This is a genomic window from Streptomyces sp. AC512_CC834, assembly GCF_019049325.1.
In the GTDB taxonomy this organism is placed as follows: domain Bacteria; phylum Actinomycetota; class Actinomycetes; order Streptomycetales; family Streptomycetaceae; genus Streptomyces.
Genome location: NZ_JAGMUO010000097.1, coordinates 641,882 through 697,144 on the forward strand (window position 1 = coordinate 641,882; position 55,263 = coordinate 697,144).

At 73.2% G+C, this 55,263-nt stretch carries 51 protein-coding genes and 1 pseudogene (1 of these 52 running past the window's edge); 29 read left to right on the forward strand and 23 right to left on the reverse strand.

Annotated features, from left to right (window positions below):
• Positions 1-75: 75 nt before the first annotated feature.
• On the reverse strand, positions 76-1,380 hold the full coding sequence (locus KUM40_RS30445; RefSeq protein ID WP_217169413.1) for an ABC transporter substrate-binding protein: 1,305 nt from the start codon (positions 1,378-1,380) through the stop codon (positions 76-78).
• Between the two features lie 138 nt (positions 1,381-1,518).
• Here KUM40_RS30445 and KUM40_RS30450 point away from each other — a divergent pair, with 138 nt between their 5' ends.
• Positions 1,519-2,541 carry a LacI family DNA-binding transcriptional regulator gene (locus KUM40_RS30450; RefSeq protein WP_217169414.1) on the forward strand — a complete coding sequence of 341 codons (1,023 nt, stop codon included), beginning with the start codon at positions 1,519-1,521 and terminating at the stop codon, positions 2,539-2,541.
• A 37-nt stretch (positions 2,542-2,578) separates the two neighbouring features.
• Here the strand turns inward: KUM40_RS30450 and KUM40_RS30455 are convergent, their stop codons facing one another.
• The gene (locus tag KUM40_RS30455; protein ID WP_217169415.1) at positions 2,579-3,010 is read right to left on the reverse strand and encodes a tautomerase family protein; all 432 of its coding nucleotides are present in this window, start codon (positions 3,008-3,010) and stop codon (positions 2,579-2,581) included.
• 70 nt (positions 3,011-3,080) lie between these two features.
• Here KUM40_RS30455 and KUM40_RS30460 point away from each other — a divergent pair, with 70 nt between their 5' ends.
• A complete protein-coding gene (locus KUM40_RS30460; RefSeq protein ID WP_217169416.1) occupies positions 3,081-3,998 on the forward strand; it encodes a LysR family transcriptional regulator in 918 nt (305 codons plus the stop codon).
• A gap of 6 nt (positions 3,999-4,004) precedes the next feature.
• Here KUM40_RS30460 and KUM40_RS30465 read toward each other — a convergent pair whose 3' ends face one another.
• Positions 4,005-4,376 carry a VOC family protein gene (locus KUM40_RS30465; RefSeq protein WP_217169417.1) on the reverse strand — a complete coding sequence of 124 codons (372 nt, stop codon included), beginning with the start codon at positions 4,374-4,376 and terminating at the stop codon, positions 4,005-4,007.
• A 79-nt stretch (positions 4,377-4,455) separates the two neighbouring features.
• On the opposite strand from KUM40_RS30465, the gene KUM40_RS30470 reads away from it, so the two are divergent.
• On the forward strand, positions 4,456-4,917 hold the full coding sequence (locus tag KUM40_RS30470; protein WP_217169418.1) for a MarR family winged helix-turn-helix transcriptional regulator: 462 nt from the start codon (positions 4,456-4,458) through the stop codon (positions 4,915-4,917).
• 165 nt (positions 4,918-5,082) lie between these two features.
• Positions 5,083-6,486 carry an MFS transporter gene (locus KUM40_RS30475; protein ID WP_217169419.1) on the forward strand — a complete coding sequence of 468 codons (1,404 nt, stop codon included), beginning with the start codon at positions 5,083-5,085 and terminating at the stop codon, positions 6,484-6,486.
• A 42-nt stretch (positions 6,487-6,528) separates the two neighbouring features.
• Here KUM40_RS30475 and KUM40_RS30480 read toward each other — a convergent pair whose 3' ends face one another.
• The 4 genes from KUM40_RS30480 to lnt form a co-directional block, all read right to left on the reverse strand.
• The gene (locus KUM40_RS30480; protein WP_217169420.1) at positions 6,529-8,433 is read right to left on the reverse strand and encodes a GAF domain-containing protein; all 1,905 of its coding nucleotides are present in this window, start codon (positions 8,431-8,433) and stop codon (positions 6,529-6,531) included.
• Positions 8,434-8,489: 56 nt separating this feature from the next.
• Positions 8,490-9,290 (reverse strand): 3-hydroxybutyrate dehydrogenase, encoded by an 801-nt coding sequence (locus tag KUM40_RS30485; protein ID WP_217169421.1) that lies wholly within the window; start codon positions 9,288-9,290, stop codon positions 8,490-8,492.
• Between the two features lie 54 nt (positions 9,291-9,344).
• Entirely contained in the window at positions 9,345-9,824 is a 480-nt protein-coding gene (locus tag KUM40_RS30490; RefSeq protein ID WP_217169422.1) for an NUDIX domain-containing protein, read from the reverse strand.
• Positions 9,825-9,893: 69 nt separating this feature from the next.
• A complete protein-coding gene (lnt, locus tag KUM40_RS30495; RefSeq protein ID WP_217169423.1) occupies positions 9,894-11,507 on the reverse strand; it encodes an apolipoprotein N-acyltransferase in 1,614 nt (537 codons plus the stop codon).
• A gap of 299 nt (positions 11,508-11,806) precedes the next feature.
• Here lnt and KUM40_RS30500 point away from each other — a divergent pair, with 299 nt between their 5' ends.
• On the forward strand, positions 11,807-12,811 hold the full coding sequence (locus tag KUM40_RS30500; RefSeq protein ID WP_308401279.1) for an O-antigen ligase family protein: 1,005 nt from the start codon (positions 11,807-11,809) through the stop codon (positions 12,809-12,811).
• Between the two features lie 72 nt (positions 12,812-12,883).
• Here KUM40_RS30500 and KUM40_RS30505 read toward each other — a convergent pair whose 3' ends face one another.
• The gene (locus KUM40_RS30505) at positions 12,884-13,429 is read right to left on the reverse strand and encodes a hypothetical protein (protein WP_217169425.1); all 546 of its coding nucleotides are present in this window, start codon (positions 13,427-13,429) and stop codon (positions 12,884-12,886) included.
• Between the two features lie 79 nt (positions 13,430-13,508).
• Positions 13,509-14,294, reverse strand: a complete 786-nt coding sequence (locus KUM40_RS30510) for a glutamate racemase (protein ID WP_217169823.1) — start codon at positions 14,292-14,294, stop codon at positions 13,509-13,511.
• A gap of 39 nt (positions 14,295-14,333) precedes the next feature.
• Between KUM40_RS30510 and KUM40_RS30515 the strand changes: the two genes are divergently transcribed.
• Positions 14,334-15,590 carry a glycosyltransferase gene (locus KUM40_RS30515; RefSeq protein WP_217169426.1) on the forward strand — a complete coding sequence of 419 codons (1,257 nt, stop codon included), beginning with the start codon at positions 14,334-14,336 and terminating at the stop codon, positions 15,588-15,590.
• Positions 15,591-15,609: 19 nt separating this feature from the next.
• Here the strand turns inward: KUM40_RS30515 and KUM40_RS30520 are convergent, their stop codons facing one another.
• A complete protein-coding gene (locus KUM40_RS30520; RefSeq protein WP_217169427.1) occupies positions 15,610-16,914 on the reverse strand; it encodes a TerD family protein in 1,305 nt (434 codons plus the stop codon).
• A gap of 295 nt (positions 16,915-17,209) precedes the next feature.
• Between KUM40_RS30520 and KUM40_RS30525 the strand changes: the two genes are divergently transcribed.
• The 4 genes and pseudogenes from KUM40_RS30525 to KUM40_RS30535 all read left to right on the forward strand — a co-directional run bounded on the left by KUM40_RS30525 (position 17,210) and on the right by KUM40_RS30535 (position 21,273).
• Positions 17,210-17,644: a DUF6643 family protein gene (locus tag KUM40_RS30525; RefSeq protein WP_217169428.1), complete on the forward strand. Its 435-nt coding sequence runs from the start codon at positions 17,210-17,212 to the stop codon at positions 17,642-17,644.
• A gap of 13 nt (positions 17,645-17,657) precedes the next feature.
• A pseudogene (locus KUM40_RS41740) lies at positions 17,658-17,827 on the forward strand (MOSC N-terminal beta barrel domain-containing protein); the annotation flags it as partial.
• A gap of 293 nt (positions 17,828-18,120) precedes the next feature.
• Positions 18,121-18,726: a hypothetical protein gene (locus tag KUM40_RS30530; RefSeq protein WP_217169429.1), complete on the forward strand. Its 606-nt coding sequence runs from the start codon at positions 18,121-18,123 to the stop codon at positions 18,724-18,726.
• 108 nt (positions 18,727-18,834) lie between these two features.
• Positions 18,835-21,273, forward strand: coding sequence for a right-handed parallel beta-helix repeat-containing protein (locus KUM40_RS30535; RefSeq protein WP_217169430.1), 2,439 nt, complete (start codon positions 18,835-18,837; stop codon positions 21,271-21,273).
• A gap of 59 nt (positions 21,274-21,332) precedes the next feature.
• Here KUM40_RS30535 and KUM40_RS30540 read toward each other — a convergent pair whose 3' ends face one another.
• Complete coding sequence (locus tag KUM40_RS30540) at positions 21,333-23,735, reverse strand: hypothetical protein (protein ID WP_217169431.1); 2,403 nt, start codon at positions 23,733-23,735, stop codon at positions 21,333-21,335.
• A gap of 321 nt (positions 23,736-24,056) precedes the next feature.
• Between KUM40_RS30540 and KUM40_RS30545 the strand changes: the two genes are divergently transcribed.
• Complete coding sequence (locus KUM40_RS30545) at positions 24,057-24,881, forward strand: DeoR/GlpR family DNA-binding transcription regulator (protein WP_217169432.1); 825 nt, start codon at positions 24,057-24,059, stop codon at positions 24,879-24,881.
• A gap of 127 nt (positions 24,882-25,008) precedes the next feature.
• Positions 25,009-25,482 (forward strand): SRPBCC family protein, encoded by a 474-nt coding sequence (locus KUM40_RS30550; protein ID WP_217169433.1) that lies wholly within the window; start codon positions 25,009-25,011, stop codon positions 25,480-25,482.
• A 13-nt stretch (positions 25,483-25,495) separates the two neighbouring features.
• Here KUM40_RS30550 and KUM40_RS30555 read toward each other — a convergent pair whose 3' ends face one another.
• On the reverse strand, positions 25,496-26,620 hold the full coding sequence (locus KUM40_RS30555) for a PLP-dependent cysteine synthase family protein (RefSeq protein ID WP_217169434.1): 1,125 nt from the start codon (positions 26,618-26,620) through the stop codon (positions 25,496-25,498).
• Positions 26,621-26,962: 342 nt separating this feature from the next.
• On the opposite strand from KUM40_RS30555, the gene KUM40_RS30560 reads away from it, so the two are divergent.
• On the forward strand, positions 26,963-27,286 hold the full coding sequence (locus tag KUM40_RS30560; protein WP_217169435.1) for a hypothetical protein: 324 nt from the start codon (positions 26,963-26,965) through the stop codon (positions 27,284-27,286).
• Between the two features lie 185 nt (positions 27,287-27,471).
• Positions 27,472-28,020 (forward strand): ATP-binding protein, encoded by a 549-nt coding sequence (locus tag KUM40_RS30565; protein WP_217169436.1) that lies wholly within the window; start codon positions 27,472-27,474, stop codon positions 28,018-28,020.
• 970 nt (positions 28,021-28,990) lie between these two features.
• Here KUM40_RS30565 and KUM40_RS30570 read toward each other — a convergent pair.
• From KUM40_RS30570 to KUM40_RS30580, 3 genes are read right to left on the reverse strand one after another with little or no spacing between them, the layout of a single operon-like run.
• A complete protein-coding gene (locus tag KUM40_RS30570) occupies positions 28,991-31,552 on the reverse strand; it encodes an ABC transporter permease (RefSeq protein ID WP_217169437.1) in 2,562 nt (853 codons plus the stop codon).
• Positions 31,549-32,298 carry an ABC transporter ATP-binding protein gene (locus KUM40_RS30575; protein ID WP_217169438.1) on the reverse strand — a complete coding sequence of 250 codons (750 nt, stop codon included), beginning with the start codon at positions 32,296-32,298 and terminating at the stop codon, positions 31,549-31,551. The genes KUM40_RS30570 and KUM40_RS30575 overlap by 4 nt, the downstream gene beginning before the upstream one ends.
• Complete coding sequence (locus KUM40_RS30580; RefSeq protein WP_217169439.1) at positions 32,295-32,579, reverse strand: SHOCT domain-containing protein; 285 nt, start codon at positions 32,577-32,579, stop codon at positions 32,295-32,297. The genes KUM40_RS30575 and KUM40_RS30580 overlap by 4 nt, the downstream gene beginning before the upstream one ends.
• 198 nt (positions 32,580-32,777) lie before the next feature.
• On the opposite strand from KUM40_RS30580, the gene KUM40_RS30585 reads away from it, so the two are divergent.
• The 6 genes from KUM40_RS30585 to KUM40_RS30610 are packed head-to-tail and all read left to right on the forward strand — an operon-like array spanning position 32,778 to position 36,094.
• Positions 32,778-33,350, forward strand: coding sequence for a TetR/AcrR family transcriptional regulator (locus KUM40_RS30585; RefSeq protein WP_254395785.1), 573 nt, complete (start codon positions 32,778-32,780; stop codon positions 33,348-33,350).
• Between the two features lie 14 nt (positions 33,351-33,364).
• Complete coding sequence (locus tag KUM40_RS42245) at positions 33,365-33,760, forward strand: cupin domain-containing protein (protein ID WP_217169441.1); 396 nt, start codon at positions 33,365-33,367, stop codon at positions 33,758-33,760.
• An 11-nt stretch (positions 33,761-33,771) separates the two neighbouring features.
• Positions 33,772-34,359 carry a DUF4865 family protein gene (locus tag KUM40_RS30595; RefSeq protein WP_217169442.1) on the forward strand — a complete coding sequence of 196 codons (588 nt, stop codon included), beginning with the start codon at positions 33,772-33,774 and terminating at the stop codon, positions 34,357-34,359.
• Positions 34,356-35,264 (forward strand): phosphotriesterase, encoded by a 909-nt coding sequence (locus KUM40_RS30600; protein WP_217169443.1) that lies wholly within the window; start codon positions 34,356-34,358, stop codon positions 35,262-35,264. Before KUM40_RS30595 ends, KUM40_RS30600 begins: the two co-directional genes overlap by 4 nt.
• Positions 35,265-35,306: 42 nt before the next feature.
• Entirely contained in the window at positions 35,307-35,702 is a 396-nt protein-coding gene (locus KUM40_RS30605) for a tautomerase family protein (protein WP_217169444.1), read from the forward strand.
• Positions 35,696-36,094: a VOC family protein gene (locus KUM40_RS30610; RefSeq protein WP_217169445.1), complete on the forward strand. Its 399-nt coding sequence runs from the start codon at positions 35,696-35,698 to the stop codon at positions 36,092-36,094. Before KUM40_RS30605 ends, KUM40_RS30610 begins: the two co-directional genes overlap by 7 nt.
• Before the next feature lie 30 nt (positions 36,095-36,124).
• On the opposite strand, the gene KUM40_RS30615 is transcribed toward KUM40_RS30610, so the two are convergent.
• Positions 36,125-37,363: an ROK family protein gene (locus KUM40_RS30615; RefSeq protein WP_217169446.1), complete on the reverse strand. Its 1,239-nt coding sequence runs from the start codon at positions 37,361-37,363 to the stop codon at positions 36,125-36,127.
• A gap of 37 nt (positions 37,364-37,400) precedes the next feature.
• Complete coding sequence (locus KUM40_RS30620) at positions 37,401-38,051, reverse strand: alpha-ketoglutarate-dependent dioxygenase AlkB (RefSeq protein ID WP_217169824.1); 651 nt, start codon at positions 38,049-38,051, stop codon at positions 37,401-37,403.
• A gap of 162 nt (positions 38,052-38,213) precedes the next feature.
• On the opposite strand from KUM40_RS30620, the gene KUM40_RS30625 reads away from it, so the two are divergent.
• Positions 38,214-39,365, forward strand: coding sequence for a methyltransferase (locus KUM40_RS30625; RefSeq protein WP_217169825.1), 1,152 nt, complete (start codon positions 38,214-38,216; stop codon positions 39,363-39,365).
• Here KUM40_RS30625 and KUM40_RS30630 read toward each other — a convergent pair.
• Both KUM40_RS30630 and KUM40_RS30635 read right to left on the reverse strand, forming a co-directional pair.
• Positions 39,355-40,215 carry a class II fructose-bisphosphate aldolase gene (locus KUM40_RS30630; RefSeq protein WP_217169447.1) on the reverse strand — a complete coding sequence of 287 codons (861 nt, stop codon included), beginning with the start codon at positions 40,213-40,215 and terminating at the stop codon, positions 39,355-39,357. The two genes, KUM40_RS30625 and KUM40_RS30630, sit on opposite strands and share 11 nt — an antisense overlap.
• 82 nt (positions 40,216-40,297) lie before the next feature.
• Complete coding sequence (locus KUM40_RS30635; RefSeq protein ID WP_217169448.1) at positions 40,298-41,179, reverse strand: SIS domain-containing protein; 882 nt, start codon at positions 41,177-41,179, stop codon at positions 40,298-40,300.
• A 135-nt stretch (positions 41,180-41,314) separates the two neighbouring features.
• Here KUM40_RS30635 and KUM40_RS30640 point away from each other — a divergent pair, with 135 nt between their 5' ends.
• The gene (locus KUM40_RS30640; protein WP_217169449.1) at positions 41,315-42,094 is read left to right on the forward strand and encodes a DeoR/GlpR family DNA-binding transcription regulator; all 780 of its coding nucleotides are present in this window, start codon (positions 41,315-41,317) and stop codon (positions 42,092-42,094) included.
• Positions 42,095-42,188: 94 nt separating this feature from the next.
• Here KUM40_RS30640 and KUM40_RS30645 read toward each other — a convergent pair whose 3' ends face one another.
• On the reverse strand, positions 42,189-43,175 hold the full coding sequence (locus KUM40_RS30645; RefSeq protein WP_217169450.1) for a hypothetical protein: 987 nt from the start codon (positions 43,173-43,175) through the stop codon (positions 42,189-42,191).
• A 216-nt stretch (positions 43,176-43,391) separates the two neighbouring features.
• On the opposite strand from KUM40_RS30645, the gene KUM40_RS30650 reads away from it, so the two are divergent.
• The 3 genes from KUM40_RS30650 (at position 43,392) to KUM40_RS30660 (ending at position 46,865) form a co-directional block, all read left to right on the forward strand.
• The gene (locus KUM40_RS30650) at positions 43,392-43,637 is read left to right on the forward strand and encodes a heavy-metal-associated domain-containing protein (RefSeq protein WP_217169451.1); all 246 of its coding nucleotides are present in this window, start codon (positions 43,392-43,394) and stop codon (positions 43,635-43,637) included.
• 77 nt (positions 43,638-43,714) lie between these two features.
• Positions 43,715-45,979, forward strand: a complete 2,265-nt coding sequence (locus KUM40_RS30655; RefSeq protein WP_217169452.1) for a cation-translocating P-type ATPase — start codon at positions 43,715-43,717, stop codon at positions 45,977-45,979.
• A 205-nt stretch (positions 45,980-46,184) separates the two neighbouring features.
• Positions 46,185-46,865 (forward strand): phosphatase PAP2 family protein, encoded by a 681-nt coding sequence (locus tag KUM40_RS30660; RefSeq protein WP_254395786.1) that lies wholly within the window; start codon positions 46,185-46,187, stop codon positions 46,863-46,865.
• Positions 46,866-46,876: 11 nt separating this feature from the next.
• Here the strand turns inward: KUM40_RS30660 and KUM40_RS30665 are convergent, their stop codons facing one another.
• Together KUM40_RS30665 and KUM40_RS30670 are read right to left on the reverse strand one after the other, a co-directional pair.
• Positions 46,877-47,341 (reverse strand): phospholipase, encoded by a 465-nt coding sequence (locus KUM40_RS30665; RefSeq protein WP_217169453.1) that lies wholly within the window; start codon positions 47,339-47,341, stop codon positions 46,877-46,879.
• Between the two features lie 138 nt (positions 47,342-47,479).
• Complete coding sequence (locus KUM40_RS30670; RefSeq protein WP_217169454.1) at positions 47,480-48,595, reverse strand: Gfo/Idh/MocA family protein; 1,116 nt, start codon at positions 48,593-48,595, stop codon at positions 47,480-47,482.
• A gap of 208 nt (positions 48,596-48,803) precedes the next feature.
• On the opposite strand from KUM40_RS30670, the gene KUM40_RS30675 reads away from it, so the two are divergent.
• From KUM40_RS30675 to KUM40_RS30685, 3 genes are all read left to right on the forward strand, one after another.
• The gene (locus KUM40_RS30675) at positions 48,804-49,406 is read left to right on the forward strand and encodes a Dps family protein (RefSeq protein ID WP_217169455.1); all 603 of its coding nucleotides are present in this window, start codon (positions 48,804-48,806) and stop codon (positions 49,404-49,406) included.
• A 13-nt stretch (positions 49,407-49,419) separates the two neighbouring features.
• Entirely contained in the window at positions 49,420-50,484 is a 1,065-nt protein-coding gene (locus KUM40_RS30680; RefSeq protein WP_217169456.1) for an ABC transporter permease, read from the forward strand.
• A 522-nt stretch (positions 50,485-51,006) separates the two neighbouring features.
• Positions 51,007-52,209 carry a cysteine desulfurase-like protein gene (locus KUM40_RS30685; protein WP_217169457.1) on the forward strand — a complete coding sequence of 401 codons (1,203 nt, stop codon included), beginning with the start codon at positions 51,007-51,009 and terminating at the stop codon, positions 52,207-52,209.
• 11 nt (positions 52,210-52,220) lie between these two features.
• On the opposite strand, the gene yicI is transcribed toward KUM40_RS30685, so the two are convergent.
• The gene (gene yicI, locus KUM40_RS30690) at positions 52,221-54,515 is read right to left on the reverse strand and encodes an alpha-xylosidase (RefSeq protein ID WP_217169458.1); all 2,295 of its coding nucleotides are present in this window, start codon (positions 54,513-54,515) and stop codon (positions 52,221-52,223) included.
• A gap of 283 nt (positions 54,516-54,798) precedes the next feature.
• On the opposite strand from yicI, the gene KUM40_RS30695 reads away from it, so the two are divergent.
• A protein-coding gene (locus KUM40_RS30695) for a sugar ABC transporter substrate-binding protein (protein WP_217169459.1) crosses the window boundary here: on the forward strand, positions 54,799-55,263 show its start. The gene runs 822 nt beyond the window's last position; the window shows 465 of its 1,287 coding nt (coding positions 1-465); it begins with the start codon at positions 54,799-54,801; its stop codon lies beyond the right edge, outside the window.

Genomic DNA, 55,263 nt, shown 5'->3' on the forward strand with positions numbered 1-55,263 from the left:
GGCCGCCGCCGGGACCCCTTGCGGGGACCGGCGGCGGGCCGGGCGCTCGTGATCTGTGTCGTCATGAGCCGTTCGTCACTCGGTCGGGAGGGCCTGCATGGCCTTGATGAAGCCGTCCGTGTCGAGCGTTCCGTTGAAGAACTGCTGGATGGCCTTGTGCATGTCCGAGCTCGCCTTCTGCGGGTACGCCTGGTCCCAGGACAGCTGGAACGACGGGGCGTCGGTGACGAGGTCGTACTGGAAGTGCGAGTACTCGGGGGTGCCCGAGGTGTCGATGAACTTGTCGGTGTTGGTCGTGGTCGGCAGGTTGCCGATCTCCAGGTGCGCCTTGACGAACTCGTCGGAGTACATGAGCTTCAGGAACTCGGCGACGGCCTCGGGGTGCTTGGTCTTCTTCATCACCGAGTAGTAGTTGTTGGGGTTGCCGGCGACGTTGGCCGGGTCGCCCTTGCCGCCCTCGACGGACGGGAAGGCGGTGTAGCCGAGGCTCTTCTCGGCGAACTCCTTGTGGTCCGTCAGCTGCTGGGAGAAGTACCAGGAGCCCATCAGCTCGAAGCCGGCCTTGCCCGAGGCCACCAGCTGCACCGAGCCGCCGTTGGTGTACTTGACGGAGTCGTAGTTCTTGCCGAAGGCGCCGGAGTCGACGAGCTCCCTGATCATGCCCAGGGCCTTCTTGCTGTCCGCGCTCTCCCAGGCGCTCTTGTCGCCCTCGATGGCCTTCGCGAACAGCTCCGGACCGGCGATGCGGTCGTAGAGGTACTGGAACCACATCTGGGTGGGCCAGACGTCGCCGCCGCCGAGCGCGATCGGTGTGACGCCCTCGTCCTTGAGCTTCTCGACCGCGTCCAGCAGCTCGTCCCAGGTCTTCGGCGGCTGGACGCCCGCCTCGTCGAGGACCTTCTTGTTGTGGAAGAGCAGGACCGGCTGGGTGCCGCGCATCGGGACGCCGTACGGCTTGCCGTCGACGACGGCGTTGTCGAAGACGGCCGGCAGGAACTTCTTCTCCAGGTCCGGGTTCTTCTTGATGAAGTCGTCGAGCGGCAGCAGCAGGTCCGCGTCGACGAACGGCTTGATGCTGCCGCCGCCCCAGTTGTAGAAGATGTCCGGAGCCTGTGGCGTGCTGATGATCGTCTGAAGCTTCGTCTGGTAGTCGGCGCCGGGGATGGTGTCGAGGACCGCCTTGACGTCGGACGTCTTGTTGAAGGTGTCGACCATCTGCTGCTCGACCTTGTTGCTGGCGTCCCCGTAGACCAGGACATGGATCTTGCCGTCGTCCGACGACGCCCCGCCGTTCCCGTCACCGCAGGCCGACAGGCTCAGCGCCAGGGCGAGCGTCGCACCGGTGGCGACCAGTCTGGGCAAGCGCGCAGGTGTCTTCATCGTTCGCCTCTCGAAAGTTTCGGCATCATCACCGAAAGTCCATGCTGGTCGGACAGTAAAGTGAGACGGGATTTCTGGTCAATGGCCGTGCGGCTGCCGACTCAAAACGTTACCGATCGCATGGCCTATCCTGCCTGCATGCACGATGAAGTTGCGGTGGGAGCGAGGGTCACCCTGGCCGAGGTGGCGAAAGAGGCGGGGGTCTCCCCTCCGACAGTTTCGAAGGTCCTCAACGGTCGTTCGGATGTCTCCAGCTCCACCCGGGCCAGGGTGGAGCGGCTCCTGGAGGTGCACGGCTACCGCCGCCGGAACCCGAGCCCACCGCGCTCACCGTTGGTCGAACTCGTCTTCCACGAGCTGGACAGCGTCTGGGCGATGGAACTCGTCCGGGGCGTGGAGAACGTCGCCAAGGCCAACCGGACCGACGTGGTGCTCACCCGCAGCGGCACCCGGCACGCGCCCGCGGCGGACTGGATCGAGGGGGTGCTGCGGCGCAGGCCGCTGGGTGTCGTGCTGGTCTTCTCGTCACTCCCGGCCGAGGTGAAGCAGCGGCTCCGGGCGTGGGACATCCCCTTCGTCATCGTCGACCCGGCCGGCGACCCCGACCCCGACGTCCCGTCCGTGGGCTCCGCCAACTGGGCCGGGGGGCTCGCGGCCACCCGCCATCTCACCGACCACGGACACGAACGCGTCGCGATCATCACCGGGTTCGAGGACATGCTGTGCTCACTGGCCCGTCTCGACGGCTACCGCTCGGCGATGACCATGGCGGGCCTGCCGATCGACCCGCGCCTGGTCCGCTACGGCGAATACCACGTGCAGAGCGGCTTCGAGCACGGCATGGACCTGCTCGCCGGTCCCGACCGGCCGACGGCGATCTTCGCGGGCAGCGACCTCCACGCGCTCGGCGTGCTGGAGGCGGCCCGGCTCAGGGGCCTGCGGGTGCCGGAGGACCTCTCGGTCGTCGGCTACGACGACGTGCCGCTGGCCCAGTGGTCCAGCCCGCCGCTGACCACCGTCCACCAGCCGCTGCGGCACATGGCCGAGGAGGCCACCCGCATGCTCCTGCGCCCGGACGACCCCGGCCGCGCCGGCCGGCGCATCGAGCTGGCGACCCACCTCGTCGTACGGCAGAGCACGGCGCCGCCGGGGGGCGCGTGACGGGATCTCAGCCGGCCCGAGCCGATCTCAGCCGGTCTCAGCCGACCTCGGCCGGGTCGGCGGGCACCTCGGTCATGCGCTCGTCGTAGCCGGTGGCGGGGTTGACGACGCGGCCGGCGGCCCACCAGTTCTCGCGGGCCGTCTCGAAGGCGACCAGCATGACATCGTCCTCGGGGACGTCCGCGTAGAGCCGGAGGTTGTCGACGATCGACCGGAACAGCTCGGCCTTCTGCTCGGCGGGGCGCTGGTTGAAGGACAGTTGGATGAACAGGGTGTGCGGGCCGCGCCGGATGCCGAACACGACCGGCTGTATGACGAAGTTGTCGCTCGCGACCTCGTGGAAGACGTGGAACTGGTCGTCCTGGGGAATCTTCAGGACGTCGACCATGGCCTGGTGGACGGCCGCGGAGACGAGGCGGCGGTGTTCGGGCGTGGTTCCCTGTCGCAGGGTGATGGTGATCAGAGGCATGACCCCACGTTAGGAACCACGGAGACATTCCGACAGCGAATGTTCGGCATGCCGGGTATGCTCATTGCTCATGGGTGTGGCGGATGTGACGCTGGTCGGGCTGCGGGTGTTGCGCGAGGTGGCGGAGCGGGGCACCTTCACCGCGGCCGCTCGGGCCCTCGGGTACACGCAGTCGGCCGTCTCCCGTCAGGTGGCCGCGCTGGAACAGGCGACCGGTGCCCGGCTCTTCGACCGCTTTCCCGGCGGCGTACGGCCGACCGGACCGGGCCGCGCCCTGCTGCGCCACGCCGTTGCCGCGCTGGACGCCCTGGAGGCCGCCGACCGGGAACTGCGGGGTGCACAGGACACTGCCGGCCGGGTCCGGCTGGGGTTCTTCCCCGCCGCCGGAGCGGTGATGGTGGCCGACGCCCTGGCGGCGCTGCGTCAGGAACGCTCCCACCTCAGGGTGACGACGCGGGAGGGGAGCACGCCCGCGCTGGTGCGCGCGCTGCGCAGCGGCACCCTCGACCTCGCAATCCTGACCTCCAGGCCCCCGCACCGCTCGCCCGACACGGACGATCCGCCCCTGCGCGTCGAGCCCCTGCTGGAGACGCGCCTGGCGCTGGCCGTGGCTGCGGACGGCCCGTTCGCCGAACGCGGCACGGTCGGCGTCGAAGAGATCGCGGCGCAACCGTGGATCGCCGGTCCGGGCAGTGCGGGTGATCCCCTGCTCGGGGTCTGGCCGGGGCTGCCCGGGCGGCCCCGGATCGCCCACACCGCCCGCGACTGGCTGACCAAGCTCCATCTGGTCGCCGCCGGGGCGGGCATCACCACGGCCTCACCGACGCTGCTGCCCGTCGTGCCGCCGGGCGTGCGCTTCGTCGACGTCACGGGCGTCGCGCAGGAGGTACGACGCGTCGCCCTGGTGTCGTTGCCGGGCCCGGTCACGGCACCGGTCCGGTCCCTGGTCGACGCCCTGCGCCGTCGCGCCGCCGACCTGGCCGACTGACCGGACTCAGTCCCTCTGGTGCACCGTCAGAACGTAGCCCTCGGGCCCGACGAAGGAGAACATCGCGCCGAACGGACTGTCCGTGACCGGCGTGAGGATCTCGACGCCCGCTTCGGTGAGCCGGTCGTGGAAGGCCCGGGTGTCGGGGGTGGCGAACCACAGGGACACGCCGAGACCGGGCCGGCCGGAGTCGAGGTCGGTGCCGGGCAGTGGTTCGCGCACGGCCAGCGGCACCGGCTTGGTGTCGAAGACGACCGCGCCGGGGGGCGAGGCGGGGGTGCGGCGCAGGCCGAGGTTCTGCTCGCAGAACCGGGCGGCGGCCTCCAGGTCGCGGACCTGGAGGGCGATGAAGTCGGGGCCGTCGACGCTGCTGGTCATGGGTGTCTCCTCGCATCAATGTCAGGACTTTGACATCAACAACGCTAGACCTCCTCCGCACAGGTGTCAAAATGTGGACATGCAGAACAGCTCGCCCGTGGATCCGCCCCATCCGGCCGACGACGTGCTCGACCACGCGGGATACCGGCTCAAGCGCGCCCATGCCGCACTGCGCGGTGCTATGGACCAGGCGCTGCGCCTGCACGGCCTGACCGTGCCGCAGTACTCCTGCCTGGAAGTGCTCGCCGCACGCCCCGGTCTGTCCAACGCCGAACTCGCCCGCGCCACCTTCGTCACCCGCCAGTCCATGAACGTGGTCCTGCGCGGACTCCAGGACGAGGGCCTGCTCACCCGGCCCGCGACCGTCGACACCGGCCGCGCCCGGCCCGCCAGCCTCACCGACGAGGGCCGCCGTCGCCTCCACGCCGCACAGGGGGACGTCTACGCCGTCGAGGCCCGCATGATCCGAGCCATCCCCGCGGACCGCCTGGCCCCTCTGCTCGAGGACTTCGACCGTCTGGCACAGGCACTCGCCGACTGAGCGCTCCGGTCGGCCCGCTGGAGGCTCGACCCGGTACTTCATGGTGCCCACACGCACTCCGGTGCGCGAAACTATGGTGCCTCACCACATACGCCCCTGACCTGCCCCTTCCTACGGTATGGCGACACGCAACCGTCCCCCGTCGAACGCCAGGAAGTGGTGCCGATGTCGTCGCCCGCAACCGCTCCACCAGCTCCGTCCAACCTCAAGCGCATCGTCGCCGCGTCCCTCATCGGGACGACCATCGAGTGGTACGACTTCTTCCTCTACGGTTCCGCCGCCGCCCTCGTCTTCAACAAGCTGTTCTTCCCGGACTCCGACCCGCTGGTCGGCACGCTGCTGTCGTTCCTGACCTACGCCGTCGGGTTCGCCGCACGTCCGGTGGGGGCCCTGGTGTTCGGGCACTACGGTGACCGGCTCGGGCGCAAGAAGCTGCTGGTGCTGAGCCTGCTGATGATGGGCGGGGCCACCTTCGCGATCGGGCTGCTGCCCACCCACGCGACCGTCGGCACGGCCGCTCCCGTGCTGCTGACCGTGCTGCGGCTCGTCCAGGGTTTCGCCCTCGGCGGTGAGTGGGGCGGGGCCGTACTGCTGGTCTCCGAGCACGGGGACGCGCGGCGGCGCGGGTTCTGGGCGTCGTGGCCGCAGACCGGGGCGCCGGCGGGCCAACTGCTCGCGACCGGTGTGCTGTCGCTGCTGACGGCCCTGCTGTCGGACACCGCGTTCAACAGTTGGGGCTGGCGGATACCGTTCCTGCTCTCCGGGGTCCTGGTCATGGTCGGTTTGTGGATTCGTCTGTCTGTCGACGAATCGCCGGTCTTCAAGCAGGCGTTGGCGCAGGCCGAGACGCGGGAGTCACGGGCCGAGCCGATTCCGCTGGTGTCGGTGATGCGCCACCACTGGCGCGACGTACTGATCGCCATGGGCGCGCGGATGGCGGAGAACATCAGCTACTACGTCATCACGGCCTTCATCCTCGTCTACGCCACGACCGCGGCCGACGTCTCCAAGCAGACCGCGCTCAACGCCGTACTGATCGCCTCCGCCGTGCACTTCGCGGTCATCCCGGCCTGGGGTGCGCTGTCGGACCGGGTCGGCCGGCGTCCCGTGTATCTGCTGGGCACGGCCGGTGTCGGGCTGTGGATGTTCCCCTTCTTCCTGCTGATCGACTCCGGCCGCTTCGGCGGTCTGCTGCTCGCGGTGACCGTGGGACTGGTGCTGCACGGCGCCATGTACGCGCCCCAGGCGGCCTTCTTCTCGGAGATGTTCGCGACCCGGATGCGCTACTCCGGGGCGTCGATCGGCGCGCAGTTCGCCTCGGTGGCGGCCGGTGCGCCGGCGCCGCTGATCGCCACGGCGCTGCTGGCCGAGTACGACAGCTCGACGCCGATCGCGCTCTATGTGATCGGCGCGGCCGTGCTGACGCTGATCGCGGTGGGTGTGGCCAGGGAGACCCGCCACCGGGATCTGACGGACGACTTCATGTCCGCCCCCGGGGACGGAGACGGGGACGGGGGCGTGGAGGGGCCGGTGACCGGCTCCCCCGCGCAGGGTGCGCGCAGCGTCTGAACCGCCCCGCCACCGGCCCCCGTACGCCCGTGCGTGCGGGGGTCAGTGCCGTGCCGGGATCGACAACCGGTGGAGTCTGAGCGCCAGTTGTATCTCCAGTGCGCGGTCGGGACGCTGCCAGTCGTCGCCCAGGAGGCGGCCGACGCGCTCCAGGCGCTGGGCGACCGTGTTCACATGGACGTGCAGTTCCTCCTTGGTGCGGGCCGGGCTCATGCCGCAGGCGAAGTACGCGTCGAGGGTGCGCAGCAGTTCGGTGCCGCGCCGCTCGTCGTAGGCCACGACCTGGCCGATGGTGCGCTCGACGAACCCGGGAACGTTCTGGTCCCCGGCCAGCAGCAGGCCCAGGAACCCGAAGTCCTCGGCGGCGGCGCCGTCCCCGGAGCGGCCGAGCAGACGCAGGGCGTCGAGGCAGCGTCCGGCCTCGCTGTAGGCGGCGGCCACGGCGTCGGGGTGGGCGGCGAGGTCCGCCACGGGGGCGGAGGCGCCGACGGTGACGGCCTCGTGGACGGCGCGGCCCAGGTGCCGGGCGGTGCGGCGGGCCAGGTCGGTGGCGCCGGCCCCGGCGGTCAGGGGCAGCAGCAGTACGGTGCCGCCGTCCCGGGCCGCGGCCAGGCCGTGCCGGGTCGCGGCGAGGTGGGAGGCCGCGGCCCACAGGCGTCTGCGCGCGTCCGCCTCCTGGTCGGCGTCGGGCGCGGTGGCCTCGAGGCGGGCGGCGAGTACGACGTGGGTGGCGGACAGGTCGGCGTGCAGCCGTCGGGCCCGGTCGCTCAGCACGCGCGGGTCGCGGTCGCGGGCGTCGAGCAGGTCGTCGAGCAGTTCGCCGCGGACGCGCTGTTCGGCCTCGGCGGCGGAGCGGCGGGCGAGCAGCAGCAGGGAGGTGACCATCGCGGCGCGTTCCAGGGTGAGCTGGTCGACGGGGTCGAGGCCGGGGTGGCCGCGCAGGACGAGGGCGCCGAACAGCTCGTCGCCGGCGGTGACGGCGGCGATCCAGTCCTCCTCGTGGCGCACCGCGTGTCCCTCGGCCCGGGACGCCTCCAGGGCGCGGGCCGGCGCCGAGGCGGCCTCGGTGAACTCGACGGTGCCGGCCAGGACCTGCGAGACGGCGGCGGCCACGTCGTGCACCCCGCCACCGCGCAGGACGAGTTCGGTGAGCCGGTCGTGGACGTCCGAGGCGCGCTCGATGACGCCGCTGCGGTCCCGGATGATCTCGTTGGCCCCTTCCAGCCCGGCGAGGGCGGAGCGGGTCTCGGCGAGCAGGTTCGCGGTGTCGATGGCGGCGGCCGCGAGGGCGGCGAAGGAGCCGAGCAGGGCGATCTGCTCGCGTTCGAAGACCCGGGCGCGCCGGTCCGCGGCGAAGAGCACGCCGATGACGTGGTGGCCGAGCATGAGGGGCACGCCGAGGATGGCGACCAGGCCCTCGTCGCGTACTCCCGCGTCGATGGTGCCGGTGTGCTGGAAGCGGGCGTCCTTGAAGTAGTCGTCGGTGACGTAGGGGCGGGCGGTCTGGGCGACCAGGCCGCCGAGGCCCTCCCCCATGCCGAGGCGCAGTTGCTGGAAGCGGGCGGCGACCGAGCCCTCGGTGACCCGCATGTAGGTGTCGCCGTGGTCCGGGTCGTTGAGGCTGAGGTAGGTGACGTCGGTGCCGAGCAGGGAGCGGGCCCGCTGCACGATCGCCCGCAGCACCGCGTCCAGGTCGCGCAGTCCGGCGAGGTCGTGGGCCGTCTCGAACAGCGCGGACAGCTCGGCCTCCCGCCGGCGCCGGCCCTCCAGCTCCGAGCGCACCCGCAGCGCGAGGTGCTTGGCCCGCTCGAGCGCGTCGATCCGCTCGGGCGGCCCTCCCTCGGCGCGGGCCAGCAGCACCGGCTGCTCGTAGGCGTCGGCGGAGGCGCCGCGGGCCAGCAGCTCCAGGAACGGCGTCTCGGCCGACTGCGCGTGATCGCGGGACATGCCCCCAGGATTCCCCATCGCCCACTCGTCCCGGCAGCCCTGTGGAAAACTCCGGCTCAGTGGGCGGTCCAGCCGCCGTCCAGGACGAGTGAGGTGCCCGTGACGTAGGACGCCCGCGGTCCGCACAGGTACGCCACCGCCTCCGCGACCTCGTCCGGTTCGATCAGCCGCCGCAGGGCGCTGTCCCGCAGCAGTACGTCGGAGAGCACCTGCTCCTCGGGGATCCCGTGGGCCCGGGCCTGGTCGGCGATCTGCCGCTCCACCAGCGGGGTGCGTACGTAGGCGGGGTTCACGCAGTTGGAGGTGACCCCGTGGGCGGCGCCCTCGAGGGCGGCGGTCTTGGAGAGTCCCTCCAGTCCGTGCTTGGCGGACACGTAGGCCGCCTTGTAGGCCGAGGCGCGCAGGCCGTGGACGGAGGAGATGTTGACGATGCGGCCCCAGCCCTGCCCGTACATGTGGGGCAGGGCGCCGCGGATGAGCCGGAAGGGGGCTTCCAGCATCACGGTGAGGACGGTGTGGAAGACGTCTGGCGGGAACTCCTCGATGGGCCGCACGAGCTGAATTCCGGCGTTGTTGACGAGGACGTCGGTGCCGGCGGCGGCGCGTTCGGCCGCGTCGAGGTCGGTCAGGTCCAGGACCTGGGTCTCGACACCGCCCGCGAGGTCCCCGCAGCTCTCGGCGAGCGCGTCCAGTCCGGCGGCGTCCCGGTCGATCGCTCTGACCTCGGCGCCGGCGGCGGCCAGTCGCAGCGCGCAGGCACGGCCGATGCCGCCGGCGGCGCCGGTGACGAGAGCGGTGCGGCCGTCGAGGTCGAGCGAGGAGGCGTGGCGGGCCGGAAGGACGCTGGGCGAGGTCATGTCCCGACCCTAGGCAGCGTCCACCCGACCCCCCATGTGGGCACGCCCCATACTTCAGAAGGAACCAGTGGGTTCGAACCATGTGGGGGCGTCGGACAGTGCCTGCTTGACCCTGGTCTGCCCGAACTCCTTGAGGTCCGGCAGCGCGTCCACCGCGAACCAGCCCACGTCCAGCGACTCGTCGTCGTTGACCCGGGCCTCGCCGCCGACGGCCCGGCAGCGGAAGGTGACGTCCATGAACTGGCAGACGTCACCGTTGTCGTAGGTGACCGGAGTCAGCGCCTGGACGAGGACCAGCCGCTCGACGACGCACCGGACGGCGGTCTCCTCCTCCACCTCGCGCACGGCGCAGGCGGCGGGCTGCTCTCCGGGCTCCGGGATGCCTCCGATGAGCGACCAGCGCCCGTTGTCGGACCGTCGGCCGAGCAGGACTCTGCCCTCGTCGTCGAAGACGACGGCGGTGACCCCGGGCAGCCACAGCAGTTGGTGTCCGGCCGAGGCGCGCAGGTCGCGGATGAAATCGGGAGTAGCCATGCGTCCGACCCTAACGGGGCGGCCCGGACCACTCCCGACGCTGCCACGGGGCGTGCGACGGGCGTACGGCTACACGTCGCGGGCGCGTCGCCCGCGCACACCGGCGCCCACGGCCCAGCCGAGCCCGCCCGCCGCGACCAGCACCAGGGCGATCTCGGGTGCGATGCCGAGCCGGGTGGCGGGTGTCTTGGAGGAGCGCAGGGGCACCTCCTGGACCAGGGAGTCCGCCACGAACATGCCGGTCTTCTGGGTGATCCTGCCGTCCGGCATGATGATCGCGCTGACGCCGCTGGTCACCGGCACGGTGACGGTCCTGCTGTGCTCGACCGCGCGGACGCGGGACATGGCGAGCTGCTGGTAGGTCATCTCGCTGCGGTCGAAGGTCGCGTTGTTGCTGGGCACGGAGATCATCTGGGCGCCGTCGGTGACCTCGGAGCGCACGGCCCAGTCGAAGGCCGCCTCGTAGCAGGTCGCCAGGCCGACCTTGGTGCCGGCCATGGTGAACACGCCGGGCTCGGTGCCCCTGCTGAAGTCCCGGCTGACCATGGAGGTCCAGTCGTCGTTGATCGCGCCGATCAGCGAGCGCAGCGGCAGGTACTCCCCGAAGGGCTGGATCTGCCGCTTGTCGTAGGTGTCGACGGGGCCCTTGTCCGGGTCCCAGAGGATCTGTTCGTTGAGCAGCTTGCCGTCGCGTTCCACGACGCCGCCGACCGAGATGGGCGCGCCGATCGCCTTGGCGGCCCGGTCGATGACCAGGCGGGCGTCGGCGTTGGCGAAGGGGTCGATGTCCGAGGAGTTCTCCGGCCAGAGCACGAAGTCGGGCTGTTCCGCCTTGCCCGCCTCGACCTCGGCGGCCAGGCGGTTCGTCTCGCGCGCGTGGTAGTCGAGTACGGCCCTGCGCTGGGCGTTGAAGTCGAGGCCCGCGCGGGGCACGTTGCCCTGGATCACGGCGACGGTCGCGGTGCCGTCCTCCGCCTCGTCGCTGACCAGCGGCCGGGCGGCCACGGCGCCCACGACGGGCACGGCCACACCGAGGATCGCCACGGCCGCGGCACTCCGCCGTACCGCGCCGCCCCGGCGCGCCCGGACGGCCAGACGTACGGCCTCGTAGAGGCCGAAGCCGCACAGGACGACCGCGAAGCCCAGGACCGGCGTGCCGCCGACCGCGGCGAGCGGCAGGAAGACACCGTCCGCCTGCCCGAACGCGATCTTGCCCCAGGGGAAGCCCTCGAAGGGCACACGCGCGCGTGCGGCTTCTCCCGCGATCCACAGGGCCGCCGCCCAGAGGGGCCATCCCGGCAGCTTCGACACCGCGGCGACGCCCGCTCCGACCACCGCGACGAACATCGCCTCGATGGCGACCAGGGCGAGCCAGGGGCCCGGGCCGACCTCCACGCCGGTCCACACCAGCAGGGGCAGCAGGAAGCCGAGGCCGAAGAGATAGCCGAGGCCGAGCCCTGCCTTCCAGCCGCGCCCGCGCAGTACCCACCCGAACACGGCGAAGGCGGGCAGGGCCAGCCACCACAGGGTGCGCGGCGGGAAGCTGATGTAGAGCAGCACTCCGGAGAGCGCGGCGGCGGCGGCCGGGACGAGGCGCAGGAGCCGCGCGGTGACCCGGGAGGCGGGCGTGGTCTGCGGCTGCGTCCGGTCCGACTCGCCGACGGAGGTTGCGGTGGCTGTCACCCCCCGGAGTGTACGGCGGGTGACCTGGCCGCGGACAGGACGGTCCGGGGAGGCCGTGGGCCCTGGGCAGCGGGCGCCGCATCGTTTCGCCACAACCGGGTGCCGACCGGTCCACAATCCGCCGACCAGCCGTTACGGTGTGCCGGAGCCTCGGTCGCCGGCCCGATCCTGCCGGGCGGCGGAGGCGCGTCAGGTCGGGGGCGACGCGGGCGGGGGACACGGTGGGTTCGAGGGGGACGACGTCTGCGGCCGGTGCGGTCGCGGACGGCGGGAGACGCGGCGGCGCGGACACGGCGGGGGTGGTGATCCTCGGTGCCTGCGCCTCCTGGTCGCTGATCACCGCCGCCGCGCGCGACGGGCGCCCGGAGGGTGTGCTGCTCGCGGTGCTGGCCGTGGCCGCGGGGTACGCCGCGGGGCGGATCGGCGGGGCGCTGGTGCCGGTGGCCGCCCCTTGTGCGGCCGCGCTGGCCGGGACCGTCCTGACGGTGGCCGTTCCGCATCTCGCGCCCGGGCCGCGCATCACCGCGCCGCTCGGGCACGCCGGTGCGAGTGCCGCCCTGCTCGCGCTGTCGGCGGGCGCCGCGTGCTGCGGGGCGTGGGCCAGTGGGGTGCCGGCCGTGCGGGCCGCGTTCCGGTTGCTGGCCGTCGGGATCGCCGTGACCGCGGCCGTACTGGGCTCGGTGGCCGGCTGCGTCGCCTGTGCGGTGGTGCTGCTGTGCTCGCTCGCCGCCGGCCGGGTACGCCGCCGCGGTGGATGGATCGCCGCACTGGGTCTCGCCGCGGGCCTGGTGACGGGCCTGACCTGGGCGGTCCTGGGCAGTTTCGTGCCGGACGGGCTCGCCGCCTCGCTGGAGGGCCGGCTCACCTCCCGTCGCGTCCGGCTGTGGGCCGACGCGTGGGAGCTGCTGCGCGGGGACATGGCACTCGGGGTCGGCCCGGGACGGTTCGGGGCGTCGAGCCCGACGGCCGCCCTCTCGCAGGTGCCGGACGGCCGGCCGCACTCGGCCGTGTGGCAGCAGGCGGCCGAACAGGGGGTCGTGGGCGTGGTGCTGCTGGCCGCGGCCTTCGGCTGGGTGCTGTACGCGCTGTGGCGCTCGCCGCGTCCCACGCCGGTCGTCCTCACCGCCGGTGTCGCCCTCACCGGGCTCGCGGCGATCGCCGCCGTCGGCAACGCGCTGAGCTTCACCGCGGTGCCGGTGGGGGCGGGACTCCTCGCGGGGCTGGCCACGGCCCGGCCCTTCGCCGACGAGTCTCCGGCACGGGCCACCGGCGTACGACCGCGGGCCGGTCGGCCGTCCCGGTGAGGGCCGCGGCGACCGGCGCCGCCGCAACCGGTCCCTTCGGCCCGGTCGGTTCACCCGGTGGGCGCCGCGCCGTCAGTGTGCGGGACCGGGTGCCTTCGGACGCAGCCGGTCCTTGATGACCTGGACGGCCGCCTCCGCGTCGTCCACGGTGATCGTGAAGGTGTGGCCGTCCCACAGCCGCAGGATCAGACCCTCCCCGCGCCGCACGACGACGGCGGTGCCCATCTCCGGCCGCCACCGGTAGCCCCAGCCGCCCCAGTGGCGCGGGGTGACGTGCGGGGCGAACTCGGCGCCGGCGACGTGCGAGAGGGGGATGCGGCGGCGGGGCACTCCGATGTGGCCGCAGCGTACTTCGAGGCAGTCGTCGTCGACTCTCAGCGCGACGTGCACGAACGCGAGCGTGCCGAAGAGGACCAGCAGTCCCGCCGCGATGCAGCCGACGACCGCCATGGCCAGCGGGGCGACGCCGGACTCCCAGGCGGAGTCGACGGCCAGGGCGATGCCGAGCGCCACGCAGGCGGCGCCGATGAGCGCCAGGAACCACTGGACCCGGTTGGTGGCCCGGCCGGTCCAGACGTTCGGCTGTGGTGGGACGGTCTCGCCGTGGCGATGCCTCATGGCTATGAGGTTACTCATGTTTCGCTGCGCGGGTACCGCGTCGCGCAGGGTGACTGGGCCGACCGGGCGGCCCGGCCGGTCAGCGGGCCGGCGTGACCGCGCGCAGGAGCCTGCCCTCGGCGTAGGCCAGCGCGGGCGCGGGCAGCGTGCCCTCGCGTCCGCTGAGCAGGACGGTGAGGGTTCCCTCGGCCGGGGCGCCGGGGTCGGGCCGGGCTCCGACGCGGCGCAGCGCCTGGGCGGCCACCGCGCCGGCCGAGCCGTGCAGGACGAGGCGCGGGGCGCCGGGGCGCTGGACGGCGGCGCGGATGCGCTCGGCGACGAGTTCGTAATGGGTGCAGCCCAGGACGACGGTCGTCACGTCGTCGGGGGTCAGGGCGGCCGCGGTGTCGACGGCCGCGGTGATGGCCGCCTCGTCCGCGTGCTCGACGGCGTCGGCGAGCCCCGGGCACGGCACCTCGGTGACCCTCGCGTCGCCGGCGAACTCCTCGACCAGACCGCGCTGGTAGGGGCTGCCGGTGGTGGCGGGCGTCGCCCAGATCGCCACGGGGCCGCCGCCCGCCGCCGCGGGCTTGATCGCCGGCACGGTGCCGATGACGGGCACCCCGGGCTCGAGCCGGGCGCGCAGTGCGGGCAGCGCGTGCACGGTGGCGGTGTTGCAGCCGACGATCAGGGCGTCCGGACGGTGCGCGGCGGCGGCCTCGGCCACGGCGAGGGCACGCTCGGTCAGGTCCTCGGACGTGCGCGGGCCCCAGGGCATTCCGTCGGGGTCGAGGGAGAGGATGAGATCGGCGTCCGGTCGCAGGCGCCGTACCGCGGCGGTGGCCGCCAGCAGACCGATTCCGGAGTCCATGAGCGCGATCTTCACCCGGCCACCATAGACGATGCGCCGCCACCGGCCGGTGTCGTGGGGCAGACTGCGCACGTGAGCGCCGATGTGTGGACGTCCGTCGTGACCGTCGTACCCGCCGTGTCCCTCGCCGCCTGGCTGTGGCTGCTGTTCGCCCGGGGCTTCTTCTGGCGCACGGACGTCAGACTTCCGGCCCAGGAGGAGCCCGGCGTCTGGCCCTCGGTGTGTGTCGTGGTCCCGGCGCGCGACGAGGCGGCGGTCCTGCCCTCGAGCCTGCCGTCGCTGCTCGCCCAGGACTATCCGGGGCGGGCCGAGGTCTTCCTGATCGACGACGGCAGTACGGACGGCACGGGTGAGCTGGCGTGCGAGCTGGCCCGGCGGCACGAGGGTCTGCCGCTCACCGTGGCATCGCCCGGGGAGCCGCCCGCCGGCTGGACGGGCAAGCTGTGGGCGGTGCGGCACGGCATCGGCCTGGCACGCGCGCGTGAACCCGAGTACCTGTTGCTGACGGACGCCGACATCGCGCACGCGCCGGACAGTCTGCGCGGGTTGGTGTCGGCGGCCCACGCCGGAGGTTTCGACGTCGTCTCGCAGATGGCCCGGCTGCGCGTGGAGAGCGTGTGGGAGCGGCTGGTGGTGCCGGCCTTCGTCTACTTCTTCGCCCAGTTGTATCCGTTCCGGTGGATCGGCGGTGGCCGCAAAGGGAGCAGGGAAGGGAACACGGGGAGCGGGGAAAGGAAGGGGACGCGGACGGCGGCAGCGGCGGGCGGCTGTGTACTGCTGCGTGCCGAGGCCGCCGAGCGGGCGCGGATCCCGGACGCCATCCGGCACGCCGTCATCGACGACGTGGCTCTCGCGCGGGCGGTCAAGGGCGGCGGCGGCCGTGTCTGGCTGGGGCTGGCCGACCGGGTGGACAGCGTGCGTCCGTATCCGCGGCTGCACGACCTGTGGCGGATGATCTCGCGCAGCGCCTACGCGCAACTGCGGCACAACCCCCTGCTGCTCGCCGGAACGGTCCTCGGGCTGGCGCTGGTGTACCTGGTGCCGCCTGCGGCGGTGCTGGTCGGCGCGGCGACGGGGCAGGCGGCGACGGCCGTTCTCGCCGCCGCCGCCTGGCTGGTGATGGCGGGGACGTATCTGCCGATGCTGCGTTACTACCGGCAGCCGTTGTGGCTCGCTCCGCTGCTGCCGCTCACCGCGTTCCTGTATCTCCTGATGACGGTGGACTCGGCGGTGCAGCACTACCGGGGGCGCGGTGCGGCCTGGAAGGGCCGCACCTACGCCCGTCCGGACGCCGTGGCCGAGGAGGGCTGAGCGCCGGCCCGGCAAGGGGTCACTTCCGGCCGGGAGTCCAGTTCATGCCCCACCCGTAGGCGTGGTCGACGGTCCGCTGCGGGCTCACCCGGCGCTCGGGGACCAGGTAGCGGGCCTCGCGCTGGACGACGAGGTCGTTCCCGGTGTTGGTGATCAGCGCGAGGGCGCACACCGTCGAGGGCACGGTGCACTCGTCGAGCGAGAAGTCGATCGCCGCGCCGTACTGCGGCTGGAGGGTGACCGTCGCGTGCAGGTCGGCGAAGGAGCGGGCGCCCTCGTAGATGGTCACGAAGACGAGGACGCGCCGGAAGTGCTGCTTGTGGTCGAGGTTGATCGTGAGGTTCTCGCCGGTCGCCACGGAGCCGGTGCGGTCGTCGCCGTCGAGGAGGATGAACGGCGGCTGGTGCAGCGCCCCGAAGGCGTTGCCGAGTGCCTGGACCACGCCCTTGCTGCCGTCGCTCAGTTCGTACAGGCAGCACAGGTCGAGGTCGAGGTCGTCGTGCATGGCGACCGGGCGGCCGAGCTTGCGGGCCCAGCCCGAGAACTGCTTGCGCACCTGCCAGTTGAGGTTGACGCGCATGGCGCCCGAGGTGCCGCCCTGCTTGGTCAGCGAGACGGACGGCGCCGCCTTGGTGAGCGTGACCTTGGTCAGCCGGACCGGCGCGGCGGAGGGCGGCGCAGGGGGCGCGGCGGGTGCTGAAGGGGGCATCGTGGCCGCGGGGGCGGGCGGGGTCGGCGGGGCGAGCGGGGCTGTCTGGGGTGCTGGGGGTCCTGGGGGTGCTGCGGGTGCCGGGGGTGCCTGCTGCGGCTCGTCCACCGAGATCCCGTAGTCCGTGGCCAGGCCCTCGAGCCCGCGGTCGTAACCCTGGCCGACGGCACGGAACTTCCAGGCGCCCTGCCGACGGTAGAACTCACCGAGTACGAAGGCCGTCTCCACTGTCGCGCCCGGGTTGTCGAAGCGGGCCACCACGGTGTTCCGCGCGGCGTCGCGGACCTCGATGTACAGATCGGGAACCTGCCCGAACGATCCGCCGTCCGAGGAGGCGGCGAGGACAATGGTCTCGATCGCGGGCTCCACGCGCGCGAGGTCGAGAAGCAGACTGTCGCTCACCCGGCCGCCGGCGTCCCGCTTGCCCTCGTGGCGGACCGCGCCGGAGGAGTGGGCCGACTGGTTGTAGAAGACGAAGTCCGCGTCCGAACGGACCTTCCCGCCCACCAGGAGGAGGGCGGAGGCGTCCGCGTCGGGTACGCCGGGGCCGGTACGCCAGCCCAGTTCGACCCGCAGCGCCGTCGTCGGCACCGGGGTGTTCGATCCTTTCGACATTGACATGTCCGCCCCCATCACGTGTCACCGAGCCGGGCCGTGTCCCGGCGAATCGTCGAGTTTTCCAAGCCCAACCTATTCTTCCCGGCGCCCGTTGCTCCCGAGGAGTTCGGCGGGACGCCCGGCCAACCACCGGTAACCCGCCTGGAACTCGGCCTTTACCTTAAAAAGGCGTGGCATGGCGCCCCATTTTCCCAAGTTCGCTCGCATTGGGGATCCCAGGTCACTGAGGACACGGAAAACAACCCTCTTATCGGTCTCCCCAACCAGCACATCGTGGGCTTAACTTATGGCCATGACCTCCCCCCGCTCCACTTATGGCGGCGGCTACTACTCCGCCTCCTTCCCGGACACCCCGATCTACGACTCGCTCGTGGCCGAACGGGGCACCCCGCAGATCGCCCCGATCCGGGTCCCCGCCGCGTACGACATGCCGAGCAGCAGCCATCTGCCCGCGCTGCCGTCCGCCCTGCCCGCCCTCCCGGCGGGCCCCTCGCAGCCCTCCTACGGCTACCAGCAGCAGATGCCGCAGCCCGCACCGCTGCAGCAGGCGCCCGCCGCGTACATCCCGCACCAGGCCACCGCGCCGCGCGGGTACCCCGGTCCGCAGCAGCCCCGCCCGGCCGCGCCCGGCCCCGCGGGGTACGAGGCGATGCGCCCCGCGTCTCCCCGGCCGGCCCCCGCGCCGTACCAGGACCCGTACAACCAGCAGCAGTACCGCGGCTACTGAGCCGTCCTCCGGGTTGCCGCTGCGGGAAGCCGCCGTGGAGCCCCGGGGCCGGCCGGTGACCGACGCCGGACGCTGACCGACGACGGGGGAAAGGTCGTCACGCGACGCCGGCAGCCGCGCCGCGCCCCGGCCGCCGCCGAGCTTGTGCCCGGCGGCGGCGTACGGCTGTCCGCGCACGGCCTGCGGACCCACGGCCCGTGGACCCGCGGCCCTGCGGTACGCCGTGCCGGGCGAGGCCGTCTCCTGCGCCCTCCTTCACCCCTCCTCACCCTCCTTCGCCCTCCTTCGCCGACGGCTTTCCGTTCCCGCTGACGACGACCGCGTCCGCCGTGCCACCGGCCGGGTTCCGGACAAACGGCCCGGAACCGGGAACCCGGTCCGTGGTCCGCGCGTTGGGCTGTGTGAGAGCTTCATGAGAACCCTGCGGGCAAGGGCCACCGAGCGGGGGCGGTGAGGAGCGGGAAGGGGGTGCGTGTGTGCGTGCGATCAGGGGTCTGTGGCGCTGGCGGGGCAATCCGCTGTGCCGCACGACCGACCTGGCCGAGGCCTGGGTGGCCCTGACCGCCTTGCTGCTGATCGTGTCCGTGGCGCCGCTGGCAGGCGTCCTCGTGGGCGGCGTGGCGCAGAATGCCCTGCAACGCTCGGTGCGCGAACAGCACCAGACCCGGCACCGGATGACGGCCACCGTGGTCCGTGCCCTGGAGCGTTCGCCCCTGACCGTCGACCCGGAGAGTGCCTCCGGCGGGGATCTGCGCCGTCGGGTCCTCGCCCACTGGACCGCGCCGGACGGCTCGCGGCACGAGGGCCCCGTCATGGTGGGGATCGACGACCCGGGCAGCGGCGACCGGTTCGCGATATGGACGGACGCGCGGGGCCGGGCGGTGGCCCACCCGCTGGACTCCGCCACCGCGACCACGCACGCCGTGCTCGCCGGCTTCGGCACCGCGGTGGCGGCCGGGGCCCTGGTCGAGGCCGTCCGGCGGATAGCCGTGGGGCGCATGGTCCGCCGCCGGTACGCCCGCCTGGAGCAGGAGTGGGACCGGGCAGGACCGGACTGGGGCAGGACCGGCGCGGGTAGCTGACGGGCTTGCGCCTACGGTCAACTCACCACCTGCGCGCACGCTACGGTGGACCGGCCGAACCGAATCGGCGACGACCCGCGTACGACGAGGTGGGGGCACAGCAACGCCATGGCACAGGGCACGGTCCAGGTGACGCACACCGGCACCTCGCGGTGGCGGCGCCGCACAGGTGAGTACGCATCGCTCGCCGCCGCCCTGGAGGCCGCGGCCGACGGTGACGTCCTCACCGTCGCCCCCGGGACCTATCGGGAGAACCTCGTCGTCCAGCGGGCGGTGACCCTGCGCGGTCCCGAGGGTGTCCAGGGTTCGGTCCGGATCGCGCCCGGCGACGGCGTCCCGCTGACCGTGCGCGCCTCGGCGGTGATCCAGGACCTGCACGTCGAGGGCCAGGACGCGGCGGCGCCCGCGGTGCTCGTCGAGGACGGTACGCCGGAGCTGCTGGGCCTGCGGGTGGTGGCGCGTTCCGCCTCCGGGATAGAGGTGCGCGGCGGCGCGCGACCCACGGTGCGGCGCTGCACGGTCGACAATCCGGCCGGTGTCGGCATCGCCGTCCTGGACGGCGGGGGCGGCGTGTTCGAGGAGTGCGAGGTCGTCTCGGCCGGGCAGGCGGGCGTCGCGGTGCGCTCCGGCGCCCACCCCCGGCTGGAGCGCTGCCGGGTGCACCACGCGGCGGGTTCCGGTCTGACGGCGACGGGTGAGGGCTCCGCGCTGGAGGCCGTGGGCTGCGAGGTCTACGAGGTCCGGGGCAGCGGTGTGCAGATCACCGGCCGGGCCACGGCCCACCTGACCGACTGCGACGTGCACCGCACCACCGGCGACGGCGTCACGCTGGACACGGACGCGGTCCTCACGCTCGCCGACTGCCGCATCCACGACATCCCGGAGAACGCGGTCGACCTCAGGTCGCGTTCCGTGCTCACCCTGACCCGCACCAGCGTGCGGCAGTTCGGGCGCAACGGCCTGTCGGTGTGGGACCCTGGCACCCGGGTGGACGCCAACCAGTGCGAGATCTTCGACAGCACGGGCGACTATCCGGCGGTCTGGGTCAGCGACGGCGCGACCGCGGTGCTCGACTCCTGCCGGGTGCACGACGTGCCGGACGCGCTGTTCGTGCTGGACCGCGGTTCCCGCGTGGACGTCGTCGACAGCGACCTCTCCCAGGTGCGCAACACCGCCGTGTCGGTGAGCGACGGCGCCACCGCTCAGCTCGACGACTGCCGCATCCGGGACGCGGCCACCGGCGCCTGGTTCCGCGACCACGGCAGCGGCGGGACCCTGAACAACTGCACGCTGGACGGCAATCGGACCGGCGTGATCGTCACCAAGGGCGCCGACCCCACCATCGAGCGCTGCACGGTCGACTCCCCCTCCGAGGCCGGCGTCTACGTGTCGGCAGGAGGCCGCGGCACCCTGCTGAACTGCCGGGTGACCGGCAGCGCGGGCTACGGCTTCCATGTGATCGACGGCTGCCGTACGACGCTCAAGAAGTGCCGCACGGAGCGCTGCGCGCGCGGCGGGTACGAGTTCGCGGACGGCGGCCCCGACACGGCGTACGACTCGGGGCCGCTCGTCGAGGACTGCACCAGCGACGAGAGCGGCGGCCTGACGGCGCCCGCCGCGCCGGAGCCGGTCGTGCAGGCGGCGGCCCAGTCCCCCGGTCTGCTGGGCTCCATCCCGGGGCAGCGCACCACCGAGCAGGAGCCGCTCATCGCGGCCGCCGCACCGCAGGAACCGGCACGTACCTCGAAGGCCGTACTCGGTGAACTGGACGCGCTGGTGGGCCTCGACAGCGTCAAGCGCGAGGTGCGGGCCCTGACCGACATGATCGAGGTGGGCCGGCGCCGGCAGCGCGCGGGCCTGAAAGCCGCGTCGGTCAAGCGGCACCTGGTCTTCACCGGCTCCCCCGGCACCGGCAAGACGACGGTCGCCCGGCTGTACGGCGAGATCCTCGCCTCGCTCGGGGTGCTGGACAGGGGCCACCTGGTCGAGGTGTCCCGGGTGGACCTGGTGGGCGAGCACATCGGCTCCACGGCGATCCGCACCCAGGAGGCGTTCCAGCGGGCGCACGGCGGCGTGCTGTTCATCGACGAGGCGTACGCGCTCTCCCCCGAGGACGCGGGCCGGGACTTCGGCAAGGAGGCCATCGACACGCTGGTCAAGCTGATGGAGGACCAGCGGGAAGCGGTCGTCGTGATCGTCGCGGGCTACACGGCGGAGATGGAGCGTTTCCTGTCCGTCAACCCCGGTGTGGCGTCCCGCTTCTCCCGGACCATCACCTTCGGCGACTTCGGCCCTGAGGAGCTGCTGCGGATCGTGGAGCAGCAGGCCGACGAGCACGAGTACCGGCTGGCGCCCGGGACGGCCGAGGCGCTGACGAAGTACTTCACCGCGATCCCCAAGGGCCCGGCCTTCGGCAACGGGCGCACCGCCCGCCAGACCTTCGAGGCGATGGTGGAGCGCCACGCGAGCAGGGTCGCCCAGCTCGGCGACCCCAGCACGGACGAGCTGACCCTGCTCTACGCGGACGACCTGCCGGATCTGCCGTAGCCGGGCAGGCGGCGCTCGTGCCGGAGGGGACTGCCTGAGGGGACCAGGGGACTTGGGGACTAACAGTCCCCGGGTCCGTCGTCCGCCGCCGGTACCGGTGCCGGGCCCTCGGTGTGGCGTGGCGCCGGTACCTCCGGACGCAGCCGGGCCAGCAGCCGCCCGCGCTCCTCGGCGAAGGCGGGGTCGGCCTGGTAGTCGGAGTGGCCCAGGATCGGCGCCGGCAGCGGGTGGAGTTCGGTGCGGCCGTAGGTCAGCGGGTCCTTGAGGGGCGCGCGGTCCACCGCGGGGCCCGAGTCGCCGGGCAGCCGCATCGGGCCGCCGATGGGGTCGGTGCGCCGGTAGAGGTTGCGCCAGCAGTCGACCTCCTCGTGCAGCGAGGCGAGCGCGGCCGGTCCGAAGTGGGCCGGGAACCAGCGGCCGTACAACCGCTCCAGCGGGGAGCCGTACGTGAGGAGGGCGACGCGCCTGCGGGCGGACGGCTCCAACTGCCAGGACGCGGCGGCGGCGAGGACACTGCCCTGCGAGTGCCCGGAGATGACCAGCCGCCCGCCGGTGGCCCGGGTCCAGGTCGCCATCCGCCAGGTCAGGTCGGGCACCGCGCGCTCGGCGTAGCAGGGCGGCGCGAAGGGGTGGGCGGCACGCGGCCAGAAGGTGCCGACGTCCCACAGGATGCCGATGCTGCGCCGCGCGGAGGCGTCCTTGTAGGCGCGCCTGCCCCAGGTGACGAACAGTATGAACCCCAGGCCGATCAGCCAGGAGCCCAGCTCCTGCGCGGTCTGGGCGGCCCCCTGGACGACGGCGTACGTCCCGCGCGCGGCCTCGCCCGGCACCTGGTCGGTCGCCAGGGCGCCCACCAGGGCTCCGGCGCCCAGCAGCAGGGTGGTGGCGGAGGTGATGGCGACGAGGAAGGGTGCCCGGTCGGTGAGGGTGGCCATGGCGCGGGTGAGCGCGATGCGCCGGGTGCGCCCCGTGTCGCCGGTCTCCCCCGGGTGGTCGCGTTCCACGGCGTCCCGTTCGGCGCGGGCGAGGCGCAGGGTGTGCCGGGCGAGCGCGGCGCACAGCAGAGCCACGACGACGAGCAGCGGCGGGATGATGGACGCCTGCCAGGTCAGCAGGACGGGCGGGCCCTCGAGAAAGGTGCCGGTGCCGTCCATCCAGTCGGAGACGCGCTGGGCGACGCCGCCGGACATCACGCCGCCCAGCGCGCAGGCCAGCATGGCGACGGCGGGGCCGCCCAGGCCGCGGATCGCGGCGCGGGCGTCGGGACGGCTGCGGTGGAGCTGGTGGGCGACCACGGCGAGGGCGACGACCAGCAGTCCCTGCACCAGGGCGATGCCGCCGAACGTCATGTCCCCGGGCAGCCGGCCGCCGGACGTCCACGCCGGGCGGGCCCAGCCGCCGTAGAGCAGGGCGAGGACGAACAGGGCGAGGGCGGCCAGCGGCAGGAGTCGTACGAGGCGCTCGTCGAGTTGCCGGTCGAGGCGGTTCTCGCTGCGCCCGCGGCGGCAGACCACCGCGACGACGGCGACCGCTCCGGCGGCCAGCGCCCCCACCAGGGTCCAGCCCAGCGTGTCGAGCAGCGTGGGGCCGCCCGGCCGGCGGTCGAAGCGGGCCGCCGGTGTGCCGACCGCCGCGGCGACGGTCAGCAGGCCGGCGGCGGTGTGCGCGGCGCGCAGCCGGGCCACCAGACGGCGCCCGTACCAGAACCCGGGCCGGCCCAGCGCGGTGTGGCCGGGGTCCTCCTCGGCGTCGGTCTCGCGGTCCATCGGCTGCTGGGACTCGTAGGCCCGCCAGGTGCGCAACGACAGGTACCACAGCAGCCCGGTCAGTGCGGCGGGCACCGCTGCCGCCAGGGCGAGCCTGCGGCCGGGCGGACTCCACCAGCCGCCGTCCGAGACCACCGGCGACAGGAAGCCCAGCCAGGAGTGCCGCTCGGCACACGCGCGGGTGCCCGCGCACTGCCAGGCCACGAGGTCCAGCGCGACCTCGCAGGCGGCGGCGACCAGCAGCACCGTGAGCGTCAGGCCGGCCAGCCGCACCAGCAGCCCGTACAGGCGGACCGTCCGGATCCGGTCGTGGGCGGTGGGCCGCATCCAGTGGGCGAGGTTGACCACCATGAAGGGCAGGAGCAGCAGCCACAGGGCGCGGGTGCCGTTGCCCGAGGTCAGGTTGCACCAGACGTAGGCCTCGGGCACCGGCCGGCCCCGGTAGTCCTCGGGCCGGGACTCGGCGTCGGCGTCCTCGGTGCGCCGGAAGACGGCCGCGATGTGGTCGCCGGTGATCCGCACGGTCCGCGGGTCGTCCAGCATGTCGGCGGGTGTCGTGCCGCCCACCCCGTGCACCAGGAGTTCCAGTGCGGTGCCGCTTCTCCCGTCCGCCCCATCCGTGTCGCCGCCCGTACCGCCGCGCGGTCCGGGGGTCTCGTGCCCGCCCGTCCCGGCCCTTTCCTGCGCCTGTCCCACTGTCCGCACTCCCCCGTGACGCGCCGTCGGCTCTGTCCGTGCGGGCACAAGGATCTCCACTCCGCGGGCCTCGTACACCCCTCGGCACGGAATCTCCCCGATCCGTGCGACCTGTGACGGCGGGACGGGCCGCGGGGGCGGTACGGGAGTGACATGTGCGCGCCGGGCGGGCGGTGGCGCGGCCGGTGACGTGGCGTGCGAGGATGGGCGTCCACGCACGGGTGCGAGGAGAAGTCCTCATCAGAGCGAGTGCGTCGGTGAATCGGTGTGTCGGTGTGTCGGTGTGTCGGACGGTTTCGCGGCGAAAGGACCGAAGCGTACGTGAGTGAGAATCCGAACCTCCTCGCGGAGCAGCGCCGCGCCCTGATCCTGGACGAGGTGCGCCGCCGGGGCGGCGTCCGGGTCAACGAGCTGACCCGCAAGCTCGGCGTGTCGGACATGACGGTCCGCCGCGACCTCGACGCGCTGGCCCGGCAGGGCGTGCTGGAGAAGGTGCACGGCGGCGCGGTCCCGGTGGCCGAGGCGAGCACCCACGAGCCGGGGTTCGAGGCCAAGTCGGGTCTGGAGCCGACCGCCAAGGAGGACATCGCGCGGGCCGCCGCGGAGCTGGTCGCGCCGGGCGCCGCGATCGCCCTGTCGGGCGGTACGACCACGTACGCGCTGGCGCACCGGCTGGTGGACGTGCCGGAGCTGACGGTGGTCACCAACTCGGTGCGGGTGGCCGACGTGTTCCACGTGGCGCAGCGCACCTCGGGTGCGCGGCAGGGGTCGGCCACGGTGGTGCTCACCGGTGGGGTGCGCACGCCCTCCGACTCGCTGGTGGGCCCGGTCGCCGACCAGGCGATCGCGACGCTCCACTTCGACGTGCTGTTCCTCGGCGTGCACGGGATATCGGCCGAGGCGGGCCTGTCCACGCCGAACCTCGCGGAGGCCGAGACCAACCGGCGCCTCGTACAGTCGGCGCGGCGGGTCGTGGTGGTCGCGGACCACACCAAGTGGGGTGTCGTGGGCCTGAGTTCGTTCGCGACGCTGGAGCAGGTGGACACGCTGGTGACCGACGCCGGGCTGTCGGCACAGGCCCGCGAGGAGGTCGCCGAGCACCTCAGCCTGGTCGTGGCGGGCGAGTCGGAGACCCCTACCGACTGACTTCGGCGTGCGCGGGCGCCCGCGCACGGCCCCGCTGACACCCGACCCGCTCCCGGATATCGTGGCGGCCACCCGTCCGACCGTCCGCGTGGGCGGCTTCGTACATTCGTACAAGGGGGTTGTGGCCATGGCTCGCCGTCTGCGTCCGGTGGGTCTCGACTTCGTCGAGACGGCGCCGGTACGCCTGGTCTTCGCGCGGGAGATCTCCGCGGCTCCGGACCGGGTCTTCCGCGCACTGGCCGAGGACGTGCCCGGCTGGACCGCGTGGTTCTCCGCGGTGACGTTCGCCCGGCCCATCGGTGAGGGCGCGGGGCGCGAGATCCGGCTCAGGGGCGGTACGCGCTTCGTGGAGACGGTGTTGGCGGCCGAGCGGCCCGAGGTGTACGCCTATCGCGTCGACGTCACCAACGCGCCGGGGGCCCGGGCCATGCTCGAGGAGTGGCGGCTGGCGCCGGCCGGGACCGGCACCCGGGTGCGGTGGACGTTCGCGGCGGACGGCACGGCGCCGTTCCGTTTCGTGCTCGACCGGGCGCGTCCGGGGTTGGGGCGGGCCTTCCGGGGCGCGGTCACGTCGCTGGACCGGCGGCTGACGCTCCCGTAGTGCCGCGGTCGGCTCAGCCGGTCCAGGTGCCCGTGCGCAGCAGGGAATCGATGGCCGCCGTGTACGGCTCGATGTCGAGGCCCTGTTCGGCGAGCCAGGCGTCCGAGTAGTACTTGTCGAGGTACCGGTCCCCCGGATCGCACAGCAGCGTCACGACGCTGCCCCGGTCCCCGGCGGCCACCATCTCGGCGACGATCTTCAGCGCGCTCCACAGCCCGGTGCCCGTGGAGCCGCCCGCCTTGCGGCCGATGGCCCGCTCGAGCGAACGTACGGCCGCGACGCTCGCCGCGTCCGGCACCTTCATCATGCGGTCGATCGCGCCGGGTACGAAGCTCGGTTCCATCCGGGGCCGGCCGATGCCCTCGATCCGGGAACCGCGGTCGCAGGCCACGTCGGGATCGCCGGTGGTCCAGCCCTCGAAGAAGCAGGAGTTCTCCGGGTCGGCGACGCAGACGCGGGTGTCGTACTGCATGTAGTGGACGTAGCGCGCGAGGGTCGCCGAGGTGCCTCCGGTGCCGGCCGTGGCGACGATCCAGGACGGCTCGGGATACCGTTCCAGCCGCAGTTGACGGAAGGTCGACTCGGCGATGTTGTTGTTGCCGCGCCAGTCGGTGGCGCGTTCGGCGTAGGTGAACTGGTCCATGTAGTGGCCGCCGGTCTCCGCCGCGAGGCGGGCGGACTCCTCGTACATGCGACGGGAGTCGTCCACGAAATGACATCGGCCGCCGTGGAACTCGATCAGGCGGATCTTCTCGGTGCTGGTCGTGCGGGGCATGACGGCGATGAAGGGCGCGCCGATCAGCTTCGCGAAGTACGCCTCGGAGACCGCCGTCGAGCCGCTGGACGCCTCGATCACCGGGCGGTCGGGCCGGATCCAGCCGTTGCACAGGCCGTAGAGGAACAGGGAACGGGCGAGCCGGTGTTTGAGGCTGCCGGTCGGGTGGGTCGACTCGTCCTTCAGATACAGGTCGATGCCCCAGTGTTCCGGGAGCGGGAACAGGAGCAGGTGGGTGTCGGCCGAGCGGTTGGCGTCGGCCTGGACCTTGCGGACGGCCTCTTTCAGCCATGCGCGGTAGGTGGTGTCGCTGTGGTCCACGTCGAGGGTGGCGCCGGTGCGGGTCGGTCGGGGAGTGCTCACGACGGGGCTCCTTACGCTGTACGCCGACGGCGTGCAGCGCGGCCGACGCCTCGATCATAAACACCTTCCACACGCTTCTCACCTGCATAAACACACCTTTGGGCGCCTCAAAGGCACCCTGGGGCGCCGCGGTCGTCGCGACGGGGGGCGCATTCGCGCGAGTGCTCCGGTCGCCTCCGGAAAGGAACGGTGCGTACTGGTGCTCGGGGCGCGGTACGGGCAGACTGCCAGCGGGCGGGACGGGGTTCCCGCGGCGGGCGCACACTGGAGCACGACACGAGCCGGTACCGAGGGCATCGCGGCGCACGGTCCGGCAACCGACGCGCACGAGGGGGCGACGGCATGGCGGAGCCGGAGTTCAGGGCCACGGGGGTGCGGATCGGCAAGCGGCTGCGCTCACTCACCCGGGCCGGAACGGTCCGGATCAGCGGTGGCCGGGTCGAGTTGCTCACCAGCTACGGCAGCGAGATAGACAGCGCGCCCGTGCAGGCGGTGCGCGCCTCCCGACCGTGGTTCGGCCCGCAGGACCGTGCGCTGGCCGACCTCAACGGCAAGCGGTACCTGCTGACCCTCGGCGAGCGGGACCCCGCCCCCGGTGAACCGGGCCCGCCCGCGGCCCGCCGTTTCATCGAGGCGGTGCGCCGGGCGGCCGGACGCCGCGCCTGAGAGATGTCCGTAAGTTGCGGTGCCTCACCCCTTGCGTCACGCTGGTCTCACGTCACTCTGGGTTTACCGGCGATAACGCTGCGAACCAGCCCGCCGGCCATGACAGCGGGCGGCGTGTGCCGCGTGCGCCTCGCTGGATCCGAACTCCGTGTTCTTCCGGACCTCTATGTCGGGGAGTCGCAGCCGTGATGAGTTACCCAAGCAGACACTGCACGGTGGAGCTCCAAGCCCTGCCGTCGCGGATCGGCCAGGTCCGCAGAATCGTATCTGCGCAATTGCGCTACTGGCATATGGACTTCCTGATCGACCGGGCGACGCTCGGCGTGACGGAGTTGTTGACCAATGTCCACCTGCATGCCCGGCCCGACAAGACGTGCACCGTGGAGATAGAACTGCTCCTGGACCGGCTCACGGTCTCCGTGCGCGACCACGATCCGCGACTGCCCGTCGTGGACGACGCCGCGCCGCTCGCGACCTGCGGGCGCGGGCTCGCCATGGTGGCCGCGATGAGCGAGAGCTGGGGCGCCCGGCCGGACGGCGACTCGGGCAAGGTCGTCTGGTTCACGCTCCCGACGGCCGTCACCGCCGCACCGGTCACCGCCGTGCCCGTCTCGGCGCGTCCGCCGCGCCGTCTGGTCGAGGAGGTGCCGGCCGCCGCGTTCGCGGAGGTCGACCACGCGGTCGACCTGGGCAGCCCTCAACCCGCTCCCGCCCGGTCGGCCGTTGCCGGCTGACCGGGCGGTGACCCCCCGCTGCCGCGGGCCGTGCGGCGCCGTTCCGGCCGGCGTCCGGAGCGGGTCCGTCTGTCCGCACGGTCAGGTGCCGGCAACCATCGTGGGCGGTGCCGCCCTTGACGGCACGTCGGCTCGTTCCCGGGCCGTGACGGGGCGGTGTGGCCCGGTTGCCCGGACGCACCTCCGAGGCGGTCGGGTGCCACGGTGCCGAGGGCGCGGCCCAGCCGGGGCGGGTGTTCCCCCGGGGACAGGAGGGCGCGGGCGGCGTGACGCCTGCGCCGGGTCGACACGCCCAGCCGGGCGGACGCTCCCCAGGGACAAGAGCACGCAGACGGCATGGCGCTTGCGCCGCGCCGACACGCCCAACCGGGCGGACGCTCCCCAGGGACAAGAGCACGCAGACGGCATGGCGCTTGCGCCGCGCCGACACGCCCAACCGGGTGTGCTCTCCAGGACAGGAGGGCGCGGACAGCGTGGCGCTTTGCGCCGGGCGCGCCTCGCCGGGCGGGTGAGCGGCCGACGCTCCATCGCCGGCGGACGGTGGACGCCCGACCCGCATGCCGGCTTCGCCGAGCCGGGCGACCGCCCCGCGTCCCGGCGGTCAAGCCGCCGAGCACACCCGGCCCCGCCGGACCAATACACCAAACCCAGGCCGGACGCGGCTCAAGTGACGCCTACGCAAGGCACCCGCCAGCCACTCCCAAGCCCCGGGGCCCGCCCAGCAGCCTGGCGGCCACTCTCGGCCCCGGGCGGCCATTCTCGCCTCGGGTGACCGCCCCGTATCCCGGGTGTCCACTCCCGGCCCGGGCGACCGCCTCCCCCGTCCCGGCCGGATGCCGTGCACTCCGCGCTCCCGGGGCACCGGAGCACCGGCGCACCGGGGCACCGGGAGCGCCAACAACCGGCCGTGGTGTGGTGGGTGGGTGGGTGGGCTTGTCGGGTTCTCCGGGGTGAGGGGTGGCGGCGGGTGCTACTCGGTGGCGACGGCGCGCAGGACGTCCAGGCGGGACGCCCGCCGGGCCGGGCGCAGGCCGGCGAGGGCGCCGGCCGCGAGGCCGACCAGGGCCACCACCGCGAGCTGCACGGGAGGCACGGCGAAGGCGAACGCGCTGTCCGAGGCTCCGTCGGAGGCCGCCACCAGGACCCAGCCCAGGAACGCGCCGAGGCCGAGCCCGCCGACCGTTCCGAAGGCGGCGACCAGGACCGACTCCCAGCGGACCATCGCCCGTAGCTGCGCCCTGGTCTGCCCGACGGCCCGCAGCAGGCCGAGTTCGCGGGTGCGCTCGTGGACCGCCAGGGTGAGGGTGTTGGCGATGCCCAGCAGGGCGATGAGCACCGCGAGGGCGAGCAGCGCGTAGACGAGGGTCAGCATCATGTCGATGCCTCCCGCGGAGGACTGCGCGTACTCGTCCCGGGTCTGCACCTCGGGGTTGCCGTACCGGTCGGCGACCTTCTCGACCGCGGCCTTGCCCGCGTCCGCGCCCACGCCGTCCTTGAAGGCGACGGCGACGAGGGTGTCGGAGTCCTGCGTGCGGTGCGGGGCCCAGGCGGCGCGGGTGATGACGTAGTCGCCGGCGAGTTCGGACTGCCCGTACACCGCGCGGACGGTGAAGGTCTCGCTTCGGCCGTCGGTGAAGGTGAGGCGTGTCGTCTCGCCGGTGGCGAGCCCCGCCTTCCCCGCCTCGCTCTCGGTGATCGCGATGCCGTCGCTGCCGAGCGAGTCGAGCGAGCCGCGGACGGTGCCCAGGTCGAAGGTGCGGTTCAGTGCGCCGGGGTCGGTGACGGTCAGCGCCCGACCCTCGCCGTCCACTTCGGCGACTCCCCGGCCGAGTCCGACGGCAGTCTCCACCTCGGGCAGTTCCCGGACCGCGCCGGCCAGCCGCGGACTGAGGCCGCTGCCGCCCGCGCCGAAGGACGGAGCGCTGACGGCGACGTCGCCCGCGAAGGACCGGGAGACGGTCTGGTCCATGGTCGCCTTGAGCGAGGCCCCGAAGACCGTGAACAGCGACACGACGGCCACGCCGATCATCAGCGCCCCGGCGGTGGCCGCCGTGCGCTTGGGACTGCGCAGGGCGTTGCGCCGGGCGAGGACACCGGTGACGCCGCGCAGCCGGTCCAGCGGGGCACCGAGTACGCGTACGGCGGTGGAGGAGGCGACCGGGCCGAGCACCACGAAGGCGGCCAGGGCCAGTACGGCGCCCAGTCCCGCCAGCCACACCGACGGGGAGAGCAGGACACCGGTCAGTGTCACCGCGAGGGCGAGCGTGAGCAGCGCCGTGCCCGTGAGCGCCCGCGCGCGGGAGGCGCCGGAGGTGTCCACGGCCGTCTCGCGCAGCGCGGCCAGGGGTGCGGTGCGCCCGGCCCGGGCCGCGGGCAGCAGGGCGGAGCCGAGGCAAACCACGATGCCGACGGCGAGCGGCAGCAGCATCGACAGCGTGCTGATCACCAGGGCGCCCTCGGGGAACGGGAAGCCGATCGCCGGGAACAGCGCCTGAAGTCCGGCCGCGATGCCGATGCCGCCCGCGAGACCGGCGGCGGACGCGGTCACCGCCACGACGGCCGCCTCGACGAGGGTGGCGGCGGTGACCTGGCGGCGCGAGGCGCCGAGCGCGCGCAGCAGGGCGTTCTCGCGGGTGCGCTGGGCGACCACGATGGCGAAGGTGTTGTGGATCGAGAAGGTCGCGACCAGCAGGGCGATGCCGGAGAAGACGAGCAGGAAGGTCGTGAACAGGGTGAGGAACTGGCTGGAGATCATGTCGGTGTTCTCGGCGGCCGACGCCTGCCCGGTGATGGCCTCGACGCCCTTGGGCAGTACGGGGGTCAGCCGGTCGACGAGTTCCTGCTGGCCGACTCCCGGCCCGGCCCGCACCTGGATGCTCGCCGCCTCACCGGGACGTGCGGTGAGGTACTTCTCGGCGTCGGCCCGCGTCATGCCGGTGTAGGTCACCTGGGCCATGCCGTCCTCGCCGCCGAAGGTCGCGAGGCCGACGACGGTGACCTCGACCGGGTCGGGCGTGCGCAGGGTCGTCGTGTCGCCGATCTCGAGGCCGCCCCGCTCGGCCGTGCCCCGGTTGACGACGACCTCGCCGGACCGCTGCGGGGCACGGCCCTCGGCGAGGCGGTACGGGTTCAGCTCCGGGTCGGCGATCCAGTTGCCGGCCAGGGTGGGCGGGCCCTGGCCTCCGATCGGGTCGCCGTTGGCGCCGATGAGCTGGCCGGCGCCCTGGATGCTGGGGGCGACGGCCGCGACGACCGGCACCCGCTCGACGGTCCGCACCAGGTCGGTGCCGACGGGCTGCCGTACGCCCTGGCTCTCACCCGGTGTGGTGATGGCGTCGGCGCTGCGCACCACGGCGTCCGTGCCGCTGGTGGCGTTGCCGAACATGGTGTCGAAGCTCGCGCGGAGCGTGTCGCCCATGACCAGGGTGCCGGCCAGGAAGGCGACGCCCAGGACCACGGCGAGGAACGTCCCGGCGAAGCGGCGTTTGTGGGCCCTGAGCGAGGAGACGCTCAAGCGGACGGAGGCGTTCATGACGGCACCTCGAAGGCTTTCATCCGGTCCAGGACCTTGTCGGCGGTCGGAGAGTCCATGCGGTCGACGAGGCGTCCGTCCGCGAGGAAGACGACCTCGTCGGCGTGGGCGGCGGCAACGGGATCGTGGGTGACCATGACGACCGTGCGGCCCGTCTGCCGCACCGTGCGGCCGAGGAGGCCCAGCACCTCGCCGCCTGACCGGGAGTCGAGGTTGCCGGTGGGCTCGTCCGCGAAGACCACGTCCGGCTGCCCGGCGAAGGCGCGGGCCACGGCGACGCGCTGCTGCTGTCCGCCGGAGAGTTCGGCGGGCCTGTGGTGGAGGCGGTCGCGCAGTCCGACGACGTCGATCAGCGCGTCGACCCACTCGGTGTCGCCCCGGCGGCCGGCGAGGTCGAGGGGGAGAGTGATGTTCTCGGCGACGGTCAGCGTCGGCACCAGGTTGAAGGCCTGGAACACGAAGCCGACACGGTCGCGGCGCAGCAGGGTGAGCCTGCGGTCGTCGAGGGTGCTGAGGTCGGTGTCGCCGATGTGCGCGGTGCCCGAGGTGAGCGTGTCCAGGCCGGCCGCGCAGTGCATCAGGGTGGACTTGCCGGAGCCCGAGGGTCCCATGATGGCGGTGAAGCGCCCGGCCGGGAAGTCCACGCCGACCCCGTCGAGGGCGCGTACGGCGGTGTCGCCACCGCCGTACACCTTGACCGCGTCGACGACCCGGGCCGCTGCCCCGGTGATGGTCGTCGTGGTCATGCCGCACCGCCCTTGCCCGTCCGGCCGAACTGCTCGTCCAGTACGGACAGCCGGCGCCAGTACTCGTCCTCGTCGATCTCGCCGGAGGCGAAGCGGTGGCCGAGCACCGTGATGGGCGAGTTGTCCGCGACCGCGGTCGGCCGCCCGGGGCCGCGGCGTCCGCGCCACACCGTGCGGCGCAGCAGGGTGATGCCGCCGCCGATGATCAGAGCCCAGATCACCGGGAAGAGCAGGATCCACGGGCCGGGCCCGCCGTCGCCGAAGTGTGCCAGGGTCTCCATGTCGTCCAACTCCTCGGTCGGGATGTCATGTCCTTCGTGTCGCTTTCGAGCGTCGCTCCGGGGAGGGGGCCTGGTCGTCGTACGGCCAGCGGCACTGTGCGTACCCCGCGGGGAGTACTCCGGCGGTCAGCCGCTGCTTCCTGCGTCCTCGACCTCGCACCCTCGACTTCTGTAACTACTAGTATGTACAGTGCGTGCATGAGCACCTCGGAACGACTGATCGAGTCCACCCGCGAGCTGCTGTGGGAGCGCGGGTACGTGGGCACCAGCCCCAAGGCGATCCTCGAACGCGCGGAGGCCGGGCAGGGCAGCATGTACCACCACTTCAAGGGCAAGCCCGATCTCGCGCTGGCCGCGATCCGGCGCACGGCCCAGGAGATGCGGGCCACCGCCGAGGCGGTGCTCACCGGTCCGGGCACGCCGTACGAGCGCGTCGAGGCGTATCTGCTGCGCGAGCGCGACGTGTTGCGCGGGTGCCCGGTCGGGCGGCTGACCATGGACCCGGACGTGATCGCCGACGACGCCCTGCGCGCACCGGTGGACGAGACACTCGACTGGCTGCGCGAGCAGATCGCCCAGTTGGTCGAGGAGGGCCGGGAGCAGGGCGAGTTCGCGCTCTCGCTGGACGGCGAGGAGATCGCGGCGGCCGTCGTCGCCACCGTCCAGGGCGGCTATGTCCTGGCTCGCGCGTCCGGCTCGCCCGCCGCCTTCGACGCGGGCGTCCGAGGGCTGCTCTCCCTGCTGTCGGCTCACAAGAGCCCCGCGTCGTAGAGGAGTTCGGATCCGTGTACATCACCCGACAGCGCCCCGGGACCCAGCGGGGCGCGACCGAGAACTTCACCGGCACGGTCTGGCTGGACGAGATCGCCGCGCCCCCGCCACCCTCCCGGCTCCGCATGTTCCACGTCCACTTCGCCCCGGGCGCGCACACCGCCTGGCACCGCCATCCGCACGGCCAGGTCCTGCACATCCTCCAGGGCGAGGGCCGGGTGCAGCGCGGGGGCGGTGAGGTGGAGGCCGTCCGAGCGGGCGACACCGTGTGGATCGAACCGGACGAGTGGCACTGGCACGGGGGCGGTCCGCACACCTTCATGAGCCATCTCGCGGTCGTCGAGGCCGCCGGGGACGGCACGACCGCCGAGTGGGGCGAACACGTCGCCCCCAAAAACCACCGCGCCTGAGGAGCCGTCCGATGCACGCCATGCAGTACACCTTCACCCTGCCCGCCGACTACACGATGGACGTCGTCCGCGAGCGGGTGGCCCGCACCGGGCACCTGCTGGACGACTGGCGGGGCCTCGGGATCAAGGCCTATCTGATCCGGGAGCGCGGGAAGGACGGCTCGCCGGTCAACCAGTACGCGCCGTTCTACCTGTGGCGCACCGTGGAGGGCATGAACTCCTTCCTCTGGGAGGGCGCCTTCCAGCGGCCCACCGACGACTTCGGCCGGCCCGCGGTCCGGCAGTGGACGGGCCTGGCGTACGAGGAGGGCGCCGCCGCCGGCTCCCCCGCGCGGGTGGCGGTACGGCGGCGGCAGCCGGTGCCGGAAGGTGTACCGCTGACGGAGGTGGCGGCGCGGGCGGTGCGGGAGACCGGGCGGCTGGCGGCCTTGGACGGGGCGGTGCTCGCGGCGGCGGTCGTGGACACCGGCGCCTGGGAGCTGGTCCACTTCTCGCTCCACGCGCACGGCGCGCCCGACGGGGTGGAGGGCGAGGTCTTCCGGGTGCTGCATCTCTCGGAGCCGGGGCGGGACCTGCTGTCCCGGGGGCGCCAGTGGTGAGCGCCGTCCGCACGGTCCTCGGGGACGTGTCCGCCGGGGAGTTGGGGGTGTGCGACGCGCACGATCACCTGTTCTTCGCCAGTCCCCGGCTGCCCGGCGAGGAGTTGCGCGCAGCGGCGGCGGCGCGGGCGGAGCTGGCCGCGTTCCGGGAGCTGGGCGGTGGGACGGTGGTGCAGTGGACGCCGTACGGTCTGGGCCGGCGGGCCGCCGATCTGCCGGCCCTGTCCCGGGAGACCGGCGTGCACGTGGTGGCCGCGACGGGACTGCACCAGGACGTCCACTACGACGAGGGCACGCTTGCCGCGCTGCGGGACCGGGCCGCCGAGGTCTTCGTCGCCGAACTGACCCGGGGCATCGGCACCTCGGGCGTCCGGGCGGGACTGATCAAGGTGGCGGGCGGTTTCCACGCGCTCGACGCGCACGCGCGGTGGACCATGTCGGCGGCGGCCGAGGCACATCGCGCGACGGGGGCGCCCATCGCCGTGCACCTGGAACTGGGCACCGGCGCCATGGACGTACTGGAGCTGCTGTGCGGCGAGTTGGGCGTGCCGCCGCACCGGGTGGTCCTCGGTCACCTCAACCGCTCCCCCGACCCCGCCGCGCACCGGCAGGCCGCCGGGTCGGGGTGTTACCTGGCCTTCGACGGGCCGTCGCGGGCCCATCACGCCACCGACTGGCGGATGCCGGACGCCGTGCGGGACCTCGCCGAGGCGGGCCACGGCGATCAGTTGCTGCTCGGCGGCGACACGACGACGGCGGCCGCGCGGTCGGTCAACGGCGGTCCCGGGATGCCGTACCTGCTGCGCCGCGTGGCTCCCCGGCTGGCGCTCGCCGTGGGCGAGGAGCTGGTGCGGCGCGTCCTCACCGAGAATCCCGCGCGGGCTTTCGCCGTCCAGTGGCGCTGACGTCCGCCCGCCCCCAGACCCCGGCCCGACGGGAGACCCCTCATGCCCCTCGTCCGCATCGACGCCCACGGCACCGTCGCCGGCCGACTCGACGCGCTCGGCCGTGCCGTCCACGACGCCCTGGTGGAGACGCTCGGCATTCCGTCCGACGATCGTTTCCAGGTCCTGACCGGTCACGACGGCGTCCGCGGCGCGCTGCGGTACGACGACTACCTCGGCGTGCACCGGGACGAGGGCATCGTGTTCGTGGCGATCACGCTGCGGTCGGGGCGGGCGACCGGGCAAAAGCAGGCGCTGTACCGCCGGATCGCCGAACTCGCCGAGGCCTACGCGGGCACCGCGCCGCGCAACGTGTTCGTCACCCTGACCGAGAACACCTCCGCGGACTGGTCGCTGGGCCACGGCCTCGCCCAGTACGTAGGCTCGGGATCATGCTGAGACTCGGAATCCCCGTCATCGGCGTCACGGACGTCCCCCGCGCGGTCGCCTTCTGGACGGCGGCGCTGCCCCTGGTCGCCACGCAGGAGTGGGGGAGCGAGAGCTGGCGAACGCTCGAGCACGCGGACGGCTCCGGGCGGGCCCTCGGTCTGATGCGCAGCGACTCTCCGGCCGAGCCGCGGCCCCGGCTCCACCTCGACCTGTTCACGGACTCGGCGGAGGAACAGCGGGCGGAGGTGCGGCGGCTGATCGGTCTCGGGGCGCGGGCCGTCGAGTGGGACCACTACCCGCCCGACCCCGACTTCGTCGTCCTCGCCGACCCGGACGGCAACGTCTTCTGCGTCGTCGACCTCAGCCACGCCCCCAGCGGCGGCGAGCGGCCCGCGCCCTGAGGCGAACACCGTCCGGATTGCGACGCGTCCCTACGTCAGCGCGCCGAGGGGGTCGTCCAGGACCGGCTGCCAGGCCAACTCGGCGGCGCCGACCAGGCTGTTGTGGTCCAAGCCGCAGGGCAGGATCGGCACGCCGCCGCTCTGGCCCCACAGGCTGCGGTCGGCGACGACCGCGCGCAGCCGCTCGGGGGCGGCGTCGAGGAGTGCGCGGTGGAGTCCGCCGAGGATGATGCGGTCCGGGTTGAGGATGTTCACCAGGCCGGCGAGGCCCAGGCCGAGGCGGTCGACGAGGGTCTCGGTGGCGGTGCGGACGGCCGGGTCGGCGTAGTGGTCGCGGATCAGGTCGTAGGACTGCTGGAGCAGGGACACTTCGGGTCCGGGCTCGCGGCCGGCCGCCCTGAGGAAGGCCAGCGGGTCGGCCTCCACGTCCAGACAGCCGTGGCCGCCGCAGTAGCAGGGGCGGCCGTCGGGGTTGACGGTGAGGTGGCCGACCTCCAGGGCGAGACCCGAACTGCCGGAGTGCAGACGGCCGTCGAGAACCAGCGCACCGCCGACCCCGCGGTGGCCGGTGGCCACGCACAGCAGGTCGCGCGCGCCGCGTCCGGCGCCGTGCCGGTGCTCGGCGAGGGCCGCGAGGTTGACGTCGTTCGCGGCGAACGCGGGTCCCGCGATTCCGGCGGCGCGCACCTGCTCGGCGAAGATCCGCCGCACGGGCGCGCCCGCAGGCCAGGCCAGGTGCAGCGGGTTCAGGGCCAGGCCCTCCGGTTCCGCGACGGCGGACGGCACGGCGAGTCCGGCGCCGACGCAGCGCCGTCCGGTCTCCCTCAGCAGTTCCGCGCCCGTCTCGACGACGGAGGCCAGCACCTTCGCCGGGTCGGCGTCGACGACCTCGCAGCCGGGCGCGGTGGCGACGATCCGGCCGCCGAGGCCGACCAGCGCGGCGCGGAAGCCGTCGGCGTGGACCTGGGCGGCGAGGGCGACGGGCCCGTCCTCGGCGATCGAGAGGCGGTGCGAGGGGCGGCCCTGCGAACCGGCCGCCGCGCCGGGTCGGGCGTCCACCCGGATCAGGCCGAGGGCCTCCAGTTCGGCCGCGACCGCGCCGGCCGTGGCGCGGGTCACGCCCAGTTCGGCGGTGAGGACGGCGCGGGTGGGGGCGCGTCCGGTGTGCACGAGCTCCAACGCGGGTCCGAGCGCACCGCGCCCCCGGTCCAGCCGCGTCCTCGAGGTGGTCCCTTCCCCCGCCGCCCGGGGGTCCGCCTTGCCGCTCATGGGGGCGAGTCTCCCATGATCCGCTGGTGTGGCGTGCCTAGAGGCCACTGACCCGGAGCGTGATGTTCAGCCGCCCGGTGAGTCCCAACTCGGGCGGCGCGGTGCCCGCGTGCACCCTGGGGACCCCGTGGTACGCGAGCCGGGACGGGCCGCCGAAGACGAACAGGTCGCCGCTGCGCAGGTCGGTGTCCGTGTAGGGGCGGGTCCGGGTTTCGGGGTTGCCGAAGCGGAAGACGCAGGTGTCACCGAGGCTGAGGGAGACCACGGGCGCGTCGGAGCGTTCGTCGGCGTCGCGGTGCATGCCCATGCGGGCGTCGGCGTCGTAGAAGTTGATCAGCGCGATGTCGTACGGCGCCCGCGCCACCGCGTCGGCGCCCAGCGCGTCGGTCACCGCCCGGCGGGCGAGGTCGCCGAGCCGGGCCGGGAAGGGCTTCACGGGCGAGCCGTCGCCGTCGACGACGGTGTCGGCGTAGCCGTACGGGTACCAGTGCCGGCCGAGGCACACCTGCCGGGCGGTCATGGTGCCGCCGCCGGGGGTGCGCACCGTGCGCAGTCCGGCCGGCGGGCGGGCCCACTCGCGGCAGGCGTGCAGCAGCTCGCGCTGCCGTCCCGCGTCCAGCCAGTCCGGCACGTGGACGGCGCCGGGCGCGGTCTCGGTACGGGGCCTGGGGAACAGCTCGGCGTCCATGTCTCCCATCCTGCCTCCGCGGCCTGGCCCCGCGCCTGCCTCCGCGGCCTGGCCCCGCGCCCTGCCTCCGCGGCCTGCCCCACGCCCCGCCTCCCGGGCGCGACCGGTGCTGAGCTGGGGCTCGGCTAGCCTGGGCACACGATGAACGACCGCAGCGACCGTATGACGACGCCCTGGGGCGAGCACGTGCTGTCCCGTTTCCCCGAGGACCCGCGCGACCGGCTCCGTGCCTGGGACGCCTCCGACGCGTACCTGCTCGCGCACCTCGCGGAGCGGGAGGTCCCGCTGTCCGGCACGGTCGTGGTCGTCGGTGACCGCTGGGGAGCGCTGGTGACGGCGCTGGCGGCGCACCGGCCGGTGCAGATCACCGACTCCCACCTCACGCGGGAGGCGACGCGCGCCAACCTGGAGCGGGCGGGCGCCGAACCGGGCGCGGTGGGCCTGCTCACCACGCAGGACGCGCCGCCGGACCGCGTCGACGTGCTGCTGGTGCGGGTGCCGAAGAGTCTGGCGCTGCTGGAGGACCAACTGCTGCGGCTGGCGCCCGCGCTGCACGAGGGCACGGTCGTGGTCGGCACCGGGATGGTGAAGGAGATCCACACCTCGACGCTCCGGCTGTTCGAGCGGATCGTGGGCCCGACGCGGACCTCCCTGGCCGTGAAGAAGGCCCGGCTGATCCTCTCCACGCCCGACCCCGCGCTGAAGCGCCCCGCCAACCCCTGGCCGCTCAGCTACTCGCTCCCCGACGACGTCGGACCGCTCTCCGGCCGGACCGTCGTCAACCACGCCGGCGTCTTCTGCGCCGACCGGCTCGACATCGGCACCCGGTTCTTCCTCCAGCACCTGCCGGACGCCGGGGGCTCTCGGCGGGTGGTGGACCTGGGCTGCGGCAACGGTGTGGTCGGCACGGCGGTGGCGCTGGCCGATCCGAACGCGGAGGTGCTGTTCACCGACGAGTCGTTCCAGGCCGTGGCGTCGGCCCGGGCGACGTACGAGGCGAACAAGGCGAAGGGGGCGAACGGGGCGGCGGGGCACGTGGAGTTCCGGGTCGGCGACGGGCTGGCCGGGGTGCCGGACGGCAGTGTCGACCTGGTGCTCAACAACCCGCCGTTCCACTCCCACCAGGCGACGACCGACGCCACCGCGTGGCGGATGTTCACCGGGGCGCGGCGGGTGCTGCGCCCCGGCGGTGAGCTGTGGGTGGTCGGCAACCGGCACCTGGGCCACCACGTCAAGCTGCGGCGCCTGTTCGGCAACAGTCACCTGGTGGCCGGTGACCCGAAGTTCGTGGTGCTGAAGGCCGTCAGGGAGTAGCCCCGGCGACCACCTGGACGATGGTCGCCACCGTCCGGGCCATGGCCTCCCTTCCGGCGGTGAGGTAGCCGCGCGAGTCGACCGCCTCGGGGCGGGCGGCGAGGTGCTCCCTGATCGCGCCGGTCATGGCGATGTTGAGCGCGGTGCCGACGTTGACCTTGGCGATGCCGCCCGCGACGGCCGCGGCGAGTTCGCCGTCCGGGACTCCGGAGGAGCCGTGCAGGACGAGGGGCACAGCCAGGGTGCCGGACAGTTCCCCCAGCAGGTCGTGGTCGAGGGCGGCGGTGCGCGTGGTCATGGCGTGGGAGCTGCCGACCGCGACGGCCAGGGCGTCCACGCCGGACTCGGCGACATAGGAGCGTGCCTCGGCGGGGTCGGTGCGGGCGCCGGGTGCGTGGGCGTCGAGCGGCGGTGCGCCGTTCTTGCCGCCGACCTCCCCCAACTCGGCCTCGATCCACAGCCCCCGGGCGTGTGCCCAGTCGGCGGCGGCCCCGGTCGCCGCGAGGTTCTCGGCGTACGGCAGCCGGGAGGCGTCGTACATCACGGAGCTGAACCCGGCGTCCGGGGCCTGGCGCAGCAGGCTGTCGCTCTGCACGTGGTCGAGGTGCAGGGCGACGGGCACGGCGGCGCCCTCGGCGGCGGCGACGGCCGCGCGGGCCAGCGGCAGCAGGCGGCCGTAGCGGTACTTCACGGCGTTCTCGCTGACCTGGAGGACGACGGGCATCCGTACGGACTCGGCGCCCGCGACGACGGCCTCGACGTGTTCCAGGGTGATGATGTTGAAGGCGGCGACGGCGGAGCGCACGGCGGCGGCACGGCCGACGAGGTCGCCGGTGGCGGCGAGGGGCACGGTGGGTTCCTTCCCGGGCTTCGGACGGCGGACGGCGGGCTTCGGACGGCGGGCGTCAGGGAGCGGGCGTCAGGGGCGGGCGTCAGGGGGCGAGGATCACCGAGCGGGTGAGGTGGCGGGGGCGGTCCGGGTCGAGGCCGCGGGCAGCGGCGACGGCGACGGCGAGCCGCTGGGCGCGGACCAGTTCGGCGAGCGGGTCCAGCTCACCGGGCACCCACAGCGCACCGGTCTCGCGGACCTGGCCGGCCAGCGACTCGGGCGCCTCGCCGAACATCCAGGTCGCCGTGCCCGCGGTGCTGATGCTGATGGGACCGTGCCGGTACTCCATCGCCGGGTACGCCTCGGTCCAGGACAGGGAGGCCTCGCGCATCTTCAGGGCGGCCTCGCTGGCCAGTCCGACGGTCCAGCCACGGCCCAGGAAGGTGAACTGGGTACGCTCGACGAGCCCTTCGGGCAGCTCGGCCGCGAGGGCGGCGCGTGCGTCGGCGACGACCGCGTCGGTGTGCAGGCCCAGGTGGGCGCGGAGCAGGGTGAGCGCGGTGGTCGCGAACCGCGTCTGCACGACCGAGCGTTCGTCCGCGAAGTCGAGGACGACCACGTCGTCCGCGGCGGTCATGACCGGGGTGTCCGGGTCCGCGGTCAGCGCGACGGTACGGGTGCGGCCCTTCAACGCCGTGAGCAGCTCCAGTACTTCGGTGGTGGTGCCGGAGCGGGTGAGGGCCACGACACGGTCGTACGCGCGGTCCCGCGGGAACTCCGAGGCGGCGAAGGCGTCCGTCTCGCCCTGGCCCGCGTCCTCACGCAGCGCCGCCACCGACTGCGCCATGAAGTACGAGGTGCCGCATCCGACGATCGCCACCCGCTCCCCCGCCGCCGGGAGCGCCGTCGCGTGCCGTGCCGCCTGTGCGGCGGCGCGCGTCCAGCACTCGGGCTGGCTGTTGAGCTCGTCCTCGACATACGTCATGCCGCACACTCCCCGATCACTGATCTTGTTGCTTGTTCCTGCAAGGTATAGCGAGCTTTTGAGCACAATCAAGCAATCAAGGGGAAGAGTGCGGTGCGCTAGGGTCGGCGGAAGATCGAGGAACGGAGGGCCCGGATGTCGCGCGACGCCCGCTGGAAGGCGCTGCTGGAACTGCTCGTCGAGCGCGGCCGGCTGGACGTCGAGGAGGCGGCCACCGAGCTGGAGGTCTCCGCCGCGACGATCCGCCGTGACTTCGACCGGCTCGCCGAACAGCAGATGCTCGTACGCACGCGCGGTGGTGCGGTCGTGCACGGGGTGTCGTACGAACTGCCACTGCGCTACAAGTCCGCCCGCCGCGCCTCGGAGAAGCAGCGGATCGCACACGCGGTGGCCGCACTGGTGGCGCCCGGCGAGGCGGTGGGGCTGACCGGGGGCACGACCACCACGGAAGTCGCGCGCGCCCTGGCCGTGCGCGCCGACCTGGCTTCCGGCACCCCCGCGCTGACCGTGGTCACCAACGCACTCAACATCGCCAACGAGCTGGCCGTCCGGCCGCAGTTCAAGATCGTGGTGACCGGCGGTGTGGCGCGGGCACAGTCCTACGAGCTGATCGGACCGCTCGCGGACGGGGTGTTGGGCCAGGTGACCCTCGACGTCGCGGTGCTGGGTGTCGTCGCCGTCGACGTGGCGCACGGTGCCGCGGCCCACGACGAGGCGGAGGCCGCGATCAACCGGATGCTGTGCGAACGCGCCGAGCGCGTGGTCGTGGCCGCCGACTCCAGCAAGCTGGGCCGACGGGCGTTCGCCCGGATCTGCGCGACCGAGTCGGTCGACACACTGGTCACGGACGGCGCGGCCGACCCGGAGCTGGTACGGCAGTTCGAGGAGGCCGGGGTCCGGGTCGTCACGGCCTGAGGAGTCCCCCGTCGGCCCGCCGGTCGTGAGCGGCCGCGGCCGTCAGTGCCGGTACCTGTGTCCGCGTCTGTACCTGTGTCCGCGTCTGTGCTCGTCAGTGCCCGTGCCCGGCGGTGTGCTCCGTCGTGGTGGTCGGGTCCGGCTCCTGCGGACCCGACGCCGATCCGGCCCGTACGGTGAACGCCGCCGTGTGGACCTCGCCCTGGTGCCGGAAGTCCAGGAAGAGCCGGTAGGTGCCGTCGCTCGGTGCGGTGGCCGTGAAGGAGATCCCCGGGCCGGGTTTCGTGGTGCCGTCGCCGGGTTCGCCGTTCGGGTGGACGTGGAGGTAGGCGAGGTCGCCGGCGCGCAGGGCGACGAGGTGGCCGTAGGCGCCCAGGTAGGGCTGGAGGTCGTTGACGGGTTCGCCGTCGCGGAACACCTTCAGCTTCAGCTCGCTCGCCTTGCCCGCACGCAGGGAACCGGCGAGTTCGACCTGGTAGCCGTCGGTCCGGGCGGTGTCGTTCGGGGCCGGCAGCCGCGCGGGCTCGTAGTGGCCCGAGGCGGCCAGGTCGGCGCCGAGGGTGAGGTTCTCCGCGCCCTTGTGCGCCGGGGTGAAGTCGGCGAAGACACGGTAGCCGCCCGCCTCGGGCAGGTCGACGGGGGTGCTCCAGGTGCCGTCGGCGGCGCGGACGGGATGCAGGTGGCGGAAGGTGACCAGGTCGCGTGAGGCCACGATGAGGTGGAGTTCCTTGTCGTGCTCGCGCTGGTACGCGGTGACGGCCCCGCCGCTCGCGTCCCGGACGGTGAAGCGCAGTTCGGAGCGCTGACCGGCGGTGACGCGTGGGGTGGCGAGGTCGAGGGTGTAACCGCTCTCGGAGATCCGCAGGCCGCCGGCCGGCGCGCTCCCGTGTCCCCCGTGACCGTCGCCCCCGTCCGGCCGCGCCGATGGCTCGCCGGGCTCGTCGTGCTCGCCATGGTCGTCGTAGGGGGCGGGCTCGCTCCCCGCGACGATCGGGTCCACGCCGCTGCCGACTCCGTAGGCGGTGCCGAAGGTCGCGGCCAGCGCCGCCGCGAACGCGGTGATCCTCAGTCCGGTGTGCATGGCGGTCGTCTCCTCGGGTTCCGTGTCTCCGGCTCTCCGTGTCTCCGTGTCTCCGGCTCACTCGGAGGCCTCTCTCGTGCGCTTCACCATACCCCTGGGGGGTACTGAGTCAAGCGCTGGGAGCACTTGCTTTGGGTACCCCCCAGCGGTATACATGACCCCGGGGAGACAGATACCCCCACCCCGTATACGTCGGACTGCCTCCTGGAGGAAGCCATGCCCTCGAACGTCACCACTCCCGGCATCACCCCCGTCACCGCCACCTACGCCGTCGCCGGTATGAGCTGCGGTCACTGCGCGGCGACGCTCACCCGGGTGATCGGCGAGCTGGACGGTGTCACCGGTGTCGACGTCGAGCTCGCCACCGGCCGGGTCACCGTCAGCGCCACCGCCGAGCCGGACGACGCCGCGATCGCCGAGGTGGTCGACGAGGCCGGTTACGAACTGACCGGCCGCGTCTGACCGGCCCGCACTCCCCCGCCGCAGCGCCGGGGCCCGCCCGCCGGGTCCCGGCCGACGACCCCGCATCAGGAGCAGCCATGACCACCAGTACGACCAGCGCGCCCGCCGAGGTGGAACTCGCCATCGGCGGCATGACCTGCGCCTCGTGCGCCGCCCGGGTCGAGAAGAAGCTCAACCGGATGGACGGGGTCACCGCCACCGTCAACTACGCGACGGAGAAGGCCAGGGTCCACTACGCCGGTGACGTTTCCGTCCCGGAGCTGATCGCCACGGTCGAGGCCACCGGCTACACCGCCCGCGAACCCGAGCCGGTCCGGGCCGAGCCCGCGCCCGGCGCGGAGCCCACCGACGCCGCCGACGAACTGCGGCCGCTCCGGCAGCGGCTGGTCACGGCCGTGGTGCTGGCCGTCCCCGTCATCGCGATGGCGATGGTGCCTGCGCTGCAGTTCGAGTACTGGCAGTGGCTGTCGCTGACCCTCGCGGCGCCCGTCGTGACGTACGCGGCCTGGCCCTTCCACCGGGCCGCCCTCACCAACGCCCGGCACGGCGCGGCCACCATGGACACCCTGATCTCGGTCGGCACGTCGGCGGCGTTCCTGTGGTCGCTGTGGGCACTGTTCCTCGGCACTGCGGGGACCCCCGGCATGACCCACCCCTTCGAGCTGACCGTCGCCCGCAGTGACGGCTCCGGAAACATCTACCTGGAGGCCGCGGCGGGCGTGACGGCCTTCATCCTCGCCGGGCGCTATTTCGAGGCGCGCTCCAAGCGCAAGGCCGGTGCCGCGCTGACGGCCCTCCTGGAACTGGGCGCCAAGGACGTGACCGTGGTGCGCGGTGGCCGTGAGGAGCGGATCCCGGTCGGCGAACTGGCCGCCGGGGACCGCTTCCTGGTCCGGCCCGGGGAGAAGATCGCCACCGACGGCACGGTCGTCGAGGGCACCTCGGCCGTCGACGCGTCGATGCTCACCGGCGAGTCGGTGCCGGTCGAGGTCGGCGTGGGCGACGGGGTCACCGGGGCAACACTGAACGCGGGTGGCCGGCTGGTGGTCGAGGCGACGCGGGTCGGCGCGGACACGCAACTGGCCCGGATGGCGCAACTGGTCGAGGACGCGCAGAACGGCAAGGCCGCCGCCCAGCGGCTCGCCGACCGCGTCTCCGGAGTCTTCGTCCCCGTCGTCATCGCCCTGGCGCTGGCCACCCTCGGCTTCTGGATCGGCAACGGCTCCGGACCGACCGCCGCGTTCACCGCCGCCGTGGCCGTACTGATCATCGCCTGCCCCTGCGCCCTGGGCCTCGCCACCCCGACCGCGCTGATGGTCGGCACCGGGCGCGGTGCCCAGCTCGGCATCCTCATCAAGGGCCCCGAGGTCCTGGAGTCCACCCGCAAGGTCGACACCGTCGTCCTCGACAAGACCGGCACCGTCACCACCGGCCGCATGACCCTGCTCGCCGTGCACTGCGCCGACGGCACCGAGGAGACGGACGTACTGCGCCTGGCCGGGGCGTTGGAGCACTCCTCGGAGCACCCGATCGCCCGGGCCGTCGCACAGGGGGCGCTGGAGAGGCTCGGCGGCACGCTGCCCGCCCCCGAGGACTTCGCCAACGTCCCGGGGCTGGGTGTGCAGGGTGTCGTCGACGGCCACGCGGTCCTGGTCGGGCGCGAGCGGCTGCTCTCCGAGTGGGCGATGGACCTTCCGGCGGACCTGGCCCGCGCCAAGTCCGAGGCGGAGAGGGCCGGCCGGACCGCGATCGCCGTGGCCTGGGACGGCGAGGCGCGGGCGGTCCTGGAGGTCGCCGACGCGGTGAAGGAGTCCAGCCCCGAGGCGGTCGCCCGGCTGCGCGCCCTGGGCCTGACCCCGATACTGCTGACCGGAGACAACCAGGCGGTGGCCGCCTCCGTCGCCCGCGAAGTGGGCATCGACCCCGAGCACGTCGTCGCCGAGGTGCTGCCGCAGGACAAGGTCGACGTCGTCAAGCGCCTCCAGGGCGAGGGGCGTTCGGTCGCGATGGTCGGCGACGGCGTCAACGACGCCGCCGCGCTGGCCCAGGCCGACCTCGGGCTCGCCATGGGCACCGGCACCGACGCGGCCATCGAAGCAGGCGACCTCACCCTCGTCCGCGGCGACCTGCGCGCCGCCGCCGACGCCATCCGGCTGGCCCGCAAGACGCTCGGCACCATCAAGTCCAACCTGTTCTGGGCCTTCGCCTACAACGTCGCCGCGCTCCCACTCGCCGCGGCCGGACTCCTCAACCCGATGATCGCCGGGGCGGCCATGGCCTTCTCCTCCGTCTTCGTCGTCGGCAACTCCCTGCGGCTGCGGTCCTTCCGGGCGGCGGACTGACCGGCCACCACACCGGCGAGCCGCCGGCCGGCTCCACACGGGCCGGCCGGCGGCTCGCCGGCGCGTGCCCCCGGCCGGCCCGCGGCGCAGGGCGCCGCCATGCCCCTCCCCCTCCCACCGTCCCCCGGACGGGCCCCGTCCACGCGCCGCCGGGAACGATGGCGACCAGGATGGTTCGGGTCCCCTCCCCGCGGAGCAGGAGCCCATGGCCGAACCGACCGACGCCGACGCCGACGCCGACGGCGACACCGGCGGCCCGCTCACGCCGGCTCCCGGTCCGGTCAGTGCGCGCAGGCGGGCCGTCGACGCCGTGCTCGGGGAGCTGCGTGCCGTGTACGGCGCGCTGTACGCGGCGGTGGCCGCCACGTCCACACCCACGCTCGACCGGGCGCTGCGGCGCCTGTCCCACGCCGCGGACCATTCGAAGGTGTCGTTCGGGATCGCCGCCGCGTTCGCCCTGGGCGGCGGACGGCCGCGCCGGGCGGCCCTCGTCGGTCTGGGGGCGGTCGCCGTGGCGTCGGCCTCGACGAATCTGCTGGGCAAGCGTTTGGTGCACAAGGCCCGGCCGGACCGGGAGGCGGCACGGGTGACGACGGACCGGTATGTGCCGATGCCCGCGTCGGCGTCGTTCCCGTCGGGGCACACGGCCGCGGCGGTCGCGTTCGCCACGGCCGTCGGAGTCGTCCTGCCCGAGGCCGCGGTCCCGCTCGGCGCGCTGGCGGGCGCCGTCGGCTACTCCCGGGTCCACACCGGCGTGCACTATCCCGGTGATGTGGCCGCGGGCGCCGTCCTGGGCATCGCCAGTGCGGCCGTCGCGCTGACGGCGGCGGCGGCCGTTCCCCCGCTCCGCCGGCCCGGGTACCGGCGAAGCGACTGTCGCGAGTGAGGTCGGGCCCGTCAGCCGAACACCTTCACGGCCTGGTAGTACGTCCACGCCGTGCTGTTGCAGGCGGCCTTGGTGGCGCCGCCGTAGCGGGCGCAGACACGCTTGAGATCCTCGTAGAAGGCGCTGTCGACACGGGACTTGTTGGCACTGAAGGTGCCCGCGTCCTTGTAGTTTCGGTAGCCGAAGTCGTGCCGTGCGCAGGAGGTGCTGAAGGGGAAGCCGAAGGGGTTGTCCGGCGAGGAGGAGCAGTAGTCGGTGGTCCAGTCGAACCCGTAGGCGCTCCAGGCGGACTGGTTGGCCCGCGCGGCGGTCCAGGAGTTGTAGCTCGACGCGCTGGTCCGGGTCCAGCTCGCGAGTACCTGCGCTTTGTCGGAGGGAGCGGCGTCGGCGGTCGCGGCGGTGGCGACGACGGTGGTCACGGCCAGGGCCGCGGCGGTGAGTCCGGTGGTGAGTCCGGTGGCGAGTCTGCGGTGCATCCCACACCTCCATGAGGCTGCGGCCCGCCCCTCGGGCCGCAGGTCCATGTCAAGATGATGCGCATCTCAACCACCCGTTCACACCTCCTGCGGCCCAACCTCCCGTTAACACTTCACTCTTGGGCCGACTCGGGACACTTACGCGCGCCCCTCGGGGGCCCAGTCGGGGTGGTCGCCGTGCATGGCGGGATGGAAGGGGTCGCCGGGAGTGATCTCGCCCGCGAGCACCGGCCGTCCGGTGAACGCCGCCTTGTACACGGCCGCGGCGAACTCCAGCGTGGCGCGGGCCTCCGGGCCGCTGCCCGCCGGTCGGGCCCCGGCGTCCCAGGCGTCGAGGACGGCACCGAGCTGTGCGGTGTGGGAGCTGGGCACGTCGGCGTCCTGGATCCGCCAGGCGGCGGCGCGTTCGGGGGCGACGTGCCGGGCCGGGGTGTAGGTCCAGTCGTCGTTGCGGTGCCCGTACAGGTGGGTCAACTCCACCGTCGCGTCGGCACAGTCGACGCGGACGCGGCTCACCTCGTCCGGGGAGAGCACGCTGTTGACGACGGTGGCGAGGGCGCCGTTGCCGAAGCGCACCAGGGCGGTGGAGACGTCCTCGCTCTCGGTGTCGTGGACCAGGCGCGACGCCATGGCCCGTATCTCCGCCCAGGGGCCGAGCAGTTGGAGCAGCAGGTCGTACTGGTGGATGCCGTGGCCCATGGTGGGGCCGCCGCCCTCGGTGGACCAGCGTCCGCGCCACGGCACCGCGTAGTAGGCGGCGTCGCGGTGCCAGGTCGTCTGGCAGTGGGCGACCAGCGGGGCGCCCAGCTCGCCGCTCGCGATCAGGTCGCGGGCATGCGCGGCACCGGAGCCGTACCGGTGCTGGAAGACCACGGACGCGTACGCCCCGGACGCCTCCTCGGCCGCGGCGATGTCGTCGTACTCGGCGAGGGACAGACACAGCGGTTTCTCGCACAGCACCCAGGCCCCCGCCTTGAGCGCGGCCACCGTCTGCTCCCGGTGCAGGGACGGCGGCGTCCCGATCAGGACGAGGTCGGGCCGTACGGCGTCCAGCATGGTGTCCATCGACGTGTACCCGGCGACATCGCCGCCCGCCCCGGCGCGGAAGGCGTCGAGCCGCACGCCGTCCACGTCGACGGCGGCGACCAGTTCGGTGCGGTCGGCGTGGGCGCCGAGAGCGGGCAGGTGGCCGCCGGTGACGATGGCACCGGTACCGACCACGGCGACCCGGCGGCGGGCGGGGCGTGGGGACATGCGGTCCTCCTCGGAGCCGGCGTGCGGCAGGCGCCCGCCGCCTAGAAAGCGCTTTCAACCACGGCGGACGATATGCGGGGAGCGAGGGTCCGGACAACCCCCACCGTTTGCGGGCTCGGCGCACGGCTGGTCGACTGTCGCGGGGGGAACCGGAGCCGGCGGCGTCGCGCCGGCCCACTCTTCAGTCCTCTCCGGAAGGAGTCCAGGCGTGAGTTCCCCGAAGCCGAAGCCCTCGTCGTCCGCGGAGCACCGGTCGGACGGCAGCCAGCCCTGGCTGCACCAGAAGGGCCGGACCATTCAGGAGTTCGGCACCGTCAAGCAGTTCCCCGTGGCGCTGACCATGGAGACCCGCCTCTACTCCTGCCAGCGGCTCAACAAGGTCCTGGCGGACACCCGGATCCTGCACGATCTGTACAAGAAGTACCACTGGCTGATGCGCGGGGCGACGTTCTACCAACTGCACCTGCTGCTGGACAAGCACGCGGGCGAACAGCTCGAGCTGATCGACACCGTCGCCGAGCGCGTCCAGACACTCGGCGGTGTCGCGGTCGGCGATCCCCGGCACGTCGCCGAGGTCACCACCGTCCCGCGTCCGCCGGACGGGGTGGAGGAAGTGCCGTCGATGCTCTCGCGGCTGCTGGAGGCGCACGAGCTGATCCTGACGGACTGCCACGACGCGGCGGCCCGCACCCAGGAGTACGGGGACGACGGGACCAACGACCTCCTGGTCTCCGAGGTCGTGCGCACCAACGAACTGCAGGCGTGGTTCGTGGCGGAGCACCTCGTGGACACGCCGCTGGTCCACGCCTGACCCCGCGTCGGACATGGCCCACCTGTCCCACGGCGCGCACGGCGAGCCTGCGACGCGCGGAGAGCGGTGGTCCGCGTTCCGGCAGTCGCCGTTCTGGCCGGCCACCGTGCTGGTGCTCATCCTCGCGGCAGCGGCGGGCCTCTTCGCGGGCTCGTACACCTACTCGATGGCGAACCCGACGCCCCGTCTGATCCCCACGGCCGTGGTCGGGTCGTACGAGGCTGCCGGTGGCCGGGCCTATCTGAAGGGCCTGGAGCAGGCACTGGACACCTCGGTGAAGGTGCACCCCTACGACACCCGCGCCGCGGCCCGCGAGGCGATCGAGCAGCAGGAGGTGTTCGCGGTCTTCGAGCTGCGTGACGACGGGCGGAGCGCTCATCTCGACCTGTCCGGCGCGTCGGGCGCCTCGGTCGCCGAGCTGCTCGCCGAGACGGCACCGGCCGTGGGGAAGAAGCTCGGCGTCCACGTCACCGTCCGGGACGTCAACCCCCTGCAGCAGGGCGACCCGCGCGGGCTGGCGATCTTCTACATCTCCCTGGCCGCCGTGATCATCGGCTTCGTCGGGGCGATCCAGTTGAGCGTGCACGCGCGGACACTCACTCCTGTCGAGCGCATCCTCTTCACGGCGGCGTACTCGCTGCTCGGCGGGTTCGCCATCGCCGCCACCGTGGACTGGCTGCTGGGCGCGCTGGACCTGCCGTTCGCCGAGTCGTGGCTGATCCTCGCGCTCACCATGTTCGTGTCCGGCATGGTCTTCACCATGTTCAACACCATGTTCGGCCGCTGGGCGATGCTGCCGACCTGGGGCCTGATGGTGATCATCGGCAATCCCTCGTCCGGCGGCGCGGTGTCCTGGCCGCTGCTGCCGTCCCCGTTGGGGCTGATCGGCCGGTGGCTGCCGCCCGGAGCCTCGGTCAACGCCCAGCACACCGCGGTGTACTTCCAGGGCTACCAGCACGCGTTCCCGTTCCTGGTGCTGGCCGGGTGGGCGCTGCTGTCCTGCACCGTCTTCTGGTTCTGGCGGCACAGGCATCCCGGCGGTCGCGAGAAGAACCCGCTGGCGGCGGACGACGCCTGACGCACGGCACCGCGCGTCCGCCGGCCCCGCGCACACGTGTGCCGCGGGCCGGGCCCCCGCCCGCGGTCACGGCACAGGACCGTCCGGCTCCGCGCGCGACGTGCGGCAGCCCACCCCCACCCACGCCCACCCCGGCCACCCCGCCGGTCCGGCCACTCCGCCACCCCGCCGAACCGGCCGGACCGGCCGACGGCCCCGGCCACCACGAACCACCGCGCACGCGCACCCGCCCGAAACCCACCGTCACCCCACCCCGCGCCCGACACACGCGACCGTCCGCCTCCGCCGAGGCACGACTGTCCACCACCCACCCGCTTCCCTCCCCTCACACCACCGGCCGCCCGCGCCATCCGGCCTCCCCGCCGGACCGGCGACGACGCTGGCCACCACGAGCCGCCGTACACGCGTCCTGGGGGCCGCCGTCGCCCGCCCTGCCCCGCCCCGCCCCGGGTCGGCGTCTGTTCCGATCGCCGTGCTGCTGCGATCATGAGGCGGGAGTTCCCGCTTTCGGTTGGAGTGCACATGGCCCTCGACGTCGACGCGATCCGCGCGCAGATACCCGCCCTGAAGTCCGGCTCGGCCCGCTTCGACGCGCCGGGCGGCACCCAGACCCCGCAGCCGGTCATCGACGCGATCGGCGAGGCACTGTCCCGTCCGCTGGCCAACCGAGGGCGGACGACCGAGGGCGAGCGCAACGCGGGCGGCATCGTGGCGGACGCCCGGAGCGCGCTCGCCGACCTGCTGGGCACCGGGCCTCGGGGGATCGTCCTGGGCCGCAGCGCCACACAGCTCGCCTACGACCTGTCCCGGACCCTCGCCAAGACGTGGGGCCCCGGAGACGAGGTGGTCGTCACCCGACTGGACCACGACTCCAACATCCGGCCCTGGATCCAGGCGGCCGAGGCGGCCGGCGCGAGCGTGCGGTGGGCGGACTTCGAACCGGCCACCGGGGAGCTGCTTCCCGAGCACGTCGAGGCGGTGCTCTCCCCGCGCACCAGGCTGGTCGCCGTGACGGCCGCGTCCAACCTGATCGGCACCATGCCCGACCTGCCGGCCATCGCCCGGCTGGCGCACGGCGTCGGCGCGCTGGTCCACGTCGACGCGGTGCACTACGCCTCGCACGCCGTCGTCGACCCGGCGGCCCTCGGCGCGGACACGCTGGTGTGCTCGCCGTACAAGTTCCTCGGTCCGCACCTGGGCGTGCTGGCGGCCCGGCCCGAGTTCCTCGAGACGCTGCGCCCCGACAAGCTGCTGCCCTCGAGCGACGCCGTCCCCGAGCGTTTCGAGCTGGGTACGCTGCCGTACGAGCTGCTGGCCGGCGCCCGTGCCGCCGTGGACTTCCTCGCCGGTCTGGAGCCGGACGCGCGCGGCAGCCGCCGGGACCGGCTCGTCGCCTCCTTCGCGGCGCTCGGGACCCACGAGGACGCGCTGCGCGAGCGGATCGAGCGGGGGCTGGCCGACCTCGGCGGGATCACCGTGTACTCGCGCGCCGAACGCCGCACGCCGACGCTGCTGTTCACCGTGGCGGGTCTGGGCCCGGCCGACGTCTACCGGCAGTTGGCCGAGCGGGCGGTCGACGCGCCCGCCGGGTCCTTCTACGCCCTGGAGGCCGCGCGCCGGCTGGACCTCGGCGACCAGGGCGCCGTCCGGGTCGGACTCGCGCCGTACACCAGCGCGGACGACGTGGACCGCCTGCTGACCGCGCTGGCCGGCCTCGAGCGCTGACGCGGGCGGTCTCAGGCCAGAGGTACGGTCACCTCCCCGGTGCCCTCCGCGCTCGCGCCGCCCGCGACCCGGACGGTGAACGGCCGGTCGGTGCCGTTGGCGGTGACCCGCAGGGCGTCCCCGTCGCGCCGCACGCGGAACGTCGCGGCCGGTGTGCCGAGCAGGTCGGGCACGGTGACCTCGGCGGCGTAGTCGGTCCCGGCGGGAGGATGGACCAGCAGGGTCGGGGCGTCCAGCCAGTCGCCGTCGGGGCGCCCGTCGTCCGAGGCCAGCGGCAGGACGGCGCCCTCTCGGACGTACAGCGGCAGGCTGCCGTAGCCGTGCCGTTCGGTGCGCCAGGCCGGTCCGGTGACGCGGTCGCCGGTCAGGAGGTGGGTCCAGGTGCCCTCGGGGAGGTAGACCTCGACCTCGCCGTCCTCGGTGAAGACCGGGGCGACCAGGAGGTCGGAGCCGAGCATGTACTGGCGGTCCAGCGGGCGGCACGCGGGGTCCCGCGGGTACTCCAGGACCATGGGCCGCATCATCGGTACGCCGGTGCGGTGGGCCTCGGCGGCGACCCCGTACAGGTAGGGCATCAGGCGGTGCTTGAGCAGCGTGAAGGTGCGGGCGACGTCGACCGCCTCCTCGCCGAACTCCCACGGCACCCGGTACGACGAGGAGCCGTGCAGTCGGCTGTGCGAGGAGAGCAGGCCGAAGGCCAGCCAGCGCTTGAAGACCGCCGGGTCGGGCGTGCCCTCGAAGCCGCCGATGTCGTGGCTCCAGAAGCCGAAGCCGCTCAGCGACAGGGACAGACCGCCCCGCAGTGACTCGGACATCGCCTCGAAGGAGGACCAGCAGTCGCCGCCCCAGTGCACGGGGTACTGCTGGCCGCCGGCGGTCGCGGAGCGCGCGAAGAGGACGGCCTCGCCCTGGCCGCGCTCCTTCTCGAGGAGTTCGAAGACGGTCCGGTTGAACAGGTGCGTGTAGTAGTTGTGCATGCGCTGCGGGTCGGAGCCGTCGTGCCAGACGACGTCGGTGGGGATCCGCTCGCCGAAGTCGGTCTTGAAGCAGTCCACGCCCTGGTCGAGGAGCGGCTTGAGCTTCCCGGCGTACCAGTCGCGGGCGGCGGCGCTGGTGAAGTCGACCAGGCCCATCCCGGCCTGCCACAGGTCCCACTGCCAGATGTCGCCGTCCGGCCGGCGCACCAGGTGGCCGAGGGCGGCGGCCTCGTCGAAGAGCGGGGACTTCTGGGCGATGTAGGGGTTGATCCAGGCGCTGACCTTCAGCCCCTTGGCCTTGAGCCGGGCAAGCATGCCCTCCGGGTCGGGGAAGACGTCCGGGTCCCACTGGAAGTCGCACCACTGGTACTCGCGCATCCAGAAGCAGTCGAAGTGGAAGACCGAGAGCGGGATGCCGCGTTCGGCCATGCCGTCGACGAAGGACGTCACCGTCTTCTCGTCGTAGTCGGTGGTGAAGGACGTGGTGAGCCACAGGCCGAAGGACCAGGCGGGCGGCAGGGCGGGGCGGCCGGTGAGGGCAGTGTAGCGGGTGAGGACGTCCTTGGGGGTGGGCCCGGCGACGACGTAGTACTCCAGCGTCTGGTCCTCGACGCTGAACTGCACCTGTCCGACCGACTCGGAGCCGACCTCGAAGGAGACCGCCCCGGGGTGGTTGACGAAGACGCCGTAGCCGCGGGAGGAGAGGTAGAACGGGATGTTCTTGTACGCCTGCTCGCTGCTGGTACCGCCGTCGGCCTGCCACATGTCGACGACCTGGCCGTTCTTGACGAACGGGGTGAAGCGCTCGCCGAGGCCGTAGATCTGCTCGCCCACGCCGAGGGCCAGCCGGCTCAGCATGTGGTGGGCGCCGTCGCCGGTGGTGGCGAAGGCGGTGCCCTTGGCGTTCGCGCGGGTCAGCTCGCGTCCGTCCGCGTCGTGGAAGGCGAGGCCCCAGGGTCCCTCCCGGTCCAGGCGGAGGGTGAGCGGGCCGCTGGTCAGCTCGGTGACGGTGCCGTCCTGGCTTACCTCGCCGGTGCCTTCCGTGGCGCCTTCCGTACCGCCCTCCGTGGCGCCCGAGAGGGCGAAGTCGGGGCCCGGCCGGCGCTTGCCGGCGTGGTGGGTGACGCGGACGCCGATGACGCCCTCGGCGGGAGAGAAGCACTCGACCGTGAGCAGCGGCGCGTTGAGCGTGTCCCCCCTCCGCGTCACCTTCTTCACGGCGGCATGGGCGGTGAAGCGCTTCGATTCGGGGCGCACATCGCGTACCTCAGTGGCGTACGAGAGATGCACGCCCTCGCGGATGAGCCAGAAGCCATCGGTGAACTTCATGATCTTCCTTGGGTGGGGCGGAGCTGTCGGGTGGGGAGCACGGGGGCCGTCTCACAGCGTTTTGATCGTACACAAAACAAATCCCGGCGCCGAGCCGTTCACATCGACCTCAACCATCTGAACTGCAACTATCACGCACGAGAACAACTTCCTCACCCGGCGGAGCGGCGAGAGAGGGGCCACTTTCCTCTAGCGCGGAAGCGGGTCGGTGACGTATTAGTCATCACATCAAACAAAACAGTCCGGCGAGGAAGCCGGACGGTACGACAGCAAGGGCCGCACCATGTCGAAGCGCTTCACCTCGCTCGCCTTGACAGCACACCCTCCGGCTGCCGCGCGCCGCGGGCGAGGACGCTCACACCGAGTCGTCGCCCCGTTCGCCGCGGTGTCCGTGCTGGTCGCCGGGGGCGCACTGGCCGGCTGCGGACAGCAGCGGGACGCCGACGTGTACACCGTGATGAACTCCTCGACCGACGAGTCGTACCACCGCTGGGACGCGGAGGCGATGGCCCGCTGCGGCAAGGAGCTGGGCGTCACCATCGAGCAGCAGAGCGTCCCGGCCTCGCAGGTGATGACGAAGGCCCTGCGCATGGCGTCGTCCAAGTCGCTGCCCGACATCGTGCAGTTCGACGCGTCCGAGATGCCGACGTTCGCCGACGCGGGCGGTCTGGTCGACCTCAGGACCCTCGGGCTGAGCACCGACGACATACCCGACGGCATCGTCGACTTCGGCTCGTACAAGGGGACG

Excerpts from the sequence above, each read along its gene's own strand:
- KUM40_RS30445 (WP_217169413.1), bottom strand. The coding sequence starts at position 1,380 with ATGAAGACACCTGCGCGCTTGCCCAGACTGGTCGCCACCGGTGCGACG.
- KUM40_RS30450 (WP_217169414.1), top strand. The coding sequence starts at position 1,519 with ATGCACGATGAAGTTGCGGTGGGAGCGAGGGTCACCCTGGCCGAGGTG.
- KUM40_RS30455 (WP_217169415.1), bottom strand. The coding sequence starts at position 3,010 with ATGCCTCTGATCACCATCACCCTGCGACAGGGAACCACGCCCGAACAC.
- KUM40_RS30460 (WP_217169416.1), top strand. The coding sequence starts at position 3,081 with ATGGGTGTGGCGGATGTGACGCTGGTCGGGCTGCGGGTGTTGCGCGAG.
- KUM40_RS30465 (WP_217169417.1), bottom strand. The coding sequence starts at position 4,376 with ATGACCAGCAGCGTCGACGGCCCCGACTTCATCGCCCTCCAGGTCCGC.
- KUM40_RS30470 (WP_217169418.1), top strand. The coding sequence starts at position 4,456 with ATGCAGAACAGCTCGCCCGTGGATCCGCCCCATCCGGCCGACGACGTG.
- KUM40_RS30475 (WP_217169419.1), top strand. The coding sequence starts at position 5,083 with ATGTCGTCGCCCGCAACCGCTCCACCAGCTCCGTCCAACCTCAAGCGC.
- KUM40_RS30480 (WP_217169420.1), bottom strand. The coding sequence starts at position 8,433 with ATGTCCCGCGATCACGCGCAGTCGGCCGAGACGCCGTTCCTGGAGCTG.
- KUM40_RS30485 (WP_217169421.1), bottom strand. The coding sequence starts at position 9,290 with ATGACCTCGCCCAGCGTCCTTCCGGCCCGCCACGCCTCCTCGCTCGAC.
- KUM40_RS30490 (WP_217169422.1), bottom strand. The coding sequence starts at position 9,824 with ATGGCTACTCCCGATTTCATCCGCGACCTGCGCGCCTCGGCCGGACAC.
- KUM40_RS30505 (WP_217169425.1), bottom strand. The coding sequence starts at position 13,429 with ATGAGGCATCGCCACGGCGAGACCGTCCCACCACAGCCGAACGTCTGG.
- KUM40_RS30520 (WP_217169427.1), bottom strand. The coding sequence starts at position 16,914 with ATGTCGAAAGGATCGAACACCCCGGTGCCGACGACGGCGCTGCGGGTC.
- KUM40_RS30525 (WP_217169428.1), top strand. The coding sequence starts at position 17,210 with ATGACCTCCCCCCGCTCCACTTATGGCGGCGGCTACTACTCCGCCTCC.
- KUM40_RS30535 (WP_217169430.1), top strand. The coding sequence starts at position 18,835 with ATGGCACAGGGCACGGTCCAGGTGACGCACACCGGCACCTCGCGGTGG.
- KUM40_RS30550 (WP_217169433.1), top strand. The coding sequence starts at position 25,009 with ATGGCTCGCCGTCTGCGTCCGGTGGGTCTCGACTTCGTCGAGACGGCG.
- KUM40_RS30560 (WP_217169435.1), top strand. The coding sequence starts at position 26,963 with ATGGCGGAGCCGGAGTTCAGGGCCACGGGGGTGCGGATCGGCAAGCGG.
- KUM40_RS30570 (WP_217169437.1), bottom strand. The coding sequence starts at position 31,552 with ATGAACGCCTCCGTCCGCTTGAGCGTCTCCTCGCTCAGGGCCCACAAA.
- KUM40_RS30575 (WP_217169438.1), bottom strand. The coding sequence starts at position 32,298 with ATGACCACGACGACCATCACCGGGGCAGCGGCCCGGGTCGTCGACGCG.
- KUM40_RS30580 (WP_217169439.1), bottom strand. The coding sequence starts at position 32,579 with ATGGAGACCCTGGCACACTTCGGCGACGGCGGGCCCGGCCCGTGGATC.
- KUM40_RS30585 (WP_254395785.1), top strand. The coding sequence starts at position 32,778 with ATGAGCACCTCGGAACGACTGATCGAGTCCACCCGCGAGCTGCTGTGG.
- KUM40_RS30595 (WP_217169442.1), top strand. The coding sequence starts at position 33,772 with ATGCACGCCATGCAGTACACCTTCACCCTGCCCGCCGACTACACGATG.
- KUM40_RS30605 (WP_217169444.1), top strand. The coding sequence starts at position 35,307 with ATGCCCCTCGTCCGCATCGACGCCCACGGCACCGTCGCCGGCCGACTC.
- KUM40_RS30610 (WP_217169445.1), top strand. The coding sequence starts at position 35,696 with ATGCTGAGACTCGGAATCCCCGTCATCGGCGTCACGGACGTCCCCCGC.
- KUM40_RS30615 (WP_217169446.1), bottom strand. The coding sequence starts at position 37,363 with ATGAGCGGCAAGGCGGACCCCCGGGCGGCGGGGGAAGGGACCACCTCG.
- KUM40_RS30620 (WP_217169824.1), bottom strand. The coding sequence starts at position 38,051 with ATGGACGCCGAGCTGTTCCCCAGGCCCCGTACCGAGACCGCGCCCGGC.
- KUM40_RS30625 (WP_217169825.1), top strand. The coding sequence starts at position 38,214 with ATGACGACGCCCTGGGGCGAGCACGTGCTGTCCCGTTTCCCCGAGGAC.
- KUM40_RS30635 (WP_217169448.1), bottom strand. The coding sequence starts at position 41,179 with ATGACGTATGTCGAGGACGAGCTCAACAGCCAGCCCGAGTGCTGGACG.
- KUM40_RS30640 (WP_217169449.1), top strand. The coding sequence starts at position 41,315 with ATGTCGCGCGACGCCCGCTGGAAGGCGCTGCTGGAACTGCTCGTCGAG.
- KUM40_RS30645 (WP_217169450.1), bottom strand. The coding sequence starts at position 43,175 with ATGCACACCGGACTGAGGATCACCGCGTTCGCGGCGGCGCTGGCCGCG.
- KUM40_RS30650 (WP_217169451.1), top strand. The coding sequence starts at position 43,392 with ATGCCCTCGAACGTCACCACTCCCGGCATCACCCCCGTCACCGCCACC.
- KUM40_RS30655 (WP_217169452.1), top strand. The coding sequence starts at position 43,715 with ATGACCACCAGTACGACCAGCGCGCCCGCCGAGGTGGAACTCGCCATC.
- KUM40_RS30660 (WP_254395786.1), top strand. The coding sequence starts at position 46,185 with ATGGCCGAACCGACCGACGCCGACGCCGACGCCGACGGCGACACCGGC.
- KUM40_RS30665 (WP_217169453.1), bottom strand. The coding sequence starts at position 47,341 with ATGCACCGCAGACTCGCCACCGGACTCACCACCGGACTCACCGCCGCG.
- KUM40_RS30670 (WP_217169454.1), bottom strand. The coding sequence starts at position 48,595 with ATGTCCCCACGCCCCGCCCGCCGCCGGGTCGCCGTGGTCGGTACCGGT.
- KUM40_RS30680 (WP_217169456.1), top strand. The coding sequence starts at position 49,420 with ATGGCCCACCTGTCCCACGGCGCGCACGGCGAGCCTGCGACGCGCGGA.
- KUM40_RS30685 (WP_217169457.1), top strand. The coding sequence starts at position 51,007 with ATGGCCCTCGACGTCGACGCGATCCGCGCGCAGATACCCGCCCTGAAG.
- yicI (WP_217169458.1), bottom strand. The coding sequence starts at position 54,515 with ATGAAGTTCACCGATGGCTTCTGGCTCATCCGCGAGGGCGTGCATCTC.